Genomic DNA, 42,146 nt, shown 5'->3' with positions numbered 1-42,146 from the left:
GTGGGCCGCGAGGTGCTCCTCCATCTGCCCGTACCGCCGCAACTCGGCGCGGCCCACCCCCAGCCCGAGCACCCGGTGGGGCAGATCCATGAGTGCTTCGCCCGCCGCGGCGGAGGAGGTGCCCGCGAGATACGGCTCCACGACCACCACGTCCGCGGTCGCGGCCGCGCCGGCGGCTCGGCGTACCCCCGCCGCGTCGAAGGGCCGCACCGTCGTCGCGTACAGCACGGTGACGTCCAGCCCCTCGCAGGCGGCGAGCACGTTGTCGAGCATGGGGCCGACGGCGATCACGGTCCCGCGCCGCCCCTCGCGCACCACGGAGAATCCGGACCCGCCGTCCACCGGCCGCGCCTCCCGGTTCTCCTGGAGCGAGAGGCGTACGTACACCCGGTCGTCGCCGGTCACCGCCTCCCGCAGCAGGGCCTCGGCCTCGTCCGGATGGCCCGGGACGTGCACCCTCCAGCCGTCCAGCGTGTCGAGCAGGGCGACATCGCCGGGTGCCATATGGGTGAAGCCTCCGGCAGGCCAGTCGTACGAGCCGGCGGCGCTCACCAGGATGCCGCCGACGCCCTGGTGTCCGAAGTCCAGCTTGACCTGCTCGAACGGTCGCTCGACCAGGAAGCTGGCGAAGGTGTGCACGATCGGCCGCATCCCCGTCAGCGCCAGGCCGGCACCGGCTCCGACCAGCAGCTGCTCCCGGATGCCGACGTTGATCACCCGGTCCGGGTGGGTGCGCCGGGCCGGGGCGAAGCCGTCGGCGCTGATGTCGGCGAGCACGACGGCCAGCCGTGGCTCCTCGTCCAGGAGCTGCGAGGCGGTGCTGATGAATCGGTCACGCATGGTGTGCATGAAGGGTCCCTTCCGGGTTCTCGGTCCGATGCGGTCAGTTCTTGGGTTCGACGCGGGCGACGACGGCCAGCGGCCTGCCCGGGTGGGGCGTGATGAACGCCTCGTACAGGGCCTCGTGGTCGCGGCCGTCCACGGTCACCGCGTCCCATCCGGCGGACGCGAAGCGAGAGGCGATCCCGCCGGGCCAGCCGTGGGTGGCGGACGCGTTGTCGATCACGAGGGTGTGCAGCTGTTCGAGCCCGGCGGGGCCCGCATGGGCGATGGCCTCGTGGTTGCTGCCCTCGTCCAGCTCGGCGTCGCCGATCAGGACCCAGACCCGGGGGTCGGTGAGGTCCTGGGCGCGCAGCCCCAGCGCCGTCCCGACGGCGAGCGGCAGCCCGTGCCCCAGGGACCCGCTGCCGATCTCCGCCCCCGGCACCAGCAGCCGGTCCGGGTGGTGGCCGAGCGGCGAGTCGTACGACCCGAAGCCGGGCAGCAGCCCCGCGTCGAAGAAGCCGTGCGCGGCGAGGACCGCGTAGTAGGCCATCGGCCCGTGCCCCTTGGACAGCAGGAAGCGGTCCCGCCCGGGATCGTCGACCGTGTTGGGTGTGATGCGGAGCACCCGGTTGTAGAGGACCCACAGGGCGTCGAGCGTGGAGTGGGCGGCGGGGGCATGCTTCTCCGCCCCGGTCATCAGGGCGATCAGCCGGGGCAGATCCCGGAAGTCGGGCGGGGGTACGGGCGTGGGTGCGGCCTGGCGGTCGGGGGCCGGCGCGGCTGTCGTGTTCGTCATGGCCCGAGCGTTCAACATCAACCATGGTTGAGGTCAAGCGGGAATGGTGTTGGTGACCACCTGCTGGAGTGCGGTATTGTTCTCATGCGCGTTCGGCCAGGGGAAACCCCAGGTCAGGCGGGCAACGGGACGTGGCGCAGCTTGGTAGCGCACTTGACTGGGGGTCAAGGGGTCGCAGGTTCAAATCCTGTCGTCCCGACTGGAGACAGTCGTCGACCGAGGGCCGGTTTCGGAGCAATCCGAAACCGTCCCTCGATCATTTTCGGGGACCAGTTGGGGACCATGTGAGGTCCCGGCCCCACGTCGGACGCCCGCCGCGAGGGGCAGGCCTCCGACGGGTGGGGATCAGTCCTGGGGAGCCTCTTCCCGGCCTTCGAACATGCGGCGTGCGACAGCGCCCTCGTCGTCGATGAGTCCACCCTCGGCCGGGGGAAATGCAGCACCGCAGTGCTCGCACAGCGTCCCCGTCCCTGCGGGGGTGCCGCAGGCCTTGCAGAACCGCTGTGCTCCCTCTTCCTCCGATATCGCTGTCATGGTCCTCCTTCGTCGTGGGTGGCTGCGCCTGGTACCCCTACACGGCGAGATGACGCAGCTGCGGCTGGAGTCACCCGAAACCTGACAACCGGTGGGCGGCCAGAGCCTTCGTGATGCCGCGGAGAAGCGGGCCGGAACGATCCGGTCGCGGGTCCGCGACGTCACCGGCGCGGTGTCGGGGCCTGAGGGGCGAGCCCGGGTGAGGACTTCGCGCCCGCGGACATGTGTGAGAAGTTGTCGTTCGGTCCTCGTGGCCGGTTGGTCGGCGGCTGTTCGGACGGAAGCAGCTCTTCTCGACGACGCCCATCGTTGTGCTCACTTCCTTCATGAGCTCGCCGACGGGCCGTGAGGGGGTGTGCCTCCGTCCCGCCGGTGCCTGCGGGGCCAAATTCCGAGGCAAGGGAGCAGACGTGGGCGACGGTGTACGCGCATCGGTCCAGGTTGTCGTTGAGCACGAGCTGGCCACTGTGCTGGACCGTTTGGACGTTGGCGTGTTCGCGCTCGACGGCCAGGAGCGGATCGTCTGGGCCAACGCGGCGTCCTTGGCCTTCCTGTCATGTTCCGCCCCGGAAGTCGTCGGCCGGGACCTTCGCGCGGTGCATCACCCGGACAGTCCGCAGGTGCCGTTGCCCCGGACGTACGGCAAGGGCGTCGGGACTGCGCTCGCCCCGCCCGGGGACCGGACGTGGCTGGCGCGGGGCGACGGGTCGCCGCTGGCCGTGCGGTGGTTTCCCCTGCCGCTCCGGCCCGAGGCCGAATGCGGTGTGCGGCTGCGCGCCTTCGACACCGACGAGGAAGCGACGAGAAGCCGCTCCGCCGGACGGGCCGTGTCCACGCGGGCCCTGTCGGAGAGGGACCGGCTTGCCCTGCTTGCGGACACCACCGCCCAGCTGATCAACAACATCGACGTGGACGAGTCCCTGCGCCGAGTCGTGAGGCTGATGCTGCCCCGACTCGCCGATTGGGCCGTCGTCGACCTGATCACCGAGACGGGCGCGGTGAACCGGTCGCTCGTGGTCTATGCCCACACAGGCGGACTGGAGGTGCGTGAGGATCTCCAGGGGCCCATGCCCCCCGTGCCCGCTTCCTCACCCATGCCTCTGTCCAAAGCCCTGCGCGGGGTGGCCTCCACCCTCGCCGGACCGAGGACCTACGACGTACCGCCCGACACCGCGGTGGCGGTGGAGCAGCGGAAGCTGTTCGCCGCGACCGGCATCGAGACGGCGGTCATCGCCCCCGTCAAGGGGCCGAGCGAGGTCCTCGGCGCGATCACGCTGGGGCGCACCACGGGCGAGGAGCCGTTCACCCCCGCCGACCTGGGCCTGCTGGAGGACATCGGCCGACGCGTCGGCATCGCCCTGGAGAACGCCCGGCATTACCAACGCCAGCGCCAGATCGCCGCGACGATGCAGCGCTACCTGCTGCCCCAGCTTCCCCGGCTCACCGGGGTGGAGATGACGGTGCGCTACCTTCCGGCTCCGGACGCCTCCCACGTCGGTGGCGACTGGTACGACGCCTTCGCCCTTCCCAACGGCGACACCGCCCTGGTCATCGGCGACGTCGTCGGTCACGACCTGGAGGCCGCCGCGGGGATGGCCCAGCTGCGCAACATGCTGCGCGCCTACGCCTGGGCGCAGGACGATGCGCCGCACCGCACCGTCGAACGCCTGGACCGGGCCATGGGCCACATCACCGATGTCTCCATGGCCACCCTGGTCCTGGCCAGGCTGACCACCGACCCCGCCGGACGGCGGGGCCTCCGCTGGACCAACGCGGGCCACCCGCCCCCACTGCTCCTCGATTCCGCCGGCGGTGGGCGGTTCCTCGACGAAGGCCGAGCGATTCTCCTCGGAGCCTCCGCCGACCACCCACGGTCCGAGGCGCTCGTCGACCTGCCTCCGGGCTCGACGCTCCTCTTCTACACCGACGGCCTCATCGAATCCCGCCGCCAGCCCCTGGATATCGGCCTGAAGCGGCTGAGCGAAGACGCCGCCGAGCTGAACCCCCGGCAACTGGACGATTTCGTGGACCAGTTGCTCGCACGGTCACGGCCCGCCGACAACGATGACGACGTCGCCCTGCTCGCCATCCGTATCCCGAGGGCACAGGATTCCGCTCCGGAGGCCTTCGCCCCCTGAGGGCGTCCGAAGGGCGGACGCCTCAGTTGCAGAACGCTGCGTCCGTCACGGACATGACCGCCTTCGCGCTCTTCTCCGCATCGCTGAAGGTTCCGGGGAGTGCGGTCACCGCCAGGCCTACGGAGCGGCCGTCGTCGGTGGCGCCGCCCCGGGTTTCGTAGCCGTCGATGTCGCCGCCGTGCCCCCAGTAGGCGCCACCGCAGCTCAGCGGGATGCTGAAGACGCCGAGGCCGTAGCGCCACCCGGGCATGAGCGGCGCGTCGACCGTCTTGCGCATCTCGGCCAGCTGTTCGGGTGCGAGGAGCTTCCCGTCGAGGAGCAGGCGGGCGAACTTCGCGAGGTCGCTCGGCGTGGAGATCATCTGGCCGGCGGCTCCGCCCCAGGAGGGGTCCATCCGGGTGGCATCGACGACCTTGCCGTTCTCCAGGCTGCTGAGCGCGTAGCCGCGAGCATGGGGCTTGGGGACGGTCATGTCCCCGGGCTGCGGCCAGGACGTGTGGCGCAGCCCCGCCTTCCGGATCACGCGCTCGGTGATCTGCTCCTGCACCGGCCGCTCGGTGACCTTCTCGATCAGCATGCCCGCGAGCAGGTAGTTGGTGTTGCTGTACTTCCACTGCGCGCCCGGTGCGAATTCCGCCGGGTGGGCCAGAGCGGCGGCGAGCAGGTCATGCGGCTGGAAGAACTTGTGCTGGATCCTCGCGAAGTCCTCCAGTCCGATGTGTTCGGTGTAGTTGGGAAGGCCGCTGGTGTGCTGCAGCAGTTGCCGCACGGTGATCTTCCGGCCGTCGATCCCTTCGCCCCGCACCACTTGGGGCAGGTACGTCTCGATGGGCTCCTCCAGTGCGACCTTGCCCTCGGCCACCAGTTGCAGGACCACGACCGCGGTGAACGTCTTGGTGTTGCTGCCCGCCCGTACGTAGCCGTCGTGCGGGACGGGAACCTGTTCGTCGAGCCGCGCTGACCCGGAGACGAGCGAGGAGGTACGGCCGTCCTTGCGGACCCACGCGAAGGCGGCGGGGAACCTGTCCTCGCTCACCAAGGCGTCGAGGCTCTTCTGGAGGGCCCTGTCCTTGCCGCCCCGCCCTGGCGTGTCCTCGGAAGGATGCGCCACGGCGCCAACGGTGGTGACAGACCCCACCAGGTATGCCGCCGCTATGACCAACAGGCTTTTGCGCAGCTTCGACACAGTCGTCTTCGGTGTCATCAACACTCCCTGATATGCGTTCCGGCACGGGAAATCCTGCCGGGGACCGCAGGGAAGATCAGTAGCGCCGACCCCCGAATACCGGCGGGGGCGGGCCCCACGGCGCAGGTGTACCCGACGACACCGGGGTGGCCCGCCCTGCCGGGTACGCGATCGAGATCCAGCCGTTGCGGGAACTGCTCGTACCGGGGCACCGGTTGTAGTTCGCGGTGAGCCCATGGGCCAGAGTGGGGTCCATGTCCACCACCTACGCGACCATGCCGTTCCACCTGGAGACCGAGCGCCTGATACTCCGGCCGTGGGTCAAATCCGACGCCGCCGCATTCTGTGACCTCCTCGCCGAACGCGGCGACGGGAAGCCCCCGGTGGAGCGCATCCGGACGTCCATCGCGGAGTTTCTCGCCACGACGGAGACCACCGGGATCGCCCTGCTGCCCATCCAGCGCCGCGAGGAGGGTGACTTCATCGGGTACTGCGGACTGATCATCGGCCGCACCACCCTGGAGGAGCCCGAGATCGCGTACGAGCTGTTCCGGCATGCGCACGGGCGCGGTTACGCCACCGAGGCAGCCCGCGCCGTACTCGAAGCCGCTGCGGCGACCGGGCGCACACGGCTCTGGTCGACCGTCGGCACGTGGAACACCCCGTCGCTCCGGGTGCTGGAGAAGCTCGGATTCCAGCGGGATCACGTCTCCACGGAGGAGAACGGCGAAGTGGCCTGGCTCACACGCACGTTGCCGTGAGGCGACGTCGCACGTGCCGGGCGTACCGCCGGCGTTAACCGATGCGTCACGGCCTCTTCCGTTCTGTTCGGTTCTCTTGGAACATCCTGTTCGCTTCTGTTCCCCAGACTTCCACCCGTTCCCCACACTCCAAGAGGCCCCTCACTCATGGCAGATATGAATCGGCGCCGCTTCTTCCGGATCGCCGGTGCGACGGCGGGATTCGCCGCCTTGTCGGGCAGCATCGACCGCGCCGCCGCCATCCCCGCCCACCGCGCCTCCGGGACGATCAAGGATGTCGAGCACATCGTCGTCCTGATGCAGGAGAACCGTTCCTTCGACCACTATTTCGGCGCGCTGAAAGGCGTCCGGGGGTTCGGCGACCCGCGGCCCGTGACGCTGCCGAGCGGGAAGTCCGTCTGGCACCAGGCCGACGCGGTGGGCAAGGAGACCCTGCCGTTCCACCCCACCGCCGACGACCTGGGGATGCAGTTCCTCCAGGGCCTCAACCACGACTGGGCGGGCGGCCACCAGGCGTACAACGACGGGCGTTACGACCGGTGGATCCCGGCCAAGACGCCGACGACGATGGCCTACCTGACCCGGGACGACATCCCCTTCCACTACGCGCTCGCCGACCGCTTCACCGTCTGCGACGCCTACCACTGCTCGTTCATCGGGGCCACCGACCCCAACCGCTACTACCTCTGGTCCGGCCACACCGGCAACGACGGCACCGGCGGCGGTCCCGTCCTCGGCAACGAGGAGCGGGGGTACGGCTGGACCACGTACCCCGAGCGGCTGGAGGAGGCCGGGATCTCCTGGAAGATCTACCAGGACATCGGCGACGGCCTGGACGGCCCCGGCGGCTGGGGCTGGATCGACGACGCCTACCGGGGCAACTACGGCGACAACTCGCTGCTGTACTTCGACAAGTACCGCAACGCCCAGCCCGGCAACCCGCTGTACGACAAGGCGCGTACCGGTACGGATGTGGCCGCCGGCGACGACTACTTCGACGGGATCGCCGCCGACGTCAAGAACGGGAAGCTGCCGCAGATCTCCTGGGTCGCCGCCCCGGAGGCCTTCACCGAGCACTCCAACTTCCCGTCGAACTACGGCGCCTGGTACATCGCCCGCCTCCTGGACGCTCTGACGTCCGACCCCGAGGTGTGGAGCCGCACCGCCCTGTTCATCACCTACGACGAGAACGACGGCTTCTTCGACCACGTCGTACCGCCCTACCCGCCGACCTCCGCGAACCAGGGCCTGTCCACGGCCGACACCTCCACCGAGGTGTACGCGGGCGGCTCCTCGTACGGCCCCGGCGTCTACGGGCTCGGGCCGCGCGTCCCGATGCTGGTCGTCTCGCCCTGGAGCACCGGCGGTTACGTCTGCTCCGAGACGTTCGACCACACCTCGGTGCTCCGCTTCATGGAGCAGCGCTTCGGGGTGCGCGAGCCGAACATCTCTCCGTGGCGGCGTGCCGTCTGCGGCGATCTGACCTCCGCATTCGACTTCGCCCGTACCGAGCCCGCCCCCGGCGACCTGCCGGACACTGCCGCCTACGAGCCGCCGGACCGCGAACGGCACCCGGACTACCGGCCCACCCCGCCCGCCGTCGGCTCGATGCCGAAGCAGGAGCCGGGCAGCCGGCCCACCCGGCCGCTTCCGTACGCCCCGTACGTCGACGGCGCCGTCGACACGCGCACCGGGAAGATCGCGCTCACCTTCAGCCCGGGGACGGAGGCCGGCGCGCAGTTCTACGTCACCTCCGGCAACCGCACCGACGCCCCGTGGACGTACACCGCCGAGGCGGGCAGGACGATCGCGGACGCCTGGAACTCCGCGTACTCCGGTGGCACCCACGACCTCACCGTCCACGGCCCGAACGGCTTTCTCCGTACGTTCAGGAGCCCGGGTTCGACCGCCGGCCCCGAGGCCACCGCCCGGCACAACGACGGGAGCGGCAACCTCGACCTGACCCTCACCAACCCCGGCGACACCGAGGTCCGGCTCACGCTCGCCAACGCCGCCGCCTACGGGGGAGCGGAGCAGACGGTCACCGTCCGGCCCGGCGCCACGGTGTCGCGCACGATCGACCTGCGGGCCGGCAAGCGCTGGTACGACGTGTCCGTCACGGCCGAGGGCGACCCCGTCTTCCTGCGCCGCTTCGCCGGTCATGTCGAGACCGGGGCCGCCGGGGTCAGCGACCCCGCCACACTCACCGGCTGAGGGCGGGAGCGGCGGGGAAAGCGCAGAGGGCGGGGCCCGGTCCGGGTCCCCGCCCTTGTCCGTACCGGCGGAGAGGGTCAGACCTCGCCGCCCGTGCCCCCTTCGCCTACGGACGCGGCCTTGATCCCGCCCGTGATCTCGTCCAGGACGGACAGCTTCGGCGCGTCCTTGTTGATGTCGAACCCGGACCGGACCACGACGAGCATGTTCTTGGAGACGGGGGAGGGGAACACCAGCGATTCCACGTAACCGTCGTCGCCCTTCTCCGTCACCACCTTCCAGCGCACGACGTACCCCTTGCCGCCCGCCACCGTCACGGCCTCGGACTTCAGTTCCTCGTGCGAGGTGATCTTCCCGTAGCTCTTGCCGCCGTAGGACTCCGTGGCGTTGACGGTGATGTCCTTCTTCGCCGCCTCCTCCGGGGTCCCCGCGGTGAGCTTCATGGCAGCCGCCGGGGCCGAGAACACACCGCCGCGTACACAGGTCTCGGCGGTGTCGCCGGGGCACGCGTGCTCACCCGTCGTCAGCCCGGCGCCGACCGCCCCGGATGTTCCCTTCCACCCCTTGGGCACCGGAAGGCTGATTCCGCCGGCCAGGTCCGTCGCGAAGCCCGGCTCGGTCGGCGGGAGCTGTTGCTCCGGCCCCTTGCCTTCGCCGTTCCCCTCGCCGCCCCGGCCGCCGTCCTTGTCGCCGCCTTCCGGTGCGCCCGGCAGTTCGGGGGCTCCGGACGGGGTGGAGGCCGCGGTGTCCGGCCGGCCGCCGCCACGGTCCTCGCCCAGCATGTGGACGCCGCCACCGATGGCGGCGAGCACCACCACGCCGACCGTCACACCGACGCCGATGCGGATCCCGCGACGGCGTGCCGCAGCGGGCGACGCGCGGACATGGCCGGTCCACTGCGCTCCGTCCCACCAGCGTTCCTGAGCGGGGCCTTTGCCTGAGTGCCCGGGGTCTGGATGCCAGCCGGGCGGGGTCATCTGGGTCACGGGGGCACCTTATGCGGATCGGGTGAGAATCACATGAACCGACCGCACGTGCTCCGCCGGTCCCGGGCAGGGGCGATCGATCAGGGTTCGATCAGTCCCGCCCTGATGGCGTAGCGGGTCAGCTCCAGACGGTCCCTGAGGCCGAGCTTCTGGAGCAGGTTGGCGCGGTGCCGCTCCACCGTCTTGACGCTGATGACGAGCAGCTCGGCGATCTCCTTCGAGGAGTTGCCCTCGGCGACCAGCTTGAGGATCTCCTCCTCGCGCTCCGTGATGGCCCGCGCCGGCAGGTCCTCGCCGTCCTTGGCCCGGGCGAGGAAGTTGCGGATGAGCGCCGTCACCGCGCCCGGGTAGAGGAACGGCTCGTCGCGCATCGCCGCCCGACAGGCCTCCACCAGGTCCCGGTCCGCGACCGACTTGAGGACGTACCCGGCGGCCCCCGCCTTCAACGCCTCGAAGAAATACTGCTCGTTGTCGTACATCGTGAGCATCAGGATGCGCAGGCCCGGCATGACCCGGGAGAGTTCGCGCGCCGCCTGGAGGCCGGTCAGGCGGGGCATCGCGATGTCCAGGATGACCAGGTCGGGCTGTTCGCTGCGGGCCATCTCGATGGCCTCGGCACCGTCACCGGCCTCGGCGACGACGGTCAGGTCCGGCTCGCCGTCGAGGATGAGCCGGACTCCACGGCGTACGAGGGCGTGGTCGTCCGCCAGCAGGATGCGGGTGGGGGCGGCTGCGCCCCTGGCGGGCGTGGCGATGGACGGTGAGGCGGGCATGGTCACTTGCTTCCGTTGCTTGCGTTCGGGACGGGCACATCGAGACGTACTTCGGTGCCGCCCTGCGGCCCGGGGCCGAGGGAGACCTCGGCGCCGATCAGCAGGGCGCGTTCGCGCATACCGCGCAGGCCGGCCCCCTCGGGGGCGTCACCGAGACCACGGCCGTCGTCGCGGATGAGCAGCTCCACCCCGCCCGGGCTCCGCCGCAGCGAGAGTTCGAGGTGGGTCGCGCGGGCGTGCCGGACGGTGTTAGTGAGGGCCTCCTGCGCGATCCGGTAGGCGACCAGCTCGGCCTCCGCGCCCAACTCCGGCAGGTCCTTCTCCATCCGGCGGCGGATCGTCAGCCCGTCCGGCGTCGGGGTCTCGGTGATCAGCGCCGTCAACGCGCTCACCAGGCCCAGTTCCTCCAGCACTCCCGGCCGCAGTCGGCGCGCGATCCGGCGGATCTCGTCGAGTGACCCCCGGGTGATCTCCTGAACCTGCCGCAACTCCCCACGCAGCGGCTCCGGGGCCTGGTCCGCGACCCGCTTCAGCTCCAGCAGTACCGCCGTCAGGGTCTGCCCGACCTCGTCGTGCAACTCCTGCGCCACACGGCGGCGCTCGGCCTCCTGGGCGGAGAGAGCACGGGCACTGCTGGTTGCGCGCTCGGCCTCCAGCCGGTCCAGCATCGTGTTGAACGTCTCGATCAGCGCGGCGATCTCCCCGTGCCCCGCGACCTCGGGGCGCGGGCTCGGGCGCAGCAGATCGGTTGTCGTCATCGCACGGGTGACCCGTTGGAGCGGGAAGAGGCCGAGCCGGAGGAGGGCCGCGTTGGCCGCCAGCATGAACGCGATGCCGCCGGTCAGGATCATGGCCTCGGTCAGCAGGACCGGGGTCGAGACGGTGATCGGCCCGAGCAGCAGCAGGGCGCCTGCCGCGACCAGCACGGCGGCGTTGAGCAGGAAGATCCGCCAGAACAGGGACAAGGTCGAACGGCTCCTTCGGAGGGTCGGTTCGTACGGTCGCGCTGACAGGCTCCACTATCGTCGCTGCGACGGGGCGCATACCGTCCGCCCGCCTCGTCGGGGCGTCCGCCCTCGTCTGCATGGTGCGCACCCCCGGATATGGGTGCTGTCCCTGATGGCCCCCGGAGGCCCTCCCCGACGACCATGAGGTCCAGGGCCCCGGCGGGCCCTGCCCCGTGCCGCACCGCGGGGACCGGGGCTTTGAGGAGCCGAAAGGTTTCCGTACCGGGAGGGAGACACCATGCCCACGTACGACGAGCGGTTGCGCGATCTGGAGGAGCAGCTGCGTCACGACGATCCCGGGTTCGCCGAGGCAATGTCCGACGGGACCCCGCGCTCCCCGCGCGAGTACCGCCGCCGCAACGCCTGGCTGTGGCTCGCCGTCGGACTCGCCGCTCTGGGCATGGGCATCGCCGTGGGCCACGGTCTCCTCATCGCCGCGGGCCTGGTCCTGTCCGGAGCGGCGGCCCAGCTCTTCGATCCGCAGCGCGGACGTCTGCACGGGCGGGACATCCCCAGTACGCGATAGTCCGCCCTTCGCCCTCAGCACCCGCCGAGGCGGTCCTCGGCTCCCGCCGGCTCTGTGGTCCGACCACATGCTCCGTGTGACATAGGCTGCATGTCCGGATCCGGCCGAGGCAGGGAGTGACGGATGCCCGTCGAATGGCAGCCCGTGCAGCAGTCCCGTACCCATGAGCTCGTGCTCCGCAGCATCGAGGAGCGGGTCTTCGCCGGAGAGCTCCGGGCCGGTGACCGGCTGCCGCCCGAACGTGAACTGGCCCCGGTGCTCGGCGTCAGCCGCTCCGCCCTGCGCGAGGCGCTGCGGGTGCTGGAGACCATCGGCGTCCTGGTGGCCCAGCCGGGCCGGGGGCCCGACGCCGGGGCCCGGATCGTGCGCAACCCGGACGACGCCCTGGGCCGACTGCTCCGCCTGCACTTCGCCCTCGGCAGCTACAGCCTCCACGACGTCCTGGAGGCCCGGGTGGTCCTGGAGCGGTCCAGCTTCGAGGGTGCCGCCTGCCACGCGCCGGACGAGGACCTCGACGAGGCGGAGGAGCTGGTGGCGGGCATGGCGGAACCGGGGATCGGCGTGAGCGCCTTCAACGATCTGGACACCCGCTTCCACGTGCTCATCGCCCGCAGTTCCGGCAACGCCCTGACGTCCACCCTGACCTCCGCCGTACGCGAGTCCGTGCGGCCGCTGGTCCTGCGCGCCCTGGAAGCCGCCGATGACTGGCCGGCCACCGCCCGCGCCCTCAACGCCGAGCATCGGACGCTTCTCACCCTCGTACGGGAGGGGAGCGGCCCGGAGGCCGCGGACCTGGTGGAGTGGCATATCCGCGGGCTGCACGGGACGTTGGTGGAAGGCCCCACCGGCCCCGCCGCTCCTTAGAGGGCCAGAGGCTGCCCGGCCCGGCCCCGGCCGACTTCCGACCGCGCCACGCGCTCCCGACCACGCCACGCACCGCCGGGCGTTCCCTTCAACGGCCTGTGCCTAGTACGGTCCGACCACAGAGACCTCATAGTGAAACCCGGCGGACACGGACCAGCTCACCCACCCCGACCGCCGCGGCGCACCCGACCGGGGAGGCCCCATGCGCATCGGACTCTTCGCCACCTGTCTGGGAGACACGCTCTTCCCCGACGCGGTGAAGGCAACCGCGATCCTGCTCACGCGCCTGGGCCACGACGTGGTGTTCCCGCCTGAACAGACCTGCTGCGGGCAGATGCACATCAACACCGGCTACCAGCGTGAACCCGTGCCCCTGGTACGTAACTTCGCGGACGGGTTCGGTGACGCCTCGATCGAGGCGGTCGTGATGCCGTCGGGCTCGTGCGCCGGTTCCGTCCGGCGCCAGCACCGGATCGTCGCCGACCGCTACGGGGACGCCGCGCTCCGCGCCGGAGTGGACGCCGTCGCCGAGAAGACGTACGAGCTCTCCGAACTCCTCGTGGACGTCCTCGGCGTCACCCGGGTCGGCGCGTACTTCCCGCACCGGGTGACGTACCACCCCACCTGCCACTCCCTGCGGATGCTCCGCGTCGGTGACAAACCGCTCCAGCTCCTGCGCGCGGTCGAGGGCATCGACCTCGTCGAGCTGCCCGGAGCCGACTCCTGCTGCGGCTTCGGCGGCACCTTCGCGCTCAAGAACGCCGAGACGTCCACCGCGATGCTCCACGACAAGACGGACAACATCACGGCCACCGGGGCGGAGGTGTGCACCGCCGGGGACTCCTCCTGCCTGATGCACATCGCCGGCGGACTCTCCCGGATCCGGTCCGGCACCCGCACCCTGCACCTCGCCCGGATCCTCGCCGCGACCCGCACCACGCCCGACGTTCTGACGGAGGCCTCCGTATGAGCACGTTCCTCGGCATGCCCGCCCCGCCGCCCCGCTCCCCGTACGGCACCGGAAACCTCCGCGGTGACCACTCCTTCCCCCGCGCCGCCCACGACGAACTGGGCAACGACCAGCTCCGCCGCAACCTCGGCCGCGCCACCGGCACCATCCGCGCCAAACGCCTGAGCGTCACCGGCGAAATCCCCGACTGGGAAGCCCTGCGCGACGCCGGCTCCGCCATCAAGACGGACACCATGAACCGGCTCCCCGAGCTGCTCGAACAACTGGAGCACAAGGTCGCCGAGCGCGGCGGCACCGTCCACTGGGCGCGCGACGCCGCCGAGGCCAACGCGATCGTCGCCCGCCTCGTGAGGGCCACGGGCAGCGACGAGGTCATCAAGGTGAAGTCGATGGCCACCCAGGAGATCGGACTCAACGAGCATCTGGAGTCCGTCGGCATCACCCCGTACGAGACCGACCTTGCCGAACTCATCGTCCAGCTCGCCGACGACAAGCCCTCGCACATCCTGGTCCCCGCCATCCACCGCAACCGGGACGAGATCCGGCGGATCTTCCTCGACCACATCCCCGGCGTGGACCCGGACCTGGACAACGTCCCCGCCCACCTCGCCGCCGCCGCGCGCGGCTACCTCCGCGAGAAGTTCCTGACCGCGAAGGTCGCCGTCTCCGGCGCCAACTTCGGTATCGCCGAGACCGGCACCCTGGCCGTCGTCGAGTCCGAGGGCAACGGCCGCATGTGCCTGACCCTGCCCGACACCCTCATCACCGTCATGGGCATCGAGAAGGTCCTCCCGCGCTACCAGGACCTGGAAGTCTTCCTCCAGCTCCTGCCCCGCTCCTCGACGGGGGAGCGGATGAACCCCTACACCTCGCTGTGGACCGGAGTGACGCCCGGCGACGGTCCACAGGACTTCCACCTGGTCCTCCTCGACAACGGGCGTACCGCCGCCCTCGCCGACGCCATCGGACGGACGGCCCTCAACTGCATCCGCTGCTCCGCCTGCCTCAACGTCTGCCCGGTGTACGAGCGGACCGGCGGTCACGCCTACGGATCGACCTACCCCGGGCCCATCGGTGCCGTCCTCACCCCGCAACTGGCCGGCATGCACGCGGCGAAGGACGACCCCAACAGCTCCCTGCCGTACGCCTCCAGCCTCTGCGGAGCCTGTTTCGACGCCTGCCCGGTCAAGATCGACATCCCCTCGCTGCTGGTGGAACTGCGCCGCCAGCACACCGAACAGACCGGCGTCACCCCGGAGAAGCTGGCGATGAAGGCAGCCGCCGCCGTGATGCGTCGCCCGGGCCTGTACACCGCCGCACAGAAGGCGTCCGCGCTCGGCCGGGTCGTCGCGGGGCGCGACGGGACCATCTCACGGCTGCCCCCACCGCTGAGCGGCTGGAGCGACAGCCGCGACACCGCTGCCCCGCCCCGGGAGACCTTCCGCTCCTGGTTCGCCTCCGACGAGGGCCGGGCCGCCCTGCGGTCCGCGGCGAGCGAACAGAACAGCGACCGCATCGGGGAGAACGGCGAGCAGGCCGAACGGAACAGCGCCCACAACGGGGAGGACGCGACATGACCAGCGCCCGTGACACCGTCCTGGGCCGGATCCATGACGCCCTCGTGCTCGCCCCGACACCCACCGTCGTCGTCCCGCGCGCCTACCGCACCGGCCGTGCCCTGCCCGACGACGCACGCCTCGACTTGTTCACCGACCGGCTCCTCGACTACAAGGCGCGCGTGCACCGCTGTACGGCGGACCGCACCGCCGAGGTCATCGGCGAAGCCCTCGAGGGGCACGGTGCGCGGCTCATCGGCGTGCCGACCGGTCTGGACGCGCGCTGGCTCACCGCGTACGACGGCGAGGTGCGGGAGGACCACCCCGACGTCCCGCCCGCACAACTCGACACCCTGGACGCGGTGGTGACGGCATCGGCCGTCGGCTGCGCCGAGACGGGCACGATCTTCCTGGACGGTTCGCCCGGCCAGGGCCGCCGGGCGCTGTCCCTCGTCCCCGATCTGCACGTGTGCGTCGTCGACCTCTCCACCGTCGAGGCGGGCGTACCCGAGGCGGTGGCACGCCTGGTGCCCGAACGGCCGACGACGCTGATCAGCGGGCCGTCCGCCACCTCCGACATCGAGCTGGAGCGGGTGGAGGGCGTACACGGCCCCCGCACCCTGGTGGTGGTGATCCGCACCGACGCGTAGGGCGGCCCCGGGGGCGCCCCTACCCGTGATCGACCGTCACCGTGCCCCGGCCGAAGGCGATACGCGTCCGCGCGCCGTCCTCCGCCCAACGCACGGTGGCCGTGTCACCGGCCACCTCCACCCGGTCCACCACCTCATCCAACGCCCCGTCCTCGGCCTCGTCCGGCAGGGCGGCTTCCGGATCGGCGGTGAGGGAGGCGAGGGCGACCAGAACCGCCGTGCCGGTCACCTCGGCGCCGAGCCGGGGCACGGTCGCACGGCGTGCGAACGCCGTTCCCTGCGGGGCCCGTACGTCCTCGGGCACCTCCCACCCGTACAGTCCGCGCAGCAGCGAACGCACCGGACCCTCCGGGTCCGTCGCCCAGCCCGTCAGCTCGGCCCGCGCCCCGTCCGGCGCGCCCAGCACCCGGTGCACCCGCAGTTCGTTGCGGCCCCGCGCCACGGTCACGCTCTCCACCCGCAGCCCCGGGACGGTGGACGGGCCCGCCGGGAACACCGGCAGATGCCAGGAGGCCGCCCAGCCCCAGTCGTCGCCGTGCCCGGACCCCAGCGGACGGATACGCCGCCGGGCGCTGCGCGCCCCGCCGACCGTCACCGAGAGATGGTTGTCCGCCGTGTTCTCCGCCGAGGTCGGCCCGGTCACGGTGGAGTACGCGAGGCGCGCGTAGTGCGGGTCCTCGTCGGCAGCCGACTCGCCCTCGTCCGGGCGGACATGGTCGCTGCCGTGGTTGTGCAGCCGCACCACGCCGTCCGCCCCCGTCGACTGCACCAGAAAGCCCGCCGCCGGGACGGACAGCACCCGGTCGGGACCCTCGCTCGGAGCCGCCTCCTCCGGCGACGCCCACAAAGGATGCCCGTCCGGGGACAGGAGACCCACGAAAGCCTTCGACGCCCAATAGGGCGACGCGGGGCCGGAATAGGTCTGCAGCGTCGCCGCGTGCGGCCCGTGCCAGCCGAGGCTCAGCAGCCCGTCGTTCCCGACCGCTCCGCGCTCCAGGAAGTACCGCAGCGACCCGCTGACCACGCGCCGGGAAGCTCCCGGGGTGAGCGGCGTGTGTCCTGTCACCGCGCCCAGAGCAACCCCCGCGCTCGCCGCGAAACGGTAGGTCAGCGAGCGCCCGAAGTGCAGCGGGGCCCCGTCGCCGCCGAACATCAGCGAGAAGCTCTCCAGATGCTCGCGCAGCCGCGCCCCGTGGTGCGCCGACGCCTTCTCGTCGCCCGCCAGATGGGCATCGAGCAGCGGATACAGGTGCAGCGCCCAGCCGTTGTAGTGGTCGAAGGCGCGCCCGTCCCCGTCGGCGTACCAGCCGTCGCCCCGGTACCAGTGCTCCAGCAGCGCCGACGCCCGCTCCCGGGCCCGGACCGTCACCGCGTCGCCCCGGCCCACCGACTCCAGGAACCCGGCGACGGTGTATGGGAAGAGGTACCAGTTGTTGCCCGCCGGAACATGCCGCAGCGCGCCCCGCAGCCACTGCTCCGCCCGGTCCTGTACGTCGGATGCCAGCCGGTCCCAGAGCCAGGGCCGGGTGAGCCGCAGGCCGAGGGCCACCGACGCCGACTCCACCATGGGCTGTCCCTGCACATGGTGGTCGAGGATCAGCGGCCAGGACTCCGCGTCGTCCCGGCCCGGCGTCCGCGTACCGGCGTCGAGGCCGTCCGCGTACCGCTCCAGCAGACCGTTCGGGTCCTTGCCGCCCGCCCCCGCGACCCGAAAGCCGGCCGCCAGGAACGTACGCGCGTATCCCTCCAGGCCGTCGGAGCGGGCCCCCGAGTGCGATGGGGGCCCGGGCAGGTCGAGCCGGGCGCCGCCCGGCGTGGCCCACTTCCAGGCGGCCTCCAGCATGCCGTCGGCGGCCGCCTCCCAGTGGGCGCGGGTGTATCCGGTGTACGGGCTCGACGTGCGGTCTTCCGGAGGGAGTCCGAAAAGGTCACCAGCTGAGGCGTTCATGCGTGAATCCTGATCGAGTGATCAAGGAGGGTCAATGGATCGATCAGGGATGGCCTCAAACGATCAAACGATCAGGACCGGGGTCGGGATCGGGATCAGGGAAGGAGCAGCCAGTCCGTTCCCACGGCGGCCAGCAGCCCCGCTCCCAGCAGCCAGCTGGCCAGCCGGGTGCGGCCGTTCCTGCTCAGCTCGATCATCACGCCGCACAGGATGAGCGCGAGCCCGTAGACCCCGACGACGAGCACCGACGAACGGCTCGCGATGCGCAGCGCGAGCACGACGGCCATCGCGGCCATGCCCAGCGCGGAGAGCACGATCCGCAGGCGCCGGGCCTGGCGCGGGGTGAGTCTCTTCCCGCTCCGACCTTCCGGTGCGTCGAGCGCGTCGCCCTCCGCACCGGCCGCCGCCGCGGCGGTGTCGGCGTCGGCGGCGTCGGCTATCGGAACGTCGGCTTCCCGGCGCTGGTCCTGGTCCTGGTCAGAAGTGCTCATGGAGCCGGATCGTAGTAGCTGTACGGACCCCGGGTTCGCGGACCCGGATCTTCCGGTCGCCTGGCTGTTCCCTTGCCCCGCCCCGGCGCCCCCCTTCGGGCTACCCCCGCAGGCGGGGCGCCTCGGCCGTCGCGTCCACCGTCGGGCCCGACTCCACCCTGGCCGCCAACTCCCGTGCCCAGTCGGACAGCGCGGCGATCTCGATCCCGTACGGCCCGGACCCGGCGAACGGGGCGAGCGCCCCCGCACCCCGGCGCAGCAACCGCGCACCGCCCGCGGTGTTGCCCCGAGCGGAATGGGTCAGCCCCACCGCGAGCTGGGCCAGCCCCCGCCAGAGTTCGCGTTCGTCCTCCGGCCCCGACTTCCAGGCGTCCTCGAAGACCTCGTGCGCATGGAACGGCATCCCCGCGTCCAGCAGTCGCTGCGCCTCCGCGAGCGTCTCCGCAGGCGTGCGGACGACCCCCTCCGGCTGTCGTTCGACGCCCGGTGTCCCGTACGGCAGGGGGCGCCCCAGTCCGTCACGGGGGCGCGCGTTGCGCGCCCGGCCCTCGGCATCACGGTCTCTGCGGGTCTCGTTCACTACTCGATTGTGCCCCGCACCTGCAAGGAATCGTGCGAACCCTGTCGGCGAGCACCCGCGCACGACTAGGCTCGACCGTCGAGAAGACTGCCTCTGTGGGAAGGGTGGGCATGAAGCCGTCCCGGCCGTTGTACGAGCGTGAACCGGAACTCGCCGCCGCTGCCGAGGCGGTGGACGCCCTGTGCGGGGCGCAGGCCGTCGGCGGGCTTTTGGTCTTCAGCGGAGAGGCGGGGCTCGGCAAGACGGCGCTGCTCGCCGAGATCCAGGCGATGGCCGCCGACCGCTGCACCGTGTGGTCCGCCCGGGGAGGCGAGACCGTCACCTCCGTACCGTTCCATGTCGTACGGCAGTTGCTGCAGCCCGCCCTCGACCGGTTCCCGCCCGACGAGACCCGGGCCCTGTTCGGCGACTGGTACGAGATCACCGCCCCGGCCCTTGGACTTGCCGAGCCGAGCGGCCCGCAGCCCGATCCGCAGGGTGTGCGCGACGGCCTGGACTTCGTCGTCGGCCGGCTCGCATCCCGGCTCAGCCACCGGCCGTTGCTCCTCATCGTGGATGACGCCCACTGGGCGGACGGTGAATCCCTCGCCTGGCTGGCCTCGTTCACCGCCCGCCTCGGCGAACTGCCCGTCCTGGTGGTGCAGGCCCACCGCCCGCAGGAGCTGGCCGAACGCGACGCCAACTACATCGCCGACCGGGAGGCCGAACGAGGCGGCAGCCAGGGCACGGTGACCCGGGTCGCCCTGCGGGCCCTGACCCCGGACGCCACCGCCGTCCTGGTCCGCGCGGGCCTCGGCGAGCACGCGGACGACCCGTTCTGCCGCGAGGTGTGGGCCGTCACCGGAGGAAATCCGTACGAGGCGGTCGAGCTGGTCGCCAAGGTCCAGGACCGCGAACTGCCGCCGGTGGAGGAATCGGCGGGCGAACTGCGCGAACTCGGCGCGTCCGCCCGGGGCAGCGGGCTCGTCGCCCGGCTGGAGCGGCTCGGCACGAACGCCAACCGGTTCGCCTGGGCCGCAGCCGTCCTCGGCACCGACATCTCCCAGGAACTGGCCGCCACCCTCGCCGGAATGAGCTCGGCGGAGGCCGCCGACTGCACGGCCCGGCTGCGCGACGCCCGTATCGTCAGCGGCTTCGACCCGCTGGAGTTCGTCCACCCGCTGATCGCGACCGCCGTATACCGCTCGATCCCGCCGGCCACCCGCACCGCCATGCACGGGCGCGCCGCCTGGGCGATCACCCGCGCCGGTCTCGGCGCCGCCGCGGCCTCCCGGCACCTGCTGGAGGTCCACCCGGACGACGACCAGGAACTGGTCGCGCAGCTACGGGAAGCCGCCGGCCAGCATCTCGCCGTCGGCGCGCCCGAAGCCGCCCGGCGCTGCCTGGAACGGGCCCTGGAGGAGCCGCCGCGCCCCAAGGACCGTGCTGTCCTCCTCTACGAACTGGGCTGCGCGACGCTGCTCAGCTCCCCGCCGACCACAGTCCAGCACCTGCGCGCCGCCCTCGACATGCCGGGGCTCGACGACGGGCTGCGGGTCGACGCCACCTTCCGGCTCGCCGCCGCGCTCGCCCACAACAACCAGCTCAAGGACGCGGCGCTGTCGCTGGCCGCCGAGGCCGCGCGCACCGCACCCGGCCCCGGGCTGATGCGCCTGCAGGCCGCGCACTTCATGTGGGAGGGCATGCAGGCCGCCGAGGACGATGGGCCGGCCCGCTCCCGGCGGCTCACCCGCAACGCCGACCACCTCAAGGGCCGCGACAACGGGGAACGGGCGCTGCTCACCCTGCGGGCCTTCGACGCCATGCTGCGCGGTGAGAACGCCCAGCTCATCGTGGACCTCTGCGAACGCGCCCTGGTCGACGGCAGCCCCGCCCGGGGCCTCGGCTGGACCGACTCCGAGTGGGGCTTCGAGCTGCCCACCATGGTCGGTATCACCTACACCTTCGTCGACCAGCTGGACCGCGCCGAGAGTCTCTTCGGCGAAGCGGTCCGGGCCTTCGAGATCTCCGGCTGGAGCGGCGCCCACCTGGCGTTCGCCCACACGCTGCTCGGCATGGTCCACCGGCGTCGCGGCCGTCTCGCCGAGGCCGAGGGCTTCCTGCGCGAAGGTCTCCGCCTCGCCGACCGTGTCGGCTCCGGACTCCCCGTGCACTGGGACGCGGCCTGCCTGCTCATCGACACCCTGCTGGCCCGCGGCCGCACCGACGAGGCCCGCAGGATCGCCGACCGGTACGACTTCGGCCCGCCCTACCCCAGCGCCATGGTGCTGCCCGACGGACCGTGCGTGCGGGGCCGCCTGCTGCTCGCCGAGGGCCGCAAGGAAGAGGCGATCGCCGAGCTCGAAGCGGCGGGCGCCGCTCTGGAGCCGCGCGAACGCTTCAACGGCATCTGGGCTCCCTGGGCCGGTGACCTGGCACGCGCCCTGGCCGAGGACGACCCGGCCCGCGCGGCACACCTCGCCGCCCGGAACCGCGTCCACGCCGAACGCTTCGGCACACCCACCGCCCTCGGCGAGGCCCTGCGCTGCGTTGCCCTCTTCGCACCCCCGGAGCGCTCCGCACAACTGCTGGCCGAGGCCGTGGGGCACCTGGAGAAGTCCTCCTCCGCCTACGAGCACGCCCTTGCCCGGGTCGACTACGGCATCGCGATCGGATCGCACCGGGAGCTGGCCCGCGCCCAGAAGCAGGCCATGGCCTGCGGCGCCGAAGGGCTGGCCGCCCGCGCCCAACAGGCACGCGCGTCGATACGGTCCTCGGAGTGAGGTAATGTTTGTCCTGCGCGGCCACCCGGAGCAACCGGGAGGAAACGCAGCGGGACGTGGCGCAGCTTGGTAGCGCACTTGACTGGGGGTCAAGGGGTCGCAGGTTCAAATCCTGTCGTCCCGACTGGAGACAGTCGCAGATCAGAGGCCGTTCCGGAGAAATCCGGAACGGCCTCTGGCCGTTGTGCGTCCGACCGCCTCTCCCGCCCGGCCCGCGGAAGCGGCTCGGCTGACCGCGCGTCAGCCGCCGACCGGCCCCATCGCCTCGTCCAGTGGCGTCGGCGTCCGCCCCCTCGGCAGCGGCAGCGGCTTCTTCGGCGGGCCGGGCCTCCACGTCGTCCAGCCGGTCGTGCTGCTCCTTGACGACCCGGGCGACGTCTTCGCGCCCGGCGAGCTCCTGGACGAGGTCCTCGTCGCCGGTCACCTTCACGGCGTTGGCGATCCAGAAGTTCTGATGGCCCACCTTCTTCCTGTCGAGGAAGGAGTTCAGGGAGCGCTGGCTGCTGTCCGCCTCGGCCCGCAGCTCCGTGAACGCCGACGTCGTCCTGGCCGCGTGTGCGCGCTCGCCCCGGGCGGCGGACAGATCGGCCCTGTCCTTGAGGACGACGAAGAAGGAGACCTCGCCGCCCCCGTCCACGGCGTCCAGCAGAGCGGCGTCGACGCGGACCGAGGGTCCCGTGCCGGCGGCGGCGGGCGGTGGACCGATCAACAGGCCCGCGGCGGTGATCGCTGCGGCCGCCGCCCATGCGGCGGCTCTGCGCCGGGGCGATCGAGACAGGTGCATCGGGATGCTCCTCCAGAGACGTACGGGGGAGTCCGGACGCTAGGAGGGCACCGTTACTCGGGCATACACGCCCCGAAGAGGAGGCTGAAGGAGGGGGCGAAGGGGCGGCCGTCTCATCGGCGCGCAACGCACACGGCCGGGGTGTCGGCGACGCGCGCTGACACCCCGGCCTTGTGTCTCGGGGGGAAGGGGAGAGGGGGGACGGGAGGGCCGGAGCCGGGTCTCAGGCGAGCAGCTTCGCCTTCGCCTGTTCGTACTCCTCGGCGTTGATCGCGCCCTTGTCCTTGAGCTCGGCGAGTTTCGCCAGGTCGTTCACGTGGCCGCTGCCGCCCGAGCCGCCCTCCGTCCCGGCGGCCCGGCGTACGTAGTCGCGGAACGCGGCCTCCGAGTCCTTGGCGAGCTTCTCGTCGCGCTCGTGCATGCTGCGCCCGCGGACGATGAGGTAGATCAGTACGCCCACATAGGGCAGCAGGATGACGAGGACCAGCCAGCCCGCCTTGGCCCAGCCGTTCAGCGAGTGGTCGCGGAAGAGGTCCGTGATCACCTTGAACAGCAGGAAGAACCACATGACCCACAGGAACAGGTACAGCATGGTCAGGAAGAGGTTCAGCAGCGGGTAATCGTCCATGGGCCTACTCCGATCGCACGGATGGTCCCTTATTCATACAGCTGGTCCGATTGGTCCGCATCCGGCGATCCGCAGAACGTGCGCGGGCGGGTGACTGACGCCCAGCTCCGGCCGCCACGCCGCCAGGATCTGTGCCGACGGATCGAACAGCGGGGCGGGCAGCTCCTCGGGCACGGTCCACCGCCAGGTGCTGATCAGGTGCGGCTCGGTCACCTCGGGGTCCCCGGAGGCGAGCCGTACGACGGCCGCCATGCTGATGCGGTTGATCCCGCCGATCACGTCGTGGACCATCGCGACGACGTCCACGGACGCCTCGTCGACCACCAGGCCCGTCTCCTCGCGCAGTTCCCGCACGGCCGCCGCGGCGATCGACTCGTGCGTCGCGTCGACCTTCCCGCCCGGCAGCTCCCACGTACCGCTGCGATGGCGGCCCAGCAGGACGCGCCCCCGGCCGTCCTCGACGATCACCCCGACTCCTAGGGCCGCTTGGGCCACGGGCGGACGGGTGTTGCGGGCGGGCGCGGGGACGGGGTCGGCCGACATGGTGCTGGTTCTCCGCTCTCCGATGCGTGCGTGCGTGTGCGGTACGCGTACGGGGGACGCGTGCGGACCACCGTAGCGAAATCGCCGGGCCGGGCATCCTCAGATCACCAGGCGCAGCGATCTCTCCGCGATGCCGAGCCGTACGCTCTGACCCCAGGTCAGCTCCAGCGCGTCGGACTCCATCCCGTCGCCGAAGACCACGATCCGGTCCGACTCCACGGTCAGCCGCAGCCCCTGCCCGGGCGCCAGTTCGCCCGCCACCCGCGACGTCCCGGTCGCCGGCGACGGCCAGGCCTCGCGTACGAACCACAGGAGGCGCGCGTCGCACGGCGCGGGCAGCGGCAGCGTGCTGCCGCGCTCCAGCCACAGCGAGCGGAGCCAGCCGGTGGCGCCCGTGCCGGTGCCGACCAGCACCCCGGAGGACGCCTGGGCCTCGGCGGGGGCGCTCTCGCCGTCGTCGCCCAGGCGGTAGCGGGCCGTCTGGTGGCCGGGTGGCCCGAGGTAGATCTCGTTGAGGGCGATGAGGCGCTGCGTGTCGTCGGCGACGGCCTCGACCATGGTCAGCTCCTCGGCCTTCCCGCCGGCCGCCGTCGCGGCACGCAGCAGGGCGGCCGCGTCGGCGTGACGGTGGCGTACCAGGACGCCGGGGTTGCGCCCCGGGGCGGTGTCGATGCCCACCACCGGCTGCCCGGACAGGTACTTCGCGGTGTTGGCGACGAGGCCGTCCTGCCCGACCACGACCACCACGTCCTCCGGGGCGAACAGGAAGCGGTCCAGGTCCGCCCGCTCCACCCGGGTCGAGCGCCAGGTGAGCGGCACCACCGCCGCCACCTCGCGCAGCGCCTGCCGGGTGTCCTCGTGGCGCCGGGCCACCTCGTCGATCGAGCGGCCCCGGCTGGACAGGAAGAACGCGGCCTGCCCGTGCGTCCCGTGCCGGGCGAGCAGCTCCTCGTACTCCGTCCGCCGGTGGACGAGCACCGCCCGGGGCGCCAGGCTCACGCTCCCGCCCCGCCGTCCGGGCGGCCGAGCTTGGCGAGCAGCCCGGTGAGGACGTCGGGGGAGAGGGTGAGGCTCTCGATGCGCGGCAGGTTCTCCGCGAGCCGGGTCGCCGCCAGGGCGTGCAGCGTGGCCGGATCGACCTCGCCGTGCACCCGCAGCCAGGCGGCCTGCGCCTCGGCCCGGGCCCCGCCCGTCTCGCGGGCCGCCTCGGCCTCCGCCCTCGCCAGGCGCACCTTGCGGGCCGCCTCCGCCTCGGTCCGTACGCCGTCGGCGGCGGCCTTCTCCTCGGCCTCACGGCGGGCGTTCGTGCCGCGCTGGTCGACCAACTGCTCCTCACGCCGGGCCAGTTCGATCTGGCTGGCCAGCTCGTTCTCGGCGATGGCGCGCTCGCGCTCGACGGCCACGGCCCGCCGTTCGTAGGTGGCCCGGTCCGCCTCCTGCTGGATCTGCTCGCGGGCCGGGGTGCGCAGGGCGCGCTCGACCTCGGCCTCGGGGCGGATCGCGACGACGCGCACGGCCACCACGTCGATGCCGGTGGCCGGGATGCGGGGCTCGGCGGCGAGACCGGTGGCGACCCGTTCGCGTACGGAGGCGACGCCGTCGACCAGGGCGGCGGCCAGCGGGGTGCGGGCCAGGACGTCCAGGGTGTGCTGCTGCGCGGTCTCGGTGAGGAGGGTGGCGATCTGCTCCAGCGGTGCGCCGCGCCAGCTGCCGGTGTCCGGGTCGACGGAGAAGTCGAGCCGGTTCGCCGCCTCGGCCGGGTCGCTGATCCGGTAGGTGACGGTGGCCTGCACGGTGACGTCCTGGAAGTCGGCCGTACGGGCGTGGAACGCCATGGCCAGTTCCCGGTCATCGACCGGCACCTCGGAGAGCGCCGCCGACAGCGACCGGTACCAGAAGCTGAGCCCCTGCCCGTCGTGGGCGAGCTCGCCGCGCTTGTGGTGGCGGATGTGGGCGGTGGGCGCGGAGCGCAGATGGCGCCAGCCGAAGCGCCGGGTGATGTCGGCCATGATGAGAACCCCCTTGATTTCGTCATGACGACGATAAGGGGTCGATGTCATTAGAGTCAAGGTGACCATTAAGGGAGTGCGGGGCGGCGGGGGGCCGTGTACCTGGCCGGGATCTCGCCGCCTCCGTGGACGGCCAGGTCGGCGCCGTTGACGTACGAGGAGAGGTCGCAGGCCAGCCAGAGGCAGGCCCGCGCCACATCGTCCGGCTCCGCCAGTCGCCCCATCGGAACGACGCCCGCCACGGCGTCCCCGCCGTCCTCCCCGTACAGTGCAGCGGCGTTCTCGGTCCGGATGAGGCCCGCCGTGATGTGGTTGACCCTGACCCGGGGTGCCCATTCCAGAGCCAGTGCCCGGGTCAGCCCGAGCAGGCCCGCCTTGGCGGCGGAGTAGGCGGCGGTGCCCGGCTGCGGGTCGTGGGCGGAGACGCTGCCGATATTGATCACGCTCCCGCCGCCCGGCTGCTCCCGCATCACCAGGTTCGCCGGCTGGGCCGTGTAGAAGGGGGCGAGGAGGTTGAGCGCGACCACCTTCTCCACGAAGCGCGGCGAGACCGTGGCCGAGTCGGCGTTCGGGGAGCCGCCGGCGTTGTTCACCAGCACGTCTAGCCGTCCGAACCGCTCCGCGGTGGCTGCGACGATGCCCGCCGCCGCCACCGGATCCCGCAGGTCCGCCGCCCGGAACGCGGCCTCGCGCCCGCCCGTCGACGGCAGGGTGGCCGGTGTCGAGCGCCCGCAGACCAGGACGTCCGCGCCGCTCGCCAGAAAGGCTCTCGCGATCGCGGCACCCAGGCCCCTGGTGCCGCCGGTGACGAGCACGGCCCGCCCGGTGAAGTCCATCGCGTGGGGCTGGTCGTCCATGGTCGGCCCTCCTGCATCAGAATCTACCAAACGCTTGTTAGGTTCGGTAGGGGGCGAGGGTACGGATACACGGGCGGCCGGTGACCTCCGCAGAGGTCACCGGCCGGCCGGGCGGTGCGCCGCCCCCGTCCCCACGGTGCGGCGCGAGTGGACCGTCCCCATCCGCAGGGGCGGGTGGTCCACGTCTGTCAGGACTCCGGTGCTTCCACCGTGAGTCCGAGGCCCGGGAGGATCGCCAGCTCCACGAACCGGGTCAGATACGCGGCGTCCGCGTAACGCCCCTCCAGCAGTGGCCGGGCGCGCAGCACACCGAGCAGCTGGGCCGCCACGAACTCGGCCGCCGGGAGGTCCGCCGCGATCTCGCCGCGCTCCTGGCCCCGCCGGACCATCGCGTCGATCGCCGCGACCTCCGGCAGGATCAGCGCCTCGCGCAGCGCGGACAGCAGCTCCGTGCTCTGCAGCGCGGCATGGCTGAGGGCGTGCATCAGCGGGGTGTCGCTCCCCGCGGCCTCGCCGATCGCCCGCGCGGCCTCCAGCAGGTCCCCGGCCAGCGTCCCGGTGTCGATCTTCGGGAGCCGCATCCGCCGGGTCCCGTGCAGCGCGGCCACCACCAGCTCCGGCTTGGAGCCCCACTGCCGGTAGAGCGTCGACTTCCCGCACCGGGTGCGCGAGGCGACGCCTTCCATCGTCAGCGACTCGTAACCGCTCTCCCGCAACAGTTCCAGCACCGCCGTGTAGAGCTCCTGCGCCCGCTCCGGTGTGATCTTCGACCGGGGGGACGAGAGGGCTGACTCCGGTACGGAATCGGGCGACGGCATGGGCTGTACCTCCAGCGGCGGTGCGGCGAGGTTCTCGATACGCCAGTGTACCGATACGTGCGTGTACCGATACGCCAACGTATCGGTACACTGGCGTATCGATACGGCGTGGATCGATAGAACCGGGCCGTCCGCTACCGCTTCGCATCCAAGGGGGCACGGGTGAGACTCGCCCGCACCGAGCCCACGGACCAGGAGCCGGACATACGTGCCCGACCGCCCCTCGTCCGCGAGTTCCTTCTCGTGGCCGGACTCTTCCTGGCCTACAAGTTCGGCCGTCAGGCCGCCAACGGCCATGTCGAGGAGGCGTTCCGCAACGCGGGGAGCGTCTGGGACCTCGAACGTGCCCTGCACCTCCCCGGCGAGGGCGCCGTCCAGGGGCTGCTGCTGCACAGCCAGCCCCTGATCCACGCGGCGAACACCTATTACGCCGCCGTGCACTTCCCGGCCACGGCCCTCTTCCTGGTCTGGCTCTACTGGCGCCGCCCCGCCCACTACGTCCGCTCGCGCCGCGTCCTCGCCGCGCTCACCGCCGCCGCCCTGGTGCTGCACCTGCTGTTCCCGCTGGCCCCGCCCCGGATGCTTCCGGCCGCCGGGCTCGTCGACACCGGTCAGGTCTACGGGCCGACGGTGTACGGGCAGACGCCCGCGACCGACACGATGGCGAACCAGTTCGCCGCGATGCCCTCGCTGCACGTCGGCTGGGCCGTGATGGTCGCCCTCGGGCTGATCGCCGCGACCCGCTCGCGGTGGCGCCGGCTGTGGCTGCTGCACCCGGCGCTCACGCTGGTCGTCGTCGTGGGCACGGCGAACCACTACTGGCTCGACGCGATCGTCGTCGTGGCTCTGCTCGCCGTCGCCCTCGCCGCGTTCCGGCTGCCGCTGTCCGCCCGGACCGTCCCGGCGCGGCTGCCGGGGGCGGGCGCGTGGGGGAGCGCTGAGGGGGCTCCGGTCCCGGCCTACGCGGGGGGCGCGCGCCTTGCGGCCTCCGGTACGTACGAGGGCGGCGTGCGGCCTGCGGCCGCCGAGGCGCCTGTGGGCTCCGGGACCTACGCGGGTGGCATGCGATGAACGCCATGCTGCTCGCCGTCGCGCTCTCCCTCGTCTCCGCCGTCGCCTACGCGGCCGCCGCCGTCGCCCAGTCCCGGCTCGCCGGGCGTATCGAACCCGGCACCGGAGTCCTGCGGATGCTGGGCCGGGGCGCCTGGTGGTCGGCGGTCGGTCTCAACGCCGCTGGTGCGCTGCTGCACGTCGCCGCGCTCAACTACGGCCCGCTCACCCTGGTCCAGCCCCTGGGGGCGCTCACCCTCGTCGTCGCCGTCCCGCTCGGGGCGCGCGCCGCCGGACGCCGGGTCGGCCGTACCGAGTGGCGGGGCACCGCCCTGACCCTGCTCGGCCTCGGCGCGCTGTTGATGACCGCGGGCGGCTCCGCCCCGCACGAGACCCTCACCCTTCCCGAGGCGCTCGGCGTGGGCGCGGCCACCATGGCGGTCGTCGCCGGGCTCGGCCGGCCCGGGGTCCGCCCCGGGCTGCGGCACGCGGCGGCGTCCGGGATCACCTCCGGTGTAGCCTCCGCGCTCACCCAGACCCTCACGGTCGCCGTCACCGACCACTCCGGCGGCCCGCTGTTCAGCTGGCGGCTGCTGACGGTGGCGCTGCTCGTCTCCGCCTTCGCGATGGGCGGCTTGCTGCTGTCCCAGACCGCGTACCGGGGCGGCCTCGGCGCACCGCTCGCCGTGGTCACCCTCGCCAACCCGGTCGCCGCCGCCGCGATCGGCCTGGCCCTGCTCGGTGAGCGCCTCCAGGGCGGGCCGGTCAGCCTGGTCCTCGCTCTGCTCGGTACGGCGGCGGCCGTGCGCGGGGTGATCCTCCTCAGCCGGGCCCAGGCACGGAACGCGGACCCGGGCGAGGTGGTGCCCGAGGGTTCCGCGCCCGTGGATCCGGTGCCTTCGCGGGTCGTCATCGGCAGCCCGCGTCCGGCGGCCGTCCCGGAACCCGTGGCCGTACGGGCGGGCGGCGCGCCGCATCCGTAACGCCCGCGCCGCACCCGTGAACGGTCCGTGCGGTCAGGCGGCGTCCAGGTCCGCGATCGCCCGGGTCAGCCAGCCGATCCAGAACGTCTCCAGGTCGATGCCGCCCCGCAGCACCAGATGCCGCAGCCGCCCCTCGTCGGTCGTCGGGGGCGGGGTGAAGTCCCGCTCCTCGATCTCCTCGTACTCCGCCAGCTGCCGCTCGTGCAGCCCGAGGTGGCGGCGCAGCTCCGCGCCCATGCCGTGCGTTCCGACGACCGCGGCCGCCCGCATCCGCAGCAGCAGCGGATCGCGGACAGGCCGGGGGTCCTCGGGGAGCGCCACCCAGGCCGCCAGCTCCTCGCGGCCCGCGGGCAGCACCTCGTACTCCTTCTTCTGCCCCCGGGCCGGCACAGCCGTGGGCAGCGCCCTGATCCGTCCGGCCTGCTCCAGTTTGCCCAGCTCGCGATAGATCTGCTGGTGGGTCGATGACCAGAAGTAGCCGATCGACCGGTCGAACCTGCGGGTCAGTTCCAGACCCGAGGACGGCTTCTCCAGCAGGGCGGTGAGAATCGCGTGCGGCAGTGACATGACGTGCATCCTAAGGACGGGGGCGCGCGGTGGTACGGGCCCCCGGGCGGGGCGGGTTCAGAGCGTGGCGGCCAGCTCCGTGCCCTGGCGTATGGCCCGCTTCGCGTCCAGTTCGGCCGCCACGTCCGCACCGCCGATCAGATGGACCGGGACGGTCCCCGCGCTCAGCTCCTCGTAGAGCTCGCGGCGCGGCTCCTGGCCCGCGCACAGCACGACCGTGTCGACCGGCAGCACCCGCCGCTCACCGTCGACGGTGAGGTGGAGCCCCTCGTCGTCGATGAGGTCGTACGAGGCGCCCGCGATCATCTCGACGCCCCGGTGGCGCAGTTCGGTGCGGTGGATCCAGCCGGTCGTCTTGCCGAGCCCGGCGCCGACCTTGGTCGTCCTGCGCTGGACCAGATGGACCGTGCGGGGCGACTTGGGACGCTCGGGGGCGCGCAGCCCGCCCCGGTCCTCGTACGCCGTGTCCACGCCCCACTGCCGGAAGAACGTGTCCGCGTCCAGGCTCGCCGCGTCACCGCCGTCGGTCAGGAACTCCGCGACGTCGAAGCCGATGCCGCCCGCGCCGACGATCGCGACCCGGTCGCCCACCGGCGCCCCGTCGCGCAGCACGTCCAGGTAGCTCACGACGTTCGGGTGGTCCGTGCCGGGGATCGCCGGGGTTCGCGGCTCGACTCCGGTGGCCAGCACGATCTCGTCGAAACCGTCCAGGGTCCCGGTGTCGGCCCGGGTGGAGAGCCGCACGTCGACGTCCAGCTCCGCCAGTCGCGTACGGAAGTAGCGCAGCGTCTCGTCGAACTCCTCCTTGCCCGGCACCCGGCGGGCCACGTTCAGCTGACCGCCGATCTCGTCCGCCGTGTCGAACAGGGTCACCGCGTGACCCCGCTCGGCCGCCGTCACCGAGCACGCGAGGCCCGCCGGACCCGCCCCGACCACGGCGACGCGTTTACGGGTCCGGGTCGGGCTGAGCACCAGCTCGGTCTCGTGGCAGGCACGCGGATTGACCAGACAGGAGGTGATCTTGAGGCTGAAGATGTGGTCCAGGCAGGCCTGGTTGCAGCCGATGCACGTGTTGATCGCGTCCGCCCGGCCCGCCGCCGCCTTCGCGACGAACTCCGGGTCGGCCAGGAACGGGCGGGCCATCGAGACCATGTCCGCCCGGCCGGAGGCGAGGATCTCCTCGGCGACCTCGGGGGTGTTGATGCGGTTGCTCGTCACCAGCGGCACGGAGACCGCGCCACGCACTTTCTCGGTCACCCAGCTGAACGCCCCGCGCGGCACGGAGGTGGCGATCGTCGGGATCCGCGCCTCGTGCCACCCGATGCCGGTGTTGATGATCGTCGCGCCCGCCGCCTCGATCTCCCGCGCCAGCGTCACGACCTCGTCCAGCGTCGAGCCGCCCGGCACCAGGTCCAGCATGGAGAGCCGGTAGATCAGGATGAAGTCGTCGCCGACCCGCTCACGGACCCGGCGCACGATCTCGATGGGGAGCCGGATGCGGTTCTCGTAACTGCCGCCCCAGCGGTCGGTGCGGTGGTTGGTCGCGGAGACGATGAACTCGTTGATCAGATAGCCCTCGGAGCCCATGATCTCGACGCCGTCGTACCCGGCCAACCGCGCCAGCTCCGCCGCCCGGACGAACTCCTCGATGGTCTCCTCGACCTGCTCGTCGGTGAGCGCGTTCGGGACGAACCCGCTGATCGGGGCCTGGAGCGCGCTCGGGGCCACCAGATCCGGGTGGTGCGCGTACCGGCCGAAGTGCAGGATCTGCATCGCGATCCGGCCGCCCGCCGCGTGCACCGCCGTGGTGATCTCGCGGTGCTGCTCCGCCTCCGCCTCGGTGGTCATCTTGGCCCCGCCGGGGAAGGAGCAGGCCCGCTCGCTGGGGGCGATGCCGCCGGTGACCATCAGGCCGACGCCGCCCCGGGCGCGCTCGGCGTAGAACGCCGCCATCCGCTCGAAGCCGCGCTCGGCCTCCTCCAGACCGATGTGCATCGATCCCATGAGCACCCGGTTGGGCAGGGTGGTGAACCCGAGGTCCAGCGGGCTCAGCAGGGTGGGGTAGGGGCTCATCCGGGATCTCCTCCGCAGGGGTCGTCGCGTCAGTTGTAGACCACCTCGAACCGCTTATGCAACAAGTTGCACAATGATCTGCGTCGCACGACGAGCCGTGCGTCGTCGGGTCCGTGCCCCGTACGGCGTAGTCGACCGCGCCCGCCGACCGCCCGCCGACGAGAGTGGGAGCCGTATCCGATACCCCTCGCCCCGGGAGTCCTCATGGTCTGCATCAACCGGCGTGATCTCGGTCTGCTCGCCCTGCGCGTCGGCACCGGGGCGGTGCTCGCCGCCCACGGCAGCCAGAAGCTGGCCGGCTGGTTCGGCGGCGGAGGCATCCAGGGCACCACGGCGGCGATGGAGGCGATGGGGTTCCACCCGCCCAAGCACAGCGCCGTGGCCGCCGGGCTCGGCGAGGCGGGTGGCGGTGTGCTGCTGGCGCTGGGGCTCGCCACTCCGGCGGCGGGCGCGGCGGCCGCCGGAGCGATGGCCGGTGCGGTGGCCGTGCACGCACCGGCGGGCTTCTTCGCCCAGGGCGGCGGCTACGAGTACCCGGCGTTCCTCGGGTTCACCGCCGCGGCCATCGGTCTGGCCGGCCCCGGGCGCTACTCCGTGGACCACGTCACCTGCCATGTCTTCGACCGGCCCTGGATGGTCGCGCTGGCCTTCGCGGGCAGCGCGGTCGCGGCCGCGACGGTGGTCGGCAGGCGCGCGAAGGGGCAGGCGGCCCAGAAGCAGGAGACGGCCTGATGAGCGAGGACCCTTCCCGGGCCGCCGATCCGTCCCACACCGCCGATCCGTCCCGGGCCGCTGACCCCTACGGGGTCTCTGATACGCCCGGCTTGGGGGCGGGGCCCGGTCAGGGCGATACGCCGTGGCAGCGCGGCGACGGTCCGGCCGGGCGCGCTCCCGCGCCCGACCCGGACAGCCTCTGGGTGACCGGCGGCGTGCTCTTCGCCGGGGTGCTGATGCTCTGCCAGGGGGTCGTCGCGGCCCTGGAGGGCATCGCGGCCCTGGCCGACGGGGACGTCTACGGCGACGTCGGCGAGTACGTCTACCGCATCAGCCTCACCGGCTGGGGCTGGATCCACCTGGTGCTCGGCGTCTGCGTCGCCGTCACCGGGGCGGGGCTGCTCAAGGGGGCGCGATGGGCCCGGGTGACCGGTATCGTCTTCGCCTCCCTGAACCTCTTCGCGCACTTCCTCTTCCTGCCGTACGCGCCCCTCTGGTCGGTGATCGTCATCGCCCTGGACATCTTCGTGATCTGGGCGCTCGCCGCCTACCGGGACCCGGGCTGGGCGCCCGGGGACGCACTCCGGCGGCCATGACGCCCTCCTCTCAGGGCCTCTCGCGGCTCAGCGCCCCCGGCCACCACGCCTTGGGCCCGATGTCCCGGACCAGCGCCGGGACGAGGAGCGACCGGACGACCAGCGTGTCCAGCAGGACGCCGAAGGCCACGATGAACGCGATCTGGACCAGGAACGCCAGCGGGATCACGCCCAGCGCCGCGAAGGTGGCCGCCAGCACGACGCCCGCCGAGGTGATGACCCCGCCGGTCGTGGTCAGCCCACGCAGGATGCCCTCCCGCGTGCCGTGGCGCAGCGACTCCTCCCGGACCCGGGACATCAGGAAGATGTTGTAGTCGACGCCCAGGGCGACCAGGAACACGAACCCGTACAGCGGAACCGACGAATCCGTGCCGCTGAAGCCGAACACATGGGTGAAGACCAGCGAGGAAATGCCCAGCGTCGCCAGGAAGTTCAGTGCCACGGTCGCCACGAGCAGTACCGGCATCAGCAGCGACCGCAGCAGGAAGACCAGGATCACCAGAATGATCGCCAGCACCACCGGCACGATCAGCATACGGTCGTCCTCGGCCGTGCGCTGGGTGTCGTACTGCTGCGCGGTGTAGCCGCCGACCAGGGCGTCCGATCCCGGTACCGCGTGGACCGCCGTGCGCAGCGCGGCGACCGTCTCCTTGGCCCCGTCGCTGTCCGCCGCGTCGTCGAGGGTCGCGTCGATGCGGACCTTGCCGTCGACGACGAGCGGTTCGCCGCCCGGCCGCCCGCTCGCGCTCACCGATACGGCCGAGTCCACCCCGTCGGTACCCTCGGCGGCCTCGGTCACCTCGGGAAGACGGTCCGCCGCGGCGATGATCACCGCCGGATTGCCCGAGCCGCCGGGGAAGTGCTCGCTCAGCGTCTCCTGGGCGGCCACGGACGGCGCGTCGTTCACGAAGATCTCGTCGAGCGGCACGCCCTTGGAGGTGAGCGTCGGGGCGAACGCGGCACAGGCGATCAGAGCCGCCAGGGTGATCGCCCAGACCTTGCGGGGCGCCCGGTCGACGAGGGCCGCGACCTTGTGCCAGATGCCGTGACCATCGGACACCTGGTCCTCGGCGGGCTTGGGCTTCGCCGGCCAGTAGGCGGTCCGGCCCAGCAGGACCAGTGCGGCGGGCAGGAAGGTGAGAGCGCTCAGGACCGAGCAGACGATGCCGATCGCGCCCACGGGGCCGAGGGCCCGGTTGTTGGTGAGGTCGCTCAGCAGCAGCGCGAGCAGACCGGCCGCGACGGTCGCGGCGCTCGCCGTGATCGGGCCGAAGGACTCACGCAGCGCGACACGCATCGCGGCGAACCGGTCGCCGTGGACGGCGAGTTCCTCCCGGAAGCGGGCAGTGAGCAACAGTGCGTAGTCCGTCGCCGCGCCGATCACCAGGATGGACAGGATGCCCTGCACCTGACCGTCCACGCGCACGATGTCGTGGTCGGCGAGGACGTAGACGATCGCACAGGACAGACCGAGGGCGAAGACCGCGCCGAGGATGATGACGAAGGGCAGCAGCACACTGCGGTAGACCAGCAGCAGGATGACCAGCACCGTGATCAGGGCAACCCCGAGCAGCAGCCCGTCGATGCCCGCGAAGGCGTCGGACAGATCCGCCTGGCTGGCGGCCGGCCCCGCGAGCTGGACCGTCGTACCGGACACGGACGCGCCCGCCTTCTCGACCTCCTCCAGCACCGTCGGCAGCTCGTCCCCGAGGTCGGGGCTCAGCTGCACGATGCCCTGGAGTGCGAGTCCGTCCTTCGAGGGCAGCGCGGGGGAGGGGGTTCCGACGACGCCGTCGCTCCCGGCGAGCGAGGCGAGGGAGCCGGTGGCCGCCTCGCGCTGCTCGTCCTCGACCGGGGCGTCCTTCTTCTCCGAGGTCCAGACGAGGATGACCGGCAGGGTCTCGTTCTGCTGGAACGCCTTCTGGGCTTCGATGACTTGCGTGGACTCGGCGTTCTGGGGCAGGAAGGCGGCCTGGTCGTTGGTGGCGACCTCGCCGAGCTTTCCGGCGTACGGTCCGAGCCCGCCGCCGATGCCGAGCCAGGCGATCAGCAGGACGACGGGGACCAGCCAGCGGACCGACCGTGCAGGGGTGGGCATGTCTCTCCTGAGGGGTGGAGATGTCTCATCGGTTAACAATCTCAATTGTTGAAATACATTACTCGATGGCTCCGCGCGGAGTTCGTGCGGGGGGTGGAGGGTGACGTAAGGAGGGTGGCGCAGGGGAGCGGGGAAGTTCAGCGACGCGCCGGGGGGACCTCGGCCAGTTCCTCGTTCATCGCCGCGAGGAAGCCCAGCACGGTCGCCAGTTCGCTCTCGCTGAACCGTGCCCTGGCCCGCGCCGTGGCCTCGGCAAGCGGCATGAAGTAGTCGCGGGCGACGGTCCGGGCGCTCGGCTCGTAGTACACGTGCACCACCCGGCGGTCGGCGCTCTCCCGCGCCCGGCGGATGTGCCCGGCCCGCTCCAGCCGGTCCAGGCAGGCGGTCACCGCACCGGAGGTGAGCCCCAGATGCTCCCGCAGATCGCCCGGCGTCAGGGGCGACGGGGCGTCGAGGATGGCCCCGAGCGCGCTCACGTCCGTGGGGTGCAGTTGCTGGTTCACCGCGAAACCGTGGGTCATCCGGTTGATCTCGCCGTTCATCCGGCGCAGCTCGACCGCGAAGGCCTGGAGGTCTGCGAGCGGCGCCTCGGAATCCGAGGCGCCGCTCCGGGTCGGTCGGTCGTCGGCGTGTCTCACGCCTTCAGCGTATAGAACCCCCGCTCAGCGGCCACGCGGTGTCCCTAGGACGGCGGCATGAGCACCGTGTCGACGAGGTTCACCGTGGCGTTGGCCGTCGGCACGTCGCCACAGACGATCTTCGAGGAGTCGTTCACCGTGAACTCGGTGCCCGAGCCCTTTGTCGTGAGGTCGCTGCCCTCCAGCGTCTTGAAGGTGCCGTCCTCCATCTGCTGCGTCGTGACCTTCTCGCCCACCACGTGGTACGTCAGCACCTTGGTGAGCTGGTCCTTGTCGTTGAGGAGGGCCTCAAGATCGGCCTGCGGGACCTTCTCGAACGCGGCGTTGGTCGGCGCGAACACCGTGATGTTCTCCGCGTTGTTGAGGGTGTCGACCAGGCCGGCCTTCTTCACCGCGTCGACGAGGGTGGAGAGTTCGGGGTTGTTGGACGCGGCGGTGGCGACCGGGTCCTTCGCCATGCCTTCCAGGCTGCCCGCGCCCTCCTTCGGTACGGAGGCGCAGGCGGGGCCGTACGGGTCGGCGGGGGCAGCGGCCTGTGCCTGCGGAGCGAAGAACGCCAGAGAGGCCGGAAAGGCGAGGGCCGCGGCGGCCGCCGCGGTGCGCTGCAGACGGGTGATCGTCATGATGTCTCCTCCGGCGATCGAGGGGGCTTCACCGTCGCCCCCACGGGTCTTCTCGGTCACTCCCACGCTGACGTGCATCCGGCCGCTCCGCCTGCCGCGTCGATTCTGCGTCGATACCGCCCCCGTCGGGGCCGCCGCGATTTGATCCGCCGCATTGATCCGCCGCACGGGGGCAATCGGGATGACATGAATAGCCGTTCAGTAACAGCGCAGGGACGTGGCCAGGCACGGCGTGCCGCGAACAGCAACGCCATGGAGGCGGCGGGCCGCGCCGGGTTCGTCGCCCGCGGGGTGATCTACGTGCTCGTGGGCTTCCTCGCCCTGCGGATCGCGTTCCCCGGGGGTGACAAGAAGCAGGCCGACCGGGGCGGCGCGGTCGCGGAGATAGCCGAGAAGCCCTTCGGGACGGTTCTGCTCTGGGTGCTGGGCGCAGCCGTGGCGGGCATGGCGCTGTGGCGACTGTCCGAAGCGCTGTTCGGTGGGGCCGGACCCGACGAGCACAAGCCGGGCAAGCGGGCCATGGCGGCGGGGCGGGCGGTCTTCTACGCCTTCGTCGCCTACACCGTGCTGTCCTTCGCGGCCGGGGACTCCGGCAGCGGCGGCGGTTCGTCGGACCAGCAGTCGCAGGACATCACCGCCAAGGCGCTCGGCTGGCCGGGCGGTCAGTGGATCGTCGGGATCGCCGGCGCCGTGGTGGCCGGCGCGGGCCTCTGGATCGCGGTCCGGGCCCTCATGCGCAAGTACCACAAGCACCTGAAGCTGTCGGAGATGTCCCGCCGGGTCCGCCGGGCCGTGGACATCACGGGGGTCTTCGGCGGAGCGGCGCGCGGCAGCGTCTTCGCCGCGGCGGGAGCGTTCGCCATCGCCGCCGCCATCGAGCACGAGCCCGACAAGTCCAAGGGGATGGACGACACCCTGCGCTCCTTCGCCGACACCCCGGTCGGCCCGTGGCTGCTGGTTCTCATCGCCGTCGGACTGGTCGCCTTCGGCGTGTTCTCCTGGTTCAACGCCCGCTACCGCAAGGTCTGAGCGGATCCCTCCCGCAGCGGGCCGCCCGCCGTCGCCCTCCTGTGGGCGGCGGCTTCGCGCGCGGCCTGCTCGGGGTGGCGGCGACGCCAGTAGGGGTTGTCGTGCGGCAGGCCGCCGGTCACCCGCCCGTACATCCCGAACGTGAGGATCAGCAGCCCCATCACGAAGCTGAAGATCACGTTCGCCATGCTGAAGTCCAGGATGTTCGCGGACCGGTCCAGGATGAACAGGTGGGCGAAGCCACTGAGCAGGAAGAGCGTTCCGACGGTCATGTTCACCGTGGAGGCGACATTGCCGCCCACCGCCGCCCCGGCGATCAGCACAGCACCGACGAGCAGCGAGATCAGACTGAGGAGCCCGTTGGACGTGAGTCCGGCGATCTGGCTGCCATCGGTGTCGAAGAAGCTCAGCTGATTCGCGAAGCCGAGAGAGCCGAACACCATCAGGATCGCGCCGCAGAGCCCCGCGCCGATCCGGTACACCGTCGCCAGCCGGTGGTCGGTGGGCAATTCGTCGCTCAGTTTCATGACCGTCTCCTGTCTCTCGTCGCTCTCTTTCCACCCCTGTCCCGGTGTCTCAGCGAACCGCTCGGGGATGCACCCGACAACATGCGTCGCTTTTGCGTCGTATGGTGGCTCTATGGATCCGACAAGTGATCTGCTTCCGGAAGCTCCGGCCGACGGGGGTCTGACCACCGGCGCGGTGGCCCGCCTCCTGGGCGTCGCCCCGACGACGCTGCGCTCGTGGGACCGTCGCTACGGCATCGGCCCGGCCGCACGGCAGGACGGCCGGCATCGCCGCTGGACCGGGGCGGACATCGCGGCTCTGCGGCACATGTGCGCACTGACGAGCGTGGGCCTGCCCCCGGCCGAGGCCGCTCGCACGGTTCTGGCCCGAACGTCCGGCGGGGGCTCGTCGGGCGCAGGAACCCCGGCCGCAGCCTCGTCCGGCGTGGAGACAGCAGGCGACGGATCAGCCGGCGCCCCGGCCCCGTCCCGGTCGGCGCGCGCTTCCCGGGCTCCCGGGCCGCTTCCGGTCGGCCGGGCCCGCCAGGAGTGCCGCGGCCTGGCACGGGCCGCGGTCCGGCTCGACGCGCCGGCCCTGGAGGAGCTGCTCACGGCGGTGCTCGACCGCTACGGACTCCCGGCCGCCTGGGACGAGGTGATGATGCCGGTGCTGCACGCGGTGGGCCGTGAGTGGGAGACGGCGGGGGAGCGGTACATCGAGGTCGAGCACCTGTTGTCCTGGCACGTCTCCGGCGCACTGCGCGGAGTCACGGCCGGGCGGCCCCCCGCCCCCGGCGCGGGCCTCGCCCTGCTGGCCTGTGTACCCGGAGAGACTCATACGCTCGCCCTGGAGGCGCTCGCCGCGACCCTCGCCCACCAGGGACTGCCGGCAAGGATGTTCGGCGCCGCCGTGCCCGCCGGGGCGCTGGAGGACGCGGTCCGGCGCACCGGCCCCGCCGCGGTGGTGCTCTGGGCGCAGTCCCGGAAGACGGCGAGCCCCGCGCTCGTGGCCCGGCTGGCCGCGGTCGAGTGGGGCGTACGGGGCGCGCGCAGGCGACCCGTCGTCTGCGTGGCCGGGCCCGGCTGGGCGGGGCGGCAGCCGCCGGGGGCTCGGTACCTGTCCGGCCTTGCCGACGCGGTGGACACCCTGGCCACGCTCTAAGGGCTGTCCCGTAGTCCCTGGTGGATCAGCGCGCGGCGTCAGATGCGGTGCATCGCAAGGCGGAGAGGCGCCCGCATGCTGGATGTATTCGGGCGTTCCGACAACGCGGCGAGGTGCCGTAGCTGTCGTCGCGCGCCCGCCAGGGAATACGGGACAGCCCTTAGGGACGTCCTGCGGCCCCGGCCCTGATGTGCCCGACGCTCCCTGGCCCCGCCGTCAGCGCAGGAAGTCCGACAGCCCCGTCAGGAGCCGCTCCACATCGTCCGCGTCGTTGTACGCGGACAGTCCGACGCGCAGCCCGCCGCTCTCGCCGAGCCCCAGGTGCCGGGAGGCCTCCAGGGCGTAGAACGACCCGGCGGGCGCGTGCACCCCGGAGCGGGCGAGGGCACGGTAGGCGTCCGTCGCGTCCCGGCCGTCGAAGGTGAGCAGCAGGGTGGGGGTGCGCTCGGCGGCCCGCGAGTGCACCGTCACCCCGCCCAGATCGCGTACCCCTTTCTCGACGCTCTCCCGCAGCGCGGTCTCGTGGGACTCGATCGCCGCGTACGCCGCCGGCAGCCGCTCTCGACGCCCCGCGAGCCCACCGGCCGCCACGGTGCCCAGCTCCGCGATGAAGTCCACCGCCGCGCGGGTCCCCGCCATCAACTCGTACGGGAGCGTGCCGAGTTCGAAGCGCTCCGGCACGGCGTCGGTGGACGGCGCCAGCTTGTCCGGGCGGAGGGTGTCGAGCAGTTCCGGCCGGGCGGCCAGCACCCCGTGGTGGGGGCCGAAGAACTTGTACGGGGAGCAGACGAGGAAGTCCGCCCCGAGCCGCTCCAGGTCCACGGCGCGGTGCGCCGTGAGGTGGACCCCGTCCACGTACAGCAACGCGCCTGCCGCGTGGGCGAGTCGGGCGACGGCCGGGATGTCGGGCCGGGTGCCGATCAGGTTGGAAGCGCCGGTCACCGCGATCAGCCGGGTCCGCCCGGTGATCTGCGCGCCGACGGTCTCCGGGGGCAGTTCGCCGGTCGCCGGGTCGAAGTCGGCCCACCGCACCACCGCCCCCACCCGCTCGGCCGCCTGCACCCACGGGCGGATGTTGGCATCGTGGTCCAGCCGGCTGACCACCACCTCGTCCCCCGGCTTCCACGTCCGGGCCAGGGTGCGCGAGAAGTCGTAGGTGAGCTGGGTGGCGCTCCGGCCGAACACGATGCCGCCCGGATCCGCGCCCAGCAGATCCGCCATCGCCTGCCGGAATTCCCGGACGATCTCCTCCGCGTTGACCTCTCCGGGCAGCGTGGAGCCCCGGTTGGACAGCGGACGGCTCATCGCCTCGCCGATCGCGGCGACGACGGAGGCGGGGGTCTGGGTGCCGCCGGGGCCGTCGAAGTGCGCCGTGCCGGAGCGCAGGGCGGGGAACTGTGCGCGCACCGCGCTGACGTCGTACGACAAGGAGGCTCCTCGGTTCGCTGATGGCTGCCGGATCTCGCCGCGATCATCGCAGGGCGGTGTCCTCCGGCGGAAGGAGCCTGGGGTCTTCCCACCGCGCAGGCGCCGGTGAGGAGCACGTGTCGACACCGTTCGCGCGCGGGCGCGCGGCTCCCCGCTCCGACGCACGCCCGAGCGTGGGAATTCGCCTCCCGGCGCACCGGAATGCGCCGTCCCCCGGCATAGCGATGATCCTACGAAGTAAAGTCCCCGAAACGTGAACTCGCTCGGTTGTGCGATCCTTTCCGACGGCTTTTCGTATGCCATTCCGTCCAGATTCCGTGGACGAAATCGCCGGTCGATTTCTCCGCGTCGGGCGTGATTAAAGCCGTGGGAACGGGAAATAGATGATCTGGGCTGGTGAGGTCGGGGGCATCAGTTCACGCCACGGCCGAATTCCATCGGAGCCGGGTGTCTGAAAGGCGTCAGTGCGGGGCCATGGTCGCCCCGGAGTTCACCGAGACTCTCAGGGCCGGTCCGGCCTGCGCTGATACGGAAAAGTCGATCTCTCCCGGTTGCGTTCCCTTGTGGGGGTCACGTATGGACGAGCGCGCACGCGCCGCCGATGGCGAAATTCATTCGGCCGACTATTCGGTTCCCGGGAAGGGGGTGGTAGGGAATTCGCCTTCCGGTATTCTCCGTGCCGTCGCCTACCCCGTTCTCCTCCTCGCGGTCGTGGGCGTTGCGGCGTTCGCATTGCGCCTGCGATGGGATCCGGCGTGGGTCAGCCCGCTTTTCCTGATCGGGGTGATCTCCTATCTGGCGCTCCTGGAGCGGCTGATTCCTTACGACCGGAACTGGCACCCGGGAAAGGCCGAATGGCGCTGGTACGGCATCTACTTCCTGCTCACCATGGCCGGAAGCGGACTGGCGCAGCTGCTCGTCGCCCTGGCCATCGGCCTGATCTCGCCCGAGGAGCCGGCCCGCCACCTCGGGGCCGAGATCCCGGGAGCCCTCCTCACCGGATCGCTGGTGAGCTACGCGGTGCACCGGCTGGGCCATCGGAACGCCCTGCTCTGGCGACTGCACGGGGTGCACCACGTGCCGGAGAAGGTCAACGTCGCCAACAACGGGGTCAACCACGTGCTGGACATCGTCCTGGCCCAGAGCCTCGTCCAACTGGCCCTGGCCCTGGTCGGCTTCTCCCGCCCCGCCGTCCTGGTGGCCGGACTCTTCGTCGCCGCGCAGGGCTACTTCATCCACGCCAACATCGACGTCCGCATCGGCCCGCTCAACCATCTGCTGGCCAGCCCGGAGCAGCACCGCCTGCACCACAGCACCGATCTGTCCGAAGCCGGCCACTACGGCTCCGACCTGTCGTGCTGGGACCACCTCTTCGGCAGCTTCACCTGGCGCCCCGGACGCGAACCCGCCGCTGTCGGCCTGCACGATCCCGCCTCCTTTCCCGGCACCGGCGAGGATCTCGCCGGTGCCGGG

General features: G+C 71.9%; 39 protein-coding genes and 2 tRNA genes. 18 read left to right on the top strand and 23 right to left on the bottom strand.

The window, feature by feature from the left end; translation table 11 throughout:
- Both D3105_RS10085 and D3105_RS10080 read right to left on the bottom strand, forming a co-directional pair.
- On the bottom strand, positions 1–849 hold an 849-nt coding region (locus D3105_RS10085), incomplete at its 3' end, for a transketolase family protein (RefSeq protein ID WP_118902357.1).
- Between the two features lie 34 nt (positions 850–883).
- Positions 884–1,621, bottom strand: a complete 738-nt coding sequence (locus D3105_RS10080) for a transketolase (protein WP_118902354.1) — start codon at positions 1,619–1,621, stop codon at positions 884–886.
- 125 nt (positions 1,622–1,746) lie between these two features.
- Here D3105_RS10080 and D3105_RS10075 point away from each other — a divergent pair.
- A tRNA-Pro gene (locus D3105_RS10075) sits at positions 1,747–1,820 on the top strand.
- Between the two features lie 146 nt (positions 1,821–1,966).
- Here D3105_RS10075 and D3105_RS10070 read toward each other — a convergent pair.
- Positions 1,967–2,155: a hypothetical protein gene (locus D3105_RS10070; protein ID WP_118902350.1), complete on the bottom strand. Its 189-nt coding sequence runs from the start codon at positions 2,153–2,155 to the stop codon at positions 1,967–1,969.
- Between the two features lie 410 nt (positions 2,156–2,565).
- On the opposite strand from D3105_RS10070, the gene D3105_RS10065 reads away from it, so the two are divergent.
- On the top strand, positions 2,566–4,293 hold the full coding sequence (locus tag D3105_RS10065) for a SpoIIE family protein phosphatase (RefSeq protein ID WP_240646857.1): 1,728 nt from the start codon (positions 2,566–2,568) through the stop codon (positions 4,291–4,293).
- A 22-nt stretch (positions 4,294–4,315) separates the two neighbouring features.
- Here D3105_RS10065 and D3105_RS10060 read toward each other — a convergent pair whose 3' ends face one another.
- Complete coding sequence (locus tag D3105_RS10060; protein WP_118902347.1) at positions 4,316–5,497, bottom strand: serine hydrolase domain-containing protein; 1,182 nt, start codon at positions 5,495–5,497, stop codon at positions 4,316–4,318.
- Between the two features lie 236 nt (positions 5,498–5,733).
- Between D3105_RS10060 and D3105_RS10055 the strand changes: the two genes are divergently transcribed.
- Both D3105_RS10055 and D3105_RS10050 read left to right on the top strand, forming a co-directional pair.
- Positions 5,734–6,240, top strand: a complete 507-nt coding sequence (locus D3105_RS10055; RefSeq protein ID WP_118902344.1) for a GNAT family N-acetyltransferase — start codon at positions 5,734–5,736, stop codon at positions 6,238–6,240.
- 147 nt (positions 6,241–6,387) lie between these two features.
- Complete coding sequence (locus D3105_RS10050) at positions 6,388–8,454, top strand: phosphocholine-specific phospholipase C (protein WP_118902341.1); 2,067 nt, start codon at positions 6,388–6,390, stop codon at positions 8,452–8,454.
- A 77-nt stretch (positions 8,455–8,531) separates the two neighbouring features.
- Here D3105_RS10050 and D3105_RS10045 read toward each other — a convergent pair whose 3' ends face one another.
- From D3105_RS10045 to D3105_RS10035, 3 genes are all read right to left on the bottom strand, one after another.
- Positions 8,532–9,431, bottom strand: coding sequence for a DUF2510 domain-containing protein (locus tag D3105_RS10045; RefSeq protein WP_118902363.1), 900 nt, complete (start codon positions 9,429–9,431; stop codon positions 8,532–8,534).
- 89 nt (positions 9,432–9,520) lie between these two features.
- The gene (locus tag D3105_RS10040) at positions 9,521–10,213 is read right to left on the bottom strand and encodes a response regulator (protein WP_118902338.1); all 693 of its coding nucleotides are present in this window, start codon (positions 10,211–10,213) and stop codon (positions 9,521–9,523) included.
- 2 nt (positions 10,214–10,215) lie between these two features.
- Positions 10,216–11,178: a HAMP domain-containing sensor histidine kinase gene (locus D3105_RS10035; protein WP_118902335.1), complete on the bottom strand. Its 963-nt coding sequence runs from the start codon at positions 11,176–11,178 to the stop codon at positions 10,216–10,218.
- A gap of 280 nt (positions 11,179–11,458) precedes the next feature.
- Here D3105_RS10035 and D3105_RS10030 point away from each other — a divergent pair, with 280 nt between their 5' ends.
- The 5 genes from D3105_RS10030 (at position 11,459) to D3105_RS10010 (ending at position 15,786) form a co-directional block, all read left to right on the top strand.
- Positions 11,459–11,746: a DUF3040 domain-containing protein gene (locus D3105_RS10030; protein WP_118902332.1), complete on the top strand. Its 288-nt coding sequence runs from the start codon at positions 11,459–11,461 to the stop codon at positions 11,744–11,746.
- A gap of 123 nt (positions 11,747–11,869) precedes the next feature.
- Positions 11,870–12,610, top strand: a complete 741-nt coding sequence (locus tag D3105_RS10025; RefSeq protein ID WP_118902330.1) for a FadR/GntR family transcriptional regulator — start codon at positions 11,870–11,872, stop codon at positions 12,608–12,610.
- Positions 12,611–12,812: 202 nt separating this feature from the next.
- Positions 12,813–13,580 carry a (Fe-S)-binding protein gene (locus D3105_RS10020; protein WP_118902327.1) on the top strand — a complete coding sequence of 256 codons (768 nt, stop codon included), beginning with the start codon at positions 12,813–12,815 and terminating at the stop codon, positions 13,578–13,580.
- Positions 13,577–15,157, top strand: coding sequence for a lactate utilization protein B (locus D3105_RS10015; protein WP_118902324.1), 1,581 nt, complete (start codon positions 13,577–13,579; stop codon positions 15,155–15,157). The genes D3105_RS10020 and D3105_RS10015 overlap by 4 nt, the downstream gene beginning before the upstream one ends.
- Entirely contained in the window at positions 15,154–15,786 is a 633-nt protein-coding gene (locus D3105_RS10010; RefSeq protein ID WP_118902321.1) for a LutC/YkgG family protein, read from the top strand. Before D3105_RS10015 ends, D3105_RS10010 begins: the two co-directional genes overlap by 4 nt.
- Positions 15,787–15,805: 19 nt before the next feature.
- Here D3105_RS10010 and D3105_RS10005 read toward each other — a convergent pair whose 3' ends face one another.
- The 3 genes from D3105_RS10005 to D3105_RS09995 form a co-directional block, all read right to left on the bottom strand.
- Positions 15,806–17,734, bottom strand: coding sequence for a DUF2264 domain-containing protein (locus D3105_RS10005; protein ID WP_118902318.1), 1,929 nt, complete (start codon positions 17,732–17,734; stop codon positions 15,806–15,808).
- Positions 17,735–17,829: 95 nt separating this feature from the next.
- A complete protein-coding gene (locus D3105_RS10000; RefSeq protein WP_118902315.1) occupies positions 17,830–18,225 on the bottom strand; it encodes a hypothetical protein in 396 nt (131 codons plus the stop codon).
- A 100-nt stretch (positions 18,226–18,325) separates the two neighbouring features.
- On the bottom strand, positions 18,326–18,805 hold the full coding sequence (locus tag D3105_RS09995) for a DUF309 domain-containing protein (RefSeq protein ID WP_118902312.1): 480 nt from the start codon (positions 18,803–18,805) through the stop codon (positions 18,326–18,328).
- Between the two features lie 110 nt (positions 18,806–18,915).
- Here D3105_RS09995 and D3105_RS09990 point away from each other — a divergent pair, with 110 nt between their 5' ends.
- Together D3105_RS09990 and D3105_RS09985 are read left to right on the top strand one after the other, a co-directional pair.
- Entirely contained in the window at positions 18,916–21,567 is a 2,652-nt protein-coding gene (locus D3105_RS09990; protein ID WP_118902309.1) for an ATP-binding protein, read from the top strand.
- A gap of 50 nt (positions 21,568–21,617) precedes the next feature.
- Positions 21,618–21,691, top strand: a tRNA-Pro gene (locus tag D3105_RS09985).
- 883 nt (positions 21,692–22,574) lie between these two features.
- Here D3105_RS09985 and D3105_RS09980 read toward each other — a convergent pair.
- The 6 genes from D3105_RS09980 to D3105_RS09955 all read right to left on the bottom strand — a co-directional run bounded on the left by D3105_RS09980 (position 22,575) and on the right by D3105_RS09955 (position 27,206).
- Positions 22,575–22,979 carry an SHOCT domain-containing protein gene (locus D3105_RS09980; RefSeq protein ID WP_118902306.1) on the bottom strand — a complete coding sequence of 135 codons (405 nt, stop codon included), beginning with the start codon at positions 22,977–22,979 and terminating at the stop codon, positions 22,575–22,577.
- A gap of 33 nt (positions 22,980–23,012) precedes the next feature.
- The gene (locus tag D3105_RS09975) at positions 23,013–23,522 is read right to left on the bottom strand and encodes a nucleotide triphosphate diphosphatase NUDT15 (RefSeq protein WP_118902303.1); all 510 of its coding nucleotides are present in this window, start codon (positions 23,520–23,522) and stop codon (positions 23,013–23,015) included.
- A 99-nt stretch (positions 23,523–23,621) separates the two neighbouring features.
- Positions 23,622–24,521, bottom strand: a complete 900-nt coding sequence (locus tag D3105_RS09970; RefSeq protein WP_118902301.1) for an NAD(+)/NADH kinase — start codon at positions 24,519–24,521, stop codon at positions 23,622–23,624.
- Positions 24,518–25,531, bottom strand: coding sequence for an SPFH domain-containing protein (locus tag D3105_RS09965; protein ID WP_118902296.1), 1,014 nt, complete (start codon positions 25,529–25,531; stop codon positions 24,518–24,520). The genes D3105_RS09970 and D3105_RS09965 overlap by 4 nt, the downstream gene beginning before the upstream one ends.
- A 68-nt stretch (positions 25,532–25,599) precedes the next feature.
- Positions 25,600–26,388: an SDR family oxidoreductase gene (locus tag D3105_RS09960; protein WP_118902293.1), complete on the bottom strand. Its 789-nt coding sequence runs from the start codon at positions 26,386–26,388 to the stop codon at positions 25,600–25,602.
- A gap of 188 nt (positions 26,389–26,576) precedes the next feature.
- Complete coding sequence (locus D3105_RS09955; protein ID WP_118902290.1) at positions 26,577–27,206, bottom strand: TetR/AcrR family transcriptional regulator; 630 nt, start codon at positions 27,204–27,206, stop codon at positions 26,577–26,579.
- Between the two features lie 162 nt (positions 27,207–27,368).
- Here D3105_RS09955 and D3105_RS09950 point away from each other — a divergent pair, with 162 nt between their 5' ends.
- Positions 27,369–28,277 (top strand): phosphatase PAP2 family protein, encoded by a 909-nt coding sequence (locus D3105_RS09950; protein WP_118902287.1) that lies wholly within the window; start codon positions 27,369–27,371, stop codon positions 28,275–28,277.
- Positions 28,274–29,239: a hypothetical protein gene (locus tag D3105_RS09945; protein WP_118902284.1), complete on the top strand. Its 966-nt coding sequence runs from the start codon at positions 28,274–28,276 to the stop codon at positions 29,237–29,239. The genes D3105_RS09950 and D3105_RS09945 overlap by 4 nt, the downstream gene beginning before the upstream one ends.
- A 33-nt stretch (positions 29,240–29,272) precedes the next feature.
- On the opposite strand, the gene D3105_RS09940 is transcribed toward D3105_RS09945, so the two are convergent.
- Together D3105_RS09940 and D3105_RS09935 are read right to left on the bottom strand one after the other, a co-directional pair.
- On the bottom strand, positions 29,273–29,806 hold the full coding sequence (locus D3105_RS09940) for a PadR family transcriptional regulator (protein WP_118902282.1): 534 nt from the start codon (positions 29,804–29,806) through the stop codon (positions 29,273–29,275).
- Positions 29,807–29,863: 57 nt separating this feature from the next.
- The gene (locus tag D3105_RS09935) at positions 29,864–31,879 is read right to left on the bottom strand and encodes an NADPH-dependent 2,4-dienoyl-CoA reductase (protein WP_118902279.1); all 2,016 of its coding nucleotides are present in this window, start codon (positions 31,877–31,879) and stop codon (positions 29,864–29,866) included.
- Between the two features lie 204 nt (positions 31,880–32,083).
- On the opposite strand from D3105_RS09935, the gene D3105_RS09930 reads away from it, so the two are divergent.
- Positions 32,084–32,611 (top strand): DoxX family protein, encoded by a 528-nt coding sequence (locus D3105_RS09930; protein ID WP_118902276.1) that lies wholly within the window; start codon positions 32,084–32,086, stop codon positions 32,609–32,611.
- Positions 32,611–33,189, top strand: a complete 579-nt coding sequence (locus D3105_RS09925) for a DUF7144 family membrane protein (protein ID WP_206272706.1) — start codon at positions 32,611–32,613, stop codon at positions 33,187–33,189. The genes D3105_RS09930 and D3105_RS09925 overlap by 1 nt, the downstream gene beginning before the upstream one ends.
- 10 nt (positions 33,190–33,199) lie before the next feature.
- On the opposite strand, the gene D3105_RS09920 is transcribed toward D3105_RS09925, so the two are convergent.
- The 3 genes from D3105_RS09920 to D3105_RS09910 form a co-directional block, all read right to left on the bottom strand.
- Entirely contained in the window at positions 33,200–35,287 is a 2,088-nt protein-coding gene (locus D3105_RS09920; protein ID WP_118902273.1) for an MMPL family transporter, read from the bottom strand.
- A 137-nt stretch (positions 35,288–35,424) separates the two neighbouring features.
- Entirely contained in the window at positions 35,425–35,925 is a 501-nt protein-coding gene (locus tag D3105_RS09915; RefSeq protein ID WP_118902271.1) for a MarR family winged helix-turn-helix transcriptional regulator, read from the bottom strand.
- A gap of 44 nt (positions 35,926–35,969) precedes the next feature.
- A complete protein-coding gene (locus D3105_RS09910) occupies positions 35,970–36,548 on the bottom strand; it encodes a fasciclin domain-containing protein (protein WP_118902360.1) in 579 nt (192 codons plus the stop codon).
- Between the two features lie 186 nt (positions 36,549–36,734).
- On the opposite strand from D3105_RS09910, the gene D3105_RS09905 reads away from it, so the two are divergent.
- Positions 36,735–37,577: a DUF1206 domain-containing protein gene (locus D3105_RS09905; RefSeq protein WP_118902269.1), complete on the top strand. Its 843-nt coding sequence runs from the start codon at positions 36,735–36,737 to the stop codon at positions 37,575–37,577.
- Here D3105_RS09905 and D3105_RS09900 read toward each other — a convergent pair.
- On the bottom strand, positions 37,562–38,104 hold the full coding sequence (locus tag D3105_RS09900; protein ID WP_118902267.1) for a DUF4383 domain-containing protein: 543 nt from the start codon (positions 38,102–38,104) through the stop codon (positions 37,562–37,564). The two genes, D3105_RS09905 and D3105_RS09900, sit on opposite strands and share 16 nt — an antisense overlap.
- A 112-nt stretch (positions 38,105–38,216) precedes the next feature.
- Here D3105_RS09900 and D3105_RS09895 point away from each other — a divergent pair, with 112 nt between their 5' ends.
- A complete protein-coding gene (locus tag D3105_RS09895; RefSeq protein ID WP_118902265.1) occupies positions 38,217–39,245 on the top strand; it encodes a MerR family transcriptional regulator in 1,029 nt (342 codons plus the stop codon).
- Positions 39,246–39,461: 216 nt separating this feature from the next.
- Here the strand turns inward: D3105_RS09895 and D3105_RS09890 are convergent, their stop codons facing one another.
- Complete coding sequence (locus D3105_RS09890; protein ID WP_118902263.1) at positions 39,462–40,673, bottom strand: cysteine desulfurase-like protein; 1,212 nt, start codon at positions 40,671–40,673, stop codon at positions 39,462–39,464.
- Between the two features lie 576 nt (positions 40,674–41,249).
- Between D3105_RS09890 and D3105_RS09885 the strand changes: the two genes are divergently transcribed.
- A partial coding sequence (locus D3105_RS09885; RefSeq protein WP_133305678.1) for a sterol desaturase family protein occupies positions 41,250–42,146 on the top strand: 897 nt, incomplete at its 3' end.

The organism is Streptomyces globisporus (assembly GCF_003501885.1).
GTDB classification, from domain to species: Bacteria; Actinomycetota; Actinomycetes; order Streptomycetales; family Streptomycetaceae; genus Streptomyces; species Streptomyces globisporus_D.
Note: the sequence above shows the minus strand (reverse complement) of the source record. Positions and strands in the feature narration are given on the sequence as shown.

What these genes read in the sequence shown, in the direction of transcription:
- D3105_RS10080 (WP_118902354.1), bottom strand. Translation starts at nt 1,621, where the DNA reads ATGACGAACACGACAGCCGCGCCGGCCCCCGACCGCCAGGCCGCACCC.
- D3105_RS10070 (WP_118902350.1), bottom strand. Translation starts at nt 2,155, where the DNA reads ATGACAGCGATATCGGAGGAAGAGGGAGCACAGCGGTTCTGCAAGGCC.
- D3105_RS10060 (WP_118902347.1), bottom strand. Translation starts at nt 5,497, where the DNA reads ATGACACCGAAGACGACTGTGTCGAAGCTGCGCAAAAGCCTGTTGGTC.
- D3105_RS10055 (WP_118902344.1), top strand. Translation starts at nt 5,734, where the DNA reads ATGTCCACCACCTACGCGACCATGCCGTTCCACCTGGAGACCGAGCGC.
- D3105_RS10050 (WP_118902341.1), top strand. Translation starts at nt 6,388, where the DNA reads ATGGCAGATATGAATCGGCGCCGCTTCTTCCGGATCGCCGGTGCGACG.
- D3105_RS10045 (WP_118902363.1), bottom strand. Translation starts at nt 9,431, where the DNA reads ATGACCCCGCCCGGCTGGCATCCAGACCCCGGGCACTCAGGCAAAGGC.
- D3105_RS10040 (WP_118902338.1), bottom strand. Translation starts at nt 10,213, where the DNA reads ATGCCCGCCTCACCGTCCATCGCCACGCCCGCCAGGGGCGCAGCCGCC.
- D3105_RS10030 (WP_118902332.1), top strand. Translation starts at nt 11,459, where the DNA reads ATGCCCACGTACGACGAGCGGTTGCGCGATCTGGAGGAGCAGCTGCGT.
- D3105_RS10025 (WP_118902330.1), top strand. Translation starts at nt 11,870, where the DNA reads ATGCCCGTCGAATGGCAGCCCGTGCAGCAGTCCCGTACCCATGAGCTC.
- D3105_RS10020 (WP_118902327.1), top strand. Translation starts at nt 12,813, where the DNA reads ATGCGCATCGGACTCTTCGCCACCTGTCTGGGAGACACGCTCTTCCCC.
- D3105_RS10015 (WP_118902324.1), top strand. Translation starts at nt 13,577, where the DNA reads ATGAGCACGTTCCTCGGCATGCCCGCCCCGCCGCCCCGCTCCCCGTAC.
- D3105_RS10010 (WP_118902321.1), top strand. Translation starts at nt 15,154, where the DNA reads ATGACCAGCGCCCGTGACACCGTCCTGGGCCGGATCCATGACGCCCTC.
- D3105_RS10005 (WP_118902318.1), bottom strand. Translation starts at nt 17,734, where the DNA reads ATGAACGCCTCAGCTGGTGACCTTTTCGGACTCCCTCCGGAAGACCGC.
- D3105_RS10000 (WP_118902315.1), bottom strand. Translation starts at nt 18,225, where the DNA reads ATGAGCACTTCTGACCAGGACCAGGACCAGCGCCGGGAAGCCGACGTT.
- D3105_RS09990 (WP_118902309.1), top strand. Translation starts at nt 18,916, where the DNA reads ATGAAGCCGTCCCGGCCGTTGTACGAGCGTGAACCGGAACTCGCCGCC.
- D3105_RS09980 (WP_118902306.1), bottom strand. Translation starts at nt 22,979, where the DNA reads ATGGACGATTACCCGCTGCTGAACCTCTTCCTGACCATGCTGTACCTG.
- D3105_RS09975 (WP_118902303.1), bottom strand. Translation starts at nt 23,522, where the DNA reads ATGTCGGCCGACCCCGTCCCCGCGCCCGCCCGCAACACCCGTCCGCCC.
- D3105_RS09965 (WP_118902296.1), bottom strand. Translation starts at nt 25,531, where the DNA reads ATGGCCGACATCACCCGGCGCTTCGGCTGGCGCCATCTGCGCTCCGCG.
- D3105_RS09960 (WP_118902293.1), bottom strand. Translation starts at nt 26,388, where the DNA reads ATGGACGACCAGCCCCACGCGATGGACTTCACCGGGCGGGCCGTGCTC.
- D3105_RS09955 (WP_118902290.1), bottom strand. Translation starts at nt 27,206, where the DNA reads ATGCCGTCGCCCGATTCCGTACCGGAGTCAGCCCTCTCGTCCCCCCGG.
- D3105_RS09945 (WP_118902284.1), top strand. Translation starts at nt 28,274, where the DNA reads ATGAACGCCATGCTGCTCGCCGTCGCGCTCTCCCTCGTCTCCGCCGTC.
- D3105_RS09940 (WP_118902282.1), bottom strand. Translation starts at nt 29,806, where the DNA reads ATGTCACTGCCGCACGCGATTCTCACCGCCCTGCTGGAGAAGCCGTCC.
- D3105_RS09935 (WP_118902279.1), bottom strand. Translation starts at nt 31,879, where the DNA reads ATGAGCCCCTACCCCACCCTGCTGAGCCCGCTGGACCTCGGGTTCACC.
- D3105_RS09930 (WP_118902276.1), top strand. Translation starts at nt 32,084, where the DNA reads ATGGTCTGCATCAACCGGCGTGATCTCGGTCTGCTCGCCCTGCGCGTC.
- D3105_RS09925 (WP_206272706.1), top strand. Translation starts at nt 32,611, where the DNA reads ATGAGCGAGGACCCTTCCCGGGCCGCCGATCCGTCCCACACCGCCGAT.
- D3105_RS09920 (WP_118902273.1), bottom strand. Translation starts at nt 35,287, where the DNA reads ATGCCCACCCCTGCACGGTCGGTCCGCTGGCTGGTCCCCGTCGTCCTG.
- D3105_RS09910 (WP_118902360.1), bottom strand. Translation starts at nt 36,548, where the DNA reads ATGACGATCACCCGTCTGCAGCGCACCGCGGCGGCCGCCGCGGCCCTC.
- D3105_RS09905 (WP_118902269.1), top strand. Translation starts at nt 36,735, where the DNA reads ATGAATAGCCGTTCAGTAACAGCGCAGGGACGTGGCCAGGCACGGCGT.
- D3105_RS09900 (WP_118902267.1), bottom strand. Translation starts at nt 38,104, where the DNA reads ATGAAACTGAGCGACGAATTGCCCACCGACCACCGGCTGGCGACGGTG.
- D3105_RS09895 (WP_118902265.1), top strand. Translation starts at nt 38,217, where the DNA reads ATGGATCCGACAAGTGATCTGCTTCCGGAAGCTCCGGCCGACGGGGGT.